General features: G+C 58.1%; 53 protein-coding genes, 1 tRNA gene and 1 pseudogene (1 of these 55 cut by a window edge). 16 read left to right on the forward strand and 39 right to left on the reverse strand.

Features of this window, described 5'->3' with window-relative positions; genetic code table 11:
• The 4 genes and pseudogenes from RYC17_RS09955 to RYC17_RS09970 form a co-directional block, all read left to right on the forward strand.
• Positions 1-231 (forward strand): hypothetical protein (locus RYC17_RS09955; RefSeq protein WP_316902908.1); only part of this gene is annotated, 231 nt, incomplete at its 5' end.
• 37 nt (positions 232-268) lie between these two features.
• Positions 269-345 (forward strand) — tRNA-Met (locus RYC17_RS09960).
• Between the two features lie 374 nt (positions 346-719).
• Positions 720-3,337: pseudogene (mprF, locus tag RYC17_RS09965) on the forward strand (bifunctional lysylphosphatidylglycerol flippase/synthetase MprF).
• On the forward strand, positions 3,337-4,671 hold the full coding sequence (locus RYC17_RS09970) for a virulence factor family protein (protein ID WP_122259201.1): 1,335 nt from the start codon (positions 3,337-3,339) through the stop codon (positions 4,669-4,671). Before mprF ends, RYC17_RS09970 begins: the two are co-directional and overlap by 1 nt.
• A 97-nt stretch (positions 4,672-4,768) precedes the next feature.
• Here RYC17_RS09970 and RYC17_RS09975 read toward each other — a convergent pair whose 3' ends face one another.
• Positions 4,769-6,664 carry a potassium transporter Kup gene (locus RYC17_RS09975; RefSeq protein WP_122259202.1) on the reverse strand — a complete coding sequence of 632 codons (1,896 nt, stop codon included), beginning with the start codon at positions 6,662-6,664 and terminating at the stop codon, positions 4,769-4,771.
• A 319-nt stretch (positions 6,665-6,983) separates the two neighbouring features.
• On the opposite strand from RYC17_RS09975, the gene RYC17_RS09980 reads away from it, so the two are divergent.
• The 6 genes from RYC17_RS09980 to tsaA all read left to right on the forward strand — a co-directional run bounded on the left by RYC17_RS09980 (position 6,984) and on the right by tsaA (position 12,408).
• The gene (locus RYC17_RS09980) at positions 6,984-8,075 is read left to right on the forward strand and encodes a catalase family protein (RefSeq protein ID WP_316902912.1); all 1,092 of its coding nucleotides are present in this window, start codon (positions 6,984-6,986) and stop codon (positions 8,073-8,075) included.
• Between the two features lie 395 nt (positions 8,076-8,470).
• Positions 8,471-9,814, forward strand: coding sequence for a 30S ribosomal protein S12 methylthiotransferase RimO (rimO, locus tag RYC17_RS09985; RefSeq protein WP_057402364.1), 1,344 nt, complete (start codon positions 8,471-8,473; stop codon positions 9,812-9,814).
• Between the two features lie 102 nt (positions 9,815-9,916).
• On the forward strand, positions 9,917-10,357 hold the full coding sequence (locus tag RYC17_RS09990; protein WP_058407341.1) for a GNAT family N-acetyltransferase: 441 nt from the start codon (positions 9,917-9,919) through the stop codon (positions 10,355-10,357).
• A gap of 92 nt (positions 10,358-10,449) precedes the next feature.
• Complete coding sequence (locus RYC17_RS09995; protein ID WP_058399669.1) at positions 10,450-11,160, forward strand: rRNA pseudouridine synthase; 711 nt, start codon at positions 10,450-10,452, stop codon at positions 11,158-11,160.
• An 80-nt stretch (positions 11,161-11,240) separates the two neighbouring features.
• Positions 11,241-11,702: a DUF1456 family protein gene (locus tag RYC17_RS10000; protein WP_122259205.1), complete on the forward strand. Its 462-nt coding sequence runs from the start codon at positions 11,241-11,243 to the stop codon at positions 11,700-11,702.
• Positions 11,703-11,715: 13 nt separating this feature from the next.
• Positions 11,716-12,408, forward strand: a complete 693-nt coding sequence (gene tsaA, locus RYC17_RS10005) for a tRNA (N6-threonylcarbamoyladenosine(37)-N6)-methyltransferase TrmO (RefSeq protein WP_122259275.1) — start codon at positions 11,716-11,718, stop codon at positions 12,406-12,408.
• A gap of 79 nt (positions 12,409-12,487) precedes the next feature.
• Here tsaA and fpr read toward each other — a convergent pair whose 3' ends face one another.
• Positions 12,488-13,267, reverse strand: coding sequence for a ferredoxin-NADP reductase (gene fpr, locus RYC17_RS10010; RefSeq protein WP_002554680.1), 780 nt, complete (start codon positions 13,265-13,267; stop codon positions 12,488-12,490).
• Between the two features lie 123 nt (positions 13,268-13,390).
• Between fpr and RYC17_RS10015 the strand changes: the two genes are divergently transcribed.
• Positions 13,391-14,317 carry a LysR family transcriptional regulator gene (locus tag RYC17_RS10015; RefSeq protein WP_002554681.1) on the forward strand — a complete coding sequence of 309 codons (927 nt, stop codon included), beginning with the start codon at positions 13,391-13,393 and terminating at the stop codon, positions 14,315-14,317.
• 7 nt (positions 14,318-14,324) lie between these two features.
• Here RYC17_RS10015 and RYC17_RS10020 read toward each other — a convergent pair whose 3' ends face one another.
• The 3 genes from RYC17_RS10020 to RYC17_RS10030 form a co-directional block, all read right to left on the reverse strand.
• On the reverse strand, positions 14,325-14,690 hold the full coding sequence (locus RYC17_RS10020) for a diacylglycerol kinase (protein WP_058399668.1): 366 nt from the start codon (positions 14,688-14,690) through the stop codon (positions 14,325-14,327).
• Positions 14,691-14,773: 83 nt separating this feature from the next.
• The gene (gene erdR, locus RYC17_RS10025) at positions 14,774-15,421 is read right to left on the reverse strand and encodes a response regulator transcription factor ErdR (protein ID WP_046270723.1); all 648 of its coding nucleotides are present in this window, start codon (positions 15,419-15,421) and stop codon (positions 14,774-14,776) included.
• Positions 15,422-15,666: 245 nt separating this feature from the next.
• Positions 15,667-16,377 carry a tRNA-uridine aminocarboxypropyltransferase gene (locus RYC17_RS10030; protein WP_058399667.1) on the reverse strand — a complete coding sequence of 237 codons (711 nt, stop codon included), beginning with the start codon at positions 16,375-16,377 and terminating at the stop codon, positions 15,667-15,669.
• Between the two features lie 279 nt (positions 16,378-16,656).
• Between RYC17_RS10030 and RYC17_RS10035 the strand changes: the two genes are divergently transcribed.
• The gene (locus RYC17_RS10035; protein WP_002554685.1) at positions 16,657-17,073 is read left to right on the forward strand and encodes a quorum-sensing-regulated virulence factor family protein; all 417 of its coding nucleotides are present in this window, start codon (positions 16,657-16,659) and stop codon (positions 17,071-17,073) included.
• Positions 17,074-17,266: 193 nt separating this feature from the next.
• Positions 17,267-18,388, forward strand: coding sequence for an LOG family protein (locus tag RYC17_RS10040; protein WP_316902915.1), 1,122 nt, complete (start codon positions 17,267-17,269; stop codon positions 18,386-18,388).
• Between the two features lie 4 nt (positions 18,389-18,392).
• Here the strand turns inward: RYC17_RS10040 and recX are convergent, their stop codons facing one another.
• From recX to RYC17_RS26925, 4 genes are all read right to left on the reverse strand, one after another.
• Positions 18,393-18,860: a recombination regulator RecX gene (recX, locus tag RYC17_RS10045; RefSeq protein ID WP_005743450.1), complete on the reverse strand. Its 468-nt coding sequence runs from the start codon at positions 18,858-18,860 to the stop codon at positions 18,393-18,395.
• Positions 18,861-18,865: 5 nt separating this feature from the next.
• The gene (gene recA, locus RYC17_RS10050; protein ID WP_004657925.1) at positions 18,866-19,930 is read right to left on the reverse strand and encodes a recombinase RecA; all 1,065 of its coding nucleotides are present in this window, start codon (positions 19,928-19,930) and stop codon (positions 18,866-18,868) included.
• A 93-nt stretch (positions 19,931-20,023) separates the two neighbouring features.
• A complete protein-coding gene (locus RYC17_RS10055) occupies positions 20,024-20,539 on the reverse strand; it encodes a CinA family protein (RefSeq protein WP_054098798.1) in 516 nt (171 codons plus the stop codon).
• On the reverse strand, positions 20,532-20,735 hold the full coding sequence (locus RYC17_RS26925; protein WP_058407343.1) for a hypothetical protein: 204 nt from the start codon (positions 20,733-20,735) through the stop codon (positions 20,532-20,534). Before RYC17_RS26925 ends, RYC17_RS10055 begins: the two co-directional genes overlap by 8 nt.
• A gap of 273 nt (positions 20,736-21,008) precedes the next feature.
• Here RYC17_RS26925 and mutS point away from each other — a divergent pair, with 273 nt between their 5' ends.
• A complete protein-coding gene (gene mutS / locus RYC17_RS10065) occupies positions 21,009-23,576 on the forward strand; it encodes a DNA mismatch repair protein MutS (protein WP_161936569.1) in 2,568 nt (855 codons plus the stop codon).
• A 249-nt stretch (positions 23,577-23,825) separates the two neighbouring features.
• Complete coding sequence (gene fdxA, locus RYC17_RS10070) at positions 23,826-24,149, forward strand: ferredoxin FdxA (RefSeq protein ID WP_002554692.1); 324 nt, start codon at positions 23,826-23,828, stop codon at positions 24,147-24,149.
• Between the two features lie 516 nt (positions 24,150-24,665).
• On the opposite strand, the gene rpoS is transcribed toward fdxA, so the two are convergent.
• From rpoS to RYC17_RS10110, 8 genes are all read right to left on the reverse strand, one after another.
• Positions 24,666-25,673 carry an RNA polymerase sigma factor RpoS gene (gene rpoS / locus RYC17_RS10075; RefSeq protein ID WP_005733320.1) on the reverse strand — a complete coding sequence of 336 codons (1,008 nt, stop codon included), beginning with the start codon at positions 25,671-25,673 and terminating at the stop codon, positions 24,666-24,668.
• Positions 25,674-25,776: 103 nt separating this feature from the next.
• Positions 25,777-26,643 (reverse strand): peptidoglycan DD-metalloendopeptidase family protein, encoded by an 867-nt coding sequence (locus RYC17_RS10080; protein WP_002554701.1) that lies wholly within the window; start codon positions 26,641-26,643, stop codon positions 25,777-25,779.
• 208 nt (positions 26,644-26,851) lie between these two features.
• Positions 26,852-27,487, reverse strand: coding sequence for a protein-L-isoaspartate(D-aspartate) O-methyltransferase (locus tag RYC17_RS10085; protein WP_002554702.1), 636 nt, complete (start codon positions 27,485-27,487; stop codon positions 26,852-26,854).
• Positions 27,488-27,528: 41 nt separating this feature from the next.
• On the reverse strand, positions 27,529-28,278 hold the full coding sequence (surE, locus tag RYC17_RS10090) for a 5'/3'-nucleotidase SurE (protein WP_316902920.1): 750 nt from the start codon (positions 28,276-28,278) through the stop codon (positions 27,529-27,531).
• Complete coding sequence (truD, locus tag RYC17_RS10095) at positions 28,266-29,324, reverse strand: tRNA pseudouridine(13) synthase TruD (RefSeq protein ID WP_058399662.1); 1,059 nt, start codon at positions 29,322-29,324, stop codon at positions 28,266-28,268. The genes surE and truD overlap by 13 nt, the downstream gene beginning before the upstream one ends.
• Complete coding sequence (ispF, locus tag RYC17_RS10100) at positions 29,321-29,794, reverse strand: 2-C-methyl-D-erythritol 2,4-cyclodiphosphate synthase (protein ID WP_002554705.1); 474 nt, start codon at positions 29,792-29,794, stop codon at positions 29,321-29,323. Before ispF ends, truD begins: the two co-directional genes overlap by 4 nt.
• Positions 29,795-29,847: 53 nt before the next feature.
• Positions 29,848-30,693 (reverse strand): S-formylglutathione hydrolase, encoded by an 846-nt coding sequence (gene fghA, locus RYC17_RS10105; RefSeq protein WP_122280198.1) that lies wholly within the window; start codon positions 30,691-30,693, stop codon positions 29,848-29,850.
• Between the two features lie 75 nt (positions 30,694-30,768).
• Entirely contained in the window at positions 30,769-31,881 is a 1,113-nt protein-coding gene (locus RYC17_RS10110) for an S-(hydroxymethyl)glutathione dehydrogenase/class III alcohol dehydrogenase (RefSeq protein ID WP_002554707.1), read from the reverse strand.
• Positions 31,882-31,991: 110 nt separating this feature from the next.
• Between RYC17_RS10110 and RYC17_RS10115 the strand changes: the two genes are divergently transcribed.
• Positions 31,992-32,882, forward strand: a complete 891-nt coding sequence (locus tag RYC17_RS10115; RefSeq protein ID WP_170947352.1) for a LysR family transcriptional regulator — start codon at positions 31,992-31,994, stop codon at positions 32,880-32,882.
• Here the strand turns inward: RYC17_RS10115 and ispD are convergent, their stop codons facing one another.
• From ispD to tsf, 22 genes are all read right to left on the reverse strand, one after another.
• Complete coding sequence (gene ispD, locus RYC17_RS10120; protein WP_004657939.1) at positions 32,883-33,593, reverse strand: 2-C-methyl-D-erythritol 4-phosphate cytidylyltransferase; 711 nt, start codon at positions 33,591-33,593, stop codon at positions 32,883-32,885.
• Between the two features lie 13 nt (positions 33,594-33,606).
• On the reverse strand, positions 33,607-33,885 hold the full coding sequence (gene ftsB / locus RYC17_RS10125; RefSeq protein ID WP_002554710.1) for a cell division protein FtsB: 279 nt from the start codon (positions 33,883-33,885) through the stop codon (positions 33,607-33,609).
• A 190-nt stretch (positions 33,886-34,075) separates the two neighbouring features.
• Positions 34,076-35,362, reverse strand: coding sequence for a phosphopyruvate hydratase (gene eno, locus RYC17_RS10130; protein WP_004666020.1), 1,287 nt, complete (start codon positions 35,360-35,362; stop codon positions 34,076-34,078).
• Between the two features lie 139 nt (positions 35,363-35,501).
• The gene (gene kdsA, locus RYC17_RS10135) at positions 35,502-36,347 is read right to left on the reverse strand and encodes a 3-deoxy-8-phosphooctulonate synthase (protein ID WP_004666021.1); all 846 of its coding nucleotides are present in this window, start codon (positions 36,345-36,347) and stop codon (positions 35,502-35,504) included.
• A gap of 14 nt (positions 36,348-36,361) precedes the next feature.
• A complete protein-coding gene (locus tag RYC17_RS10140) occupies positions 36,362-37,993 on the reverse strand; it encodes a CTP synthase (protein WP_002554712.1) in 1,632 nt (543 codons plus the stop codon).
• A 263-nt stretch (positions 37,994-38,256) separates the two neighbouring features.
• Positions 38,257-39,594, reverse strand: coding sequence for a tRNA lysidine(34) synthetase TilS (tilS, locus tag RYC17_RS10145; RefSeq protein ID WP_316902922.1), 1,338 nt, complete (start codon positions 39,592-39,594; stop codon positions 38,257-38,259).
• Between the two features lie 152 nt (positions 39,595-39,746).
• The gene (gene accA, locus RYC17_RS10150; RefSeq protein WP_058407350.1) at positions 39,747-40,694 is read right to left on the reverse strand and encodes an acetyl-CoA carboxylase carboxyl transferase subunit alpha; all 948 of its coding nucleotides are present in this window, start codon (positions 40,692-40,694) and stop codon (positions 39,747-39,749) included.
• A gap of 128 nt (positions 40,695-40,822) precedes the next feature.
• Positions 40,823-44,344, reverse strand: coding sequence for a DNA polymerase III subunit alpha (gene dnaE, locus RYC17_RS10155; protein ID WP_002554715.1), 3,522 nt, complete (start codon positions 44,342-44,344; stop codon positions 40,823-40,825).
• 68 nt (positions 44,345-44,412) lie between these two features.
• Complete coding sequence (gene rnhB, locus RYC17_RS10160; RefSeq protein WP_058399658.1) at positions 44,413-45,066, reverse strand: ribonuclease HII; 654 nt, start codon at positions 45,064-45,066, stop codon at positions 44,413-44,415.
• An 11-nt stretch (positions 45,067-45,077) separates the two neighbouring features.
• On the reverse strand, positions 45,078-46,220 hold the full coding sequence (gene lpxB, locus RYC17_RS10165) for a lipid-A-disaccharide synthase (protein WP_316902924.1): 1,143 nt from the start codon (positions 46,218-46,220) through the stop codon (positions 45,078-45,080).
• 2 nt (positions 46,221-46,222) lie between these two features.
• Positions 46,223-46,999, reverse strand: coding sequence for an acyl-ACP--UDP-N-acetylglucosamine O-acyltransferase (gene lpxA / locus RYC17_RS10170; protein ID WP_316902926.1), 777 nt, complete (start codon positions 46,997-46,999; stop codon positions 46,223-46,225).
• On the reverse strand, positions 46,996-47,436 hold the full coding sequence (gene fabZ / locus RYC17_RS10175) for a 3-hydroxyacyl-ACP dehydratase FabZ (protein ID WP_002554719.1): 441 nt from the start codon (positions 47,434-47,436) through the stop codon (positions 46,996-46,998). Before fabZ ends, lpxA begins: the two co-directional genes overlap by 4 nt.
• Before the next feature lie 109 nt (positions 47,437-47,545).
• Positions 47,546-48,601: a UDP-3-O-(3-hydroxymyristoyl)glucosamine N-acyltransferase gene (gene lpxD / locus RYC17_RS10180; RefSeq protein WP_058399656.1), complete on the reverse strand. Its 1,056-nt coding sequence runs from the start codon at positions 48,599-48,601 to the stop codon at positions 47,546-47,548.
• 2 nt (positions 48,602-48,603) lie between these two features.
• Positions 48,604-49,107, reverse strand: a complete 504-nt coding sequence (locus RYC17_RS10185) for an OmpH family outer membrane protein (protein WP_002554721.1) — start codon at positions 49,105-49,107, stop codon at positions 48,604-48,606.
• 45 nt (positions 49,108-49,152) lie between these two features.
• Positions 49,153-51,528 (reverse strand): outer membrane protein assembly factor BamA, encoded by a 2,376-nt coding sequence (gene bamA / locus RYC17_RS10190; protein ID WP_032616028.1) that lies wholly within the window; start codon positions 51,526-51,528, stop codon positions 49,153-49,155.
• A gap of 74 nt (positions 51,529-51,602) precedes the next feature.
• Positions 51,603-52,955 carry a sigma E protease regulator RseP gene (gene rseP / locus RYC17_RS10195; RefSeq protein WP_011169295.1) on the reverse strand — a complete coding sequence of 451 codons (1,353 nt, stop codon included), beginning with the start codon at positions 52,953-52,955 and terminating at the stop codon, positions 51,603-51,605.
• Positions 52,956-53,072: 117 nt separating this feature from the next.
• Positions 53,073-54,263, reverse strand: coding sequence for a 1-deoxy-D-xylulose-5-phosphate reductoisomerase (gene ispC / locus RYC17_RS10200; RefSeq protein ID WP_316902928.1), 1,191 nt, complete (start codon positions 54,261-54,263; stop codon positions 53,073-53,075).
• Positions 54,260-55,075: a phosphatidate cytidylyltransferase gene (locus RYC17_RS10205; RefSeq protein WP_058399654.1), complete on the reverse strand. Its 816-nt coding sequence runs from the start codon at positions 55,073-55,075 to the stop codon at positions 54,260-54,262. The genes ispC and RYC17_RS10205 overlap by 4 nt, the downstream gene beginning before the upstream one ends.
• Positions 55,075-55,830, reverse strand: coding sequence for a polyprenyl diphosphate synthase (uppS, locus tag RYC17_RS10210; protein WP_002554726.1), 756 nt, complete (start codon positions 55,828-55,830; stop codon positions 55,075-55,077). The genes RYC17_RS10205 and uppS overlap by 1 nt, the downstream gene beginning before the upstream one ends.
• Positions 55,831-55,846: 16 nt before the next feature.
• On the reverse strand, positions 55,847-56,404 hold the full coding sequence (gene frr / locus RYC17_RS10215; protein WP_004657953.1) for a ribosome recycling factor: 558 nt from the start codon (positions 56,402-56,404) through the stop codon (positions 55,847-55,849).
• Positions 56,404-57,144 (reverse strand): UMP kinase, encoded by a 741-nt coding sequence (pyrH, locus tag RYC17_RS10220; protein WP_003364856.1) that lies wholly within the window; start codon positions 57,142-57,144, stop codon positions 56,404-56,406. The genes frr and pyrH overlap by 1 nt, the downstream gene beginning before the upstream one ends.
• A gap of 205 nt (positions 57,145-57,349) precedes the next feature.
• Positions 57,350-57,671 carry the end of a translation elongation factor Ts gene (gene tsf / locus RYC17_RS10225; RefSeq protein WP_005743432.1) on the reverse strand. Its footprint extends 542 nt past the window's final position, so the window shows 322 of its 864 coding nt (coding positions 543-864); the start codon falls outside the window, past its right edge — the gene reads right to left on this strand; the stop codon is at positions 57,350-57,352.

Genomic DNA, 57,671 nt, shown 5'->3' on the forward strand with positions numbered 1-57,671 from the left:
CCGAAGGTCGTCGGTTCAAATCCGGCTCCCGCAACCAAACATCAAAAAAGGCTACTCGAAAGAGTGGCCTTTTTTGTGCTTGCGTTAAAAGTACTGTCTCATGCCCTGCCACTGACAACCCGGTATCCCAGTCTTATCAGCGCTTCCACACTGAGGCGTAAAAAAGGCAGCATCATTGGCACAGGCGCACAATCTGCTACTCATTTGCCTGCTTTCAAGATTAAGGGTTGACACTTCAGCGTTCGGCTGTAGAATGCCGCCACACAGACGCGGGATGGAGCAGTCTGGTAGCTCGTCGGGCTCATAACCCGAAGGTCGTCGGTTCAAATCCGGCTCCCGCAACCAAACATCAAAAAAGGCTACTCGAAAGAGTGGCCTTTTTTGTTTCCGGTGAAAAAACATTTCAGGCGACCGCTAACTGCCTGAGAAAAAAGACTATTTTCCAAGCCCTTTGAAACCCTATCATCACATCTGTAACGTAATGCTTTCATTGACGACAGTTTTTGCATGCGCTGCCGATAGGTGTTACTAAGCTGAATCACGACTGAACCTCGGCTGAACAGCATCGCCTGGCCGGATTCGCTATTCGCTCGTTAGACGTTGACGCGCTAACATCCTGAAATATTTTCTGCGTAGGGATTGGTAACTTGGCTGCATACCTCCATCCTGTCGCGCACGATCCAAGGAGTGATTGATGCGCGACAACATGTCCGATTCCAATGAAACCGTTGATGCAGAGCAACCCGGCAGCCCACCACGCCAGAACTGGCGGGAGCTGCTAAGCAAATACCGGCAGCCTATCGGGCTGGCGGTGATGCTGCTGTTGTTCAGCCTGGCCCTTATTGCCTGCCGCCACATGCTGGTCGAAATGGACTGGTATGCGCTGCACGACTCACTGTTCGCAGTGCCCCTGCCCGCTCTGGGCGGTGCGCTGCTCGCGGCAATCGTCGGCTATATCATCCTGATGGGCTATGAACTGTCCGCCAGTCGCTATGCCAATGTCGATCTGCCGATCAAGACGCTGCTTCTCGGCGGCTTCACCTCGTTTGCAATCGGCAATGCGGTCGGCCTGTCGATGCTGTCCGGTGGCTCGGTACGCTACAGGCTTTATTCACGCCATGGCGTAGGCGCAATCGAAATTGCCCGCATGACCGTGTTCGCCAGCCTGTCACTGGGCTGTGCGTTGCCGCCCCTGGCGGCACTGGCCACGCTCAGCAACCTGTCCGGCGCGTCACTGGCGCTCAAGCTTCCAGTAGACGTACTGGCCGTCGTTGCCACGGCGGTACTGGTGGGCAGCCTGCTGCTGGCGGTCTTCGTCTACCGTCGCCGCCTGCCGGAACAGGACATCCCGCACAATATTCTGGTTCGCCTAGGTCGTCGTACCTTGCGTCTTCCAGACTTGAAGCTGACGCTGATCCAGCTGGTGATTACCGCGCTGGACGTCGCTGCTGCGGCGATGGTGTTGTACCTGCTGCTGCCGCACGCGCCGCCTCTCGGTGCGTTCATCCTTATTTATCTGCTGGCGCTCGCTGCTGGCGTACTCAGCCACGTGCCTGGCGGCGTCGGCGTGTTCGAGGCCATTCTGCTCGCAGCCTTTGCCAACGAACTGGGTGCCGCCCCGCTCGCCGCTGCGCTGCTACTTTACCGCTTGATCTACGTGATCCTGCCGCTGCTGCTGGCCTGCCTTACCCTGCTGTTTACCGAAGCCCAGCGCCTGCTGCCGACCAAGCAAGCCATGCGCGTTGCCTCGGGGCTGGCGGCACCGATTCTGGCCCTACTGGTTTTCTTGTCGGGGGTGGTGCTGCTCTTCTCTGGTGCCACCCCTGAAATCGATACCCGACTGGAAAACGTCGGCTTCATGATCCCGCATCGGCTGATCGACGCGTCGCACTTCGGGGCCAGTCTGGTGGGCGTGCTGTGCCTGCTGCTCGCTCAGGGCCTGCGCCGTCGACTGTCGGCGGCCTGGATGCTGACCTCTATCCTGCTGCTGGTCGGTGCAGTGCTGTCGATACTCAAGGGCTTCGACTGGGAAGAAGCCAGCATGCTGCTGTTGACCGCCTGCCTGTTGCTGACCTTCCGCCGTTCGTTCTACCGTCCAAGCCGCCTGCTGGAGCTGCCGTTCTCGCCGGTCTACCTGATTGCCAGCATTTGTGTGGTCGGTGCCTCGATCTGGCTGTTGCTGTTCGCCTATCAGGACGTGCCCTACAGTCATCAGTTGTGGTGGCAGTTCACACTGGATGCAGATGCCCCGCGCGGCCTGCGTTCGGCACTGGGCAGCGCAGTGCTGCTGGTGGTGGTTTCGCTGACCTGGTTGCTGCGTACTGCCAGACCAGTCATCAAACTGCCCGACGCGGCAGATCTGGACAAGGCAGCCGAGATCCTCAAAGCATCCAAACAGCCGGATGGCGGCCTGGTGCTGACCGGCGATAAGGCGATCCTGTTCCATCCGGCCGGTAATGCATTCCTGATGTACTCGCATCGCGGCCGCAGTCTGGTTGCGCTTTACGATCCGATTGGCCCGACCCAGCAGCGTGCCGAGCTGATCTGGCAGTTCCGCGACCTGTGCGACGTGCACCATGCGCGCCCGGTGTTCTACCAGGTACGTGCAGAAAACCTGCCGTTCTACATGGACATCGGCCTCACCGCCATCAAGCTGGGTGAAGAGGCGCGCGTCGACCTGCGGCGCTTCGATATCGACGCCAAGGGCAAGGAAATGAAGGACCTGCGTTACACCTGGAACCGAGGTGGCCGCGATGGTCTTTCGCTGGAAATCTACGAACCGGGCCAGGCACCGATCGACGAGCTGAAAGTGATTTCCGACGCTTGGCTGACGGGCAAGAATGTCCGTGAAAAAGGCTTCTCCCTAGGCCGCTTCAGCACCGAGTACCTGAAGTACTTCCGCATTGCCATCGTGCACTTTCAGGGCAAACCGGTCGCGTTTTCCAACCTGCTGGAAACCACCAGCCCGGAACTGGCCAGCCTGGACCTGATGCGCTCTCACCCGGACGCCCCCAAGCTGACCATGGAATTCATGATGGTCGGCCTGATTCTGCATTATAAAGCCCAGGGCTATGCGCGGTTCAGCCTGGGAATGGTGCCTTTGTCCGGCCTGCAGCCACGACGTGGCGCGCCGATCACTCAGCGCCTGGGTTCGATGATCTTTCGTCGTGGCGAACAACTGTACAACTTCCAGGGGCTGCGCCGCTTCAAGGACAAGTTCCAGCCCGATTGGGAACCTCGTTATATGGCCGTGCCTGCCGGACTTGATCCGCTCGTGGCACTGGCTGACACCGCCGCCCTGATTGCGGGCGGCCTGACTGGATTGGTGAAACGCTGATGATTCGACGCTCCTGGCGCCTTTTGCTTGCAGCTCTGGTAATTGTTCTTTTAGTCGTAGCACTGGGAATATGGATCTGGAACCGCCCCGCTCCGCCCGCATCGCTGGAACACTTGAACCTTGACGGTGGCGCGCCGCTGACCAGCGTGACACCGGCCACCAGCATCAAGACCCGCATTGCGCTGGCCGTCACCGCCGAAGAAATGCTCTCCGACAAGCAGTTGCTGGCGATCAGCAAGGACGCTTCGGCACGCATCATTCAGGTGGTACTGCCCAAGGACGATTGCGTCCTGCAACAGAAAACCTTTCAGGAAGCCCTGGCGAAGCTCGACGGCCCTGCAAAGGTTGTTGGAGGCATAGGCCCTGGTGCGACCCTGGCGTGGCGCTGGCTGGCCGAACAGACCGACGACAAGGCGCAGGCCATTTCCGTCGGGTTTGCGCTTGAGCATGTTTCGAATCCGCCGCCTGTTCTGGAGGAAGACGAGAAACCGCCGCAGATCTGCGACGTGCCGCTGCCGCAAAAAGCTCCGCACGGGCACTGGCTGGCCGCCTGGAACGACGCCCCGGATGATCCGAGCGCAGCGTTCGTGCGTGACCAGACCAATGCCGACACCAGCATCAGCGACTACGACATTCCGCTGCCTCAGGTGCTCAACACTGAACTGCGTCACCTGCTGCTCGGCGAGAACGACAGTGGCGGCCTCGGTATCCCGACCGTCGAAGTCCCGGCCAGCCAGCCTTCCGATACCGTGACGCTGTTCATGTCCGGTGACGGCGGCTGGCGCGACCTGGACAAGGTCGTGGCAGGCGACATGGCCAAGATGGGCTATCCGGTGGTGGGCATCGACGTGTTGCGCTACTACTGGGAACACAAGACACCGGAGCAGACCGCTGTCGATCTCACCGACCTGATGAACCACTACCGTCAGAAATGGGGCACCAAGCGCTTCATCCTGGCTGGATACTCGTTCGGCGCGGACGTGATGCCCGCGATCTACAATCGCCTGGCTGCGGATGATCAGAATCGGGTCGACGCGATCATTCTGCTGGCCTTCGCCCGCACCGGCAGTTTCGAGATTCACGTCGATGGCTGGCTCGGCAATGCAGGCAAGGAAGCCACCACCGGACAGGAAATGGCCAAGCTGCCAGCCGCCAAGGTGTTCTGTGTTTATGGTGTAGAAGAGAAGAAAGACAGCGGTTGCACCGACACTACCGCAGTCGGCGAAGCCGTTCAGTTGCCTGGAGGTCACCACTTCGATGAAGACTATCCGGCACTGGCCAAACGCCTGATCGACGCCATCAACAAGCGTCAGGGCAAGGCTACCGCTCAGTAAGCGCCGCTAGATAGAAGTCTGAACGGCATAAAAAATCCCGGCACCGTGAGGTCGCCGGGATTTTTTTATCCGCGCTGCCGGCCTTGCCGGCGAACGCTTACATCTCTACTTGCGTACCCAGCTCGATCACCCGGTTGAACGGCAGCTTGAAGAAGCGCAGGTTACCGTTGGCATTCTTGAGCATGAACGCGAACAGCGCCTCACGCCAGCGCGCCATGCCATCCATCTTCGACGGGATCACCGTTTCGCGGCTGAGGAAGTAAGTGGTGCGCATCGGACTGAAATCCAGCTCCGGCATATCACACAACGCCAGCGCAGCAGGCACATCGGGCTCATCGATGAAACCGAAGTGCAGGATCACCCGGTAAAAACCCTCGCCATAGGACTCCACTTCAACGCGCTGCGCGGCAGGCACACGCGGTGAGTCCTCATACACCACCGTCAGCAGCACCACTTGCTCGTGCAGCACCTGGTTGTGCAGCATGTTATGCAGTAGCGCATGAGGCACGGCATCCGAACGTGCGGTCAGGAACACCGCCGTGCCCTGCACGCGATGCGGCGGCTGAACGCGAATGCTGCCGATGAAGATCGGCAATGGCAGCCCGCCCTCGTCAATCCGCTCGGCCAGCAGCTGTTTACCGCGCTTCCAGGTGGTCATGAGGATGAACAGCACCGCACCTGCCAGCACCGGGAAGGCACCGCCCTGGAAAATCTTCGGTACGTTGGCCGCGAAGAACAGGCCATCCACCAGCAGCAGGCAGATCAGCAACGGAACAGCCAGCAACGGCGGCCATTTCCAGAGCATCAGCATCACGGTCGACACCAGAATGGTGGTGCAGAGCATGGTCCCGGTCACTGCCACGCCGTACGCAGATGCGAGCGCGCCAGACGATTCGAAGCCGATTACCAGCAGAATGACACCCGCCATCAGCGCCCAGTTGACGGCACCGATGTAGATCTGACCTTGCGCGTCGCTGGAGGTGTGCTGGATGTGCATGCGCGGAATGTAGCCCAGCTGGATCGCCTGCAGCGTCATCGAGAACGCGCCGGAGATTACCGCCTGCGAGGCAATGATGGTCGCCATCGTCGACAGGCCGATCAGTGGCAGCAACGCCCAGCCCGGCGCCAGCAAGTAGAACGGGTTACGAACCGTTTCGGGATTGCCCAGCACCAGCGCACCCTGACCGAAATAGTTGAGCAGCAACGCAGGCAGCACGAGGATGAACCAGGCACGTGAAATCGGCTTGCGGCCAAAGTGACCCATGTCGGCATACAGCGCCTCGGCCCCCGTCAGGGCGAGCACCACAGCACCCAGAATGGCCACACCAATGCCCGGATGAATGATGAAGAAATTCACACCCCAGGCCGGATTGACCGCTTTGAGCACTTCCGGCGACTGCATGATGCCGTAAACGCCCAGCGCGCCGAGCACCAGAAACCAGGTCACCATCACCGGGCCGAACAGCACGCCGATGCGTGCCGTGCCGTGGCGCTGAATCAGAAACAGTCCCACCAGCACGATCAACGCCATGGGCACGATCCAGTGATCGAGGCCATCGAAGGCCAGTTCCAGCCCTTCCATCGCCGACAATACCGAGACCGCCGGGGTGATCATGCTATCGCCATAGAACAGCGCAGCACCGAACAACCCGAACACCACCATCATCATTTGCAGTTTGGGGTGTTTGGCCGATGCTCGACGCGCCAGCGCCATCAACGCCATGATGCCGCCCTCGCCCTGGTTGTCAGCACGCAGGACAAACGCCATGTACTTGAACGAAACAACCCAGATCAGCGACCAGAAGATCAGTGACAACACCCCAAGTATTGCGTCATGCGTGACTTCCACGCCGTAACCGCCCTGAAACACTTCCTTGAGGGTGTACAGCGGGCTGGTGCCGATATCGCCGTAAACCACCCCCACTGCAGCGATCAGCAACCCGATAGGCCTGGCAGTGCCTGCGGCCTCCCCATGACTGTTTGTTTGACTCATCCACTACTCCCGGAAACCAGACATGAGGTTCAACACTGAGAACATCACAACGCGTAACAATTCAGATTCAGCCAGACATTGACATGCCTCGGCGCGATGGCGCGAAGCATAACGCAGCACTCGATGTAATTCTTGGTGAAACGCGAACGACGAGAATGATCAGGCCTACGCGCCCCGCCTTTCACGCAGTTTTCGGGCAGGTATTTATCATTGAACGACGCAAATACCGGCCGGTCATTACTTAAGCCTGCCGCCTGAAAGGTCATCAAGAACCGCATCGACGCCCGGGTACCCTGATTCCTCTGACCGAGATGCCCTGATGACTACAAAAAATCTGACTGTTCAGCCATTACGCTTCCAGCCCTCATTTGAAGTCGCCCCCGACGATGAGCCGCAAACCAGCAAAGAGCTGGTGGAAGCCATGCATTCCATTCTTGAAACCACGTTGCAAGACACCGGGCACGCCATTCGCAGTGTGCATGCCAAGGCACACGGGTTACTGCATGGGCAGATTCAGGTATATGACGACCTGCCCGAGCCGCTGGCTCAAGGCGCGTTTGCGAAACCTGGCAATTTCCCGCTGTTCATGCGGTTCTCGACCAACCCGGGAGATATTCTTGACGACAAGGTCTCAACGCCCAGGGGGCTGGCGATCAAACTTGTGGGCATCGAGGGCGCGCGCTTGCCCGGCAGCGCCGACGCATCGACCCAAGATTTTGTCATGCAGAACGCCAAGGCCTTTACTGCCAGGGACCCCAAGGCTTTTTTGAAAACCTTGAAGTTATTGGCCAAAACAACTGACAAAGCGCCGGGCATGAAAAAGGCGCTGTCTGCCGTCCTTCGCGGTATCGAGTCCGCTATCGAATCCGCCGGCGGCGAGAGCGGCACGCTGAGAAGTCTCGGCGGGCACCCGATGACTCATATCCTCGGCGAGACCTTCTACACCGTCGTGCCTTTTCTGTACGGGCCCTACTACGCCAAGCTGAGCATAGTCCCCATTTCCGCAGAATTGATGGCGCTGACCGACAAGGCTGTGGACCTGAAAGACAAGCCGGATGGCCTGCGTGAGGCAGTCAAAACGTTTTTCCTCGAAAACGATGCCAGCTGGGAAGTTCGTATCCAGCTGGCAACGGACCTGGAGAAAATGCCGGTAGAGGATGCGTCGGCGATCTGGCCGGAAGACCTCAGCCCCTACGTTGCAGTCGCTCGAATCGATGTCCCCCGCCAATCCTCGTGGTCCGAGCAAGGCATTCAGGAAATCGACGAAGGCACGTCATTCAGCCCTTGGCATGGTCTTGCAGCGCACCGTCCGCTGGGCGGAGTGATGCGAGTGCGCAAACCTGCCTACGAACACTCGGCGGGCTTTCGCAGTCAGCACAATGGGTGCCCGATGCACGAGCCACGGGGTTGACAGGTCAATCGGCCCGAGGCTAGATCCTTATGGCGATGGCTCCCGTTTCATCAGTGCGCATCTGCTGAAACGGGACAACCTCCAGGCAAATACGACTTCAACTCGCGGCCGAGAGCGTAGCCAGATACGTCCTGCATATCCTGAAGGTCTCAACCAATGCGCCTCCCTCCCGAACCTGACAACTGCGCAGACAAAGCATGCAGGCTCGCTCAACAGCCAAGCGCTCTTTGAGCATAAATCCTCCCCTCGCCTGACATACGTCGCAATTCTCATCCAAATGCTGGTCATCGCGCCCGCTCACCGCTAGAATTGCGCACTTTTTGATCAGAGGCGCAGCAAGCGCCCAGTCAGCACCTGCGCTTCGCGTCCGGGTGCCCTTCACGCCGAGGTTTGCCATGTCCACCGTCACCACGCCGTCCGCCCCAAAGGTCGGATTCGTTTCACTGGGTTGCCCGAAGGCACTCGTTGATTCCGAACGCATCCTGACCCAGCTGCGCATGGAAGGTTACGAAGTCGTTGCGACCTACGAGGACGCCGACGTGGTGGTGGTCAACACCTGCGGCTTCATCGACACCGCCAAGGCCGAGTCGCTGGAAGTGATCGGCGAAGCGATCAAGGAAAACGGCAAGGTCATCGTGACCGGCTGCATGGGCGTTGACGCAAACGTCATTCGCGATGTGCATCCAAGCGTATTGTCGGTGACCGGCCCGCAGCAGTACGAACAAGTGGTCAACGCAGTGCACGATGTCGTGCCGCCCCGCAAGGACCACAATCCGCTGATCGACCTGGTGCCGCCGCAAGGCGTCAAATTGACCCCGCGCCACTACGCGTATCTGAAGATTTCCGAAGGCTGCAACCATAGCTGCAGTTTCTGCATCATCCCGTCTATGCGCGGCAAGCTGGTCAGCCGTCCGGTTGGCGATGTACTCGATGAGGCCAAGCGTCTGGTCAAATCCGGTGTGAAGGAGCTGCTGGTCATCTCCCAGGACACCAGCGCCTATGGCGTGGACGTCAAATACCGCACCGGGTTCTGGGACGGCCAGCCGGTCAAGACCCGCATGACCGAGCTGTGCCAGGCGCTGGGTTCGATGGGCGTCTGGGTTCGCTTGCATTACGTTTACCCGTACCCGCACGTCGACGAACTGATTCCGCTGATGGCAGCCGGCAAGATCCTGCCGTACCTGGACATCCCGTTCCAGCACGCCAGCCCGAAGATCCTCAAGCTGATGAAGCGGCCAGCCTTTGAAGACAAGACACTGGCACGCATCAAGAACTGGCGCGAGCAGTGTCCTGATCTGATTATCCGCTCGACCTTCATCGTCGGCTTTCCCGGTGAAACCGAAGAAGACTTCCAGTACTTGCTGGACTGGCTGACCGAAGCCCAACTGGATCGCGTAGGCTGCTTCCAGTATTCGCCGGTTGAAGGTGCTCCTGCCAACCTGCTGGACGCGGCCATCGTGCCAGATGACGTCAAGCAGGACCGCTGGGATCGTTTCATGGCTCACCAGCAGGCAATCAGCGCTGCGCGCCTGCAAATGAAGATCGGCAAGGAAATCGAAGTGCTGATCGACGAAGTCGATGATCGTGGTGCCGTAGGCCGCTGCTTCTTCGATGCTCCGGAAATCGACGGCAACGTGTTCATCGGTCTGGAAGATGGCAGCACCGTTCAGCCCGGTGACAAGATCATGTGCCGCGTTACCGACGCTGACGAATACGACCTGTGGGCCGAGGTGCTGTAAGCACAGTCCCTTGCCGTAATCGAAAGCCCTGCCCTTGAACCGGCAGGGCTTTTTCGTGTCTGGCCGTTGTCTATGCAAGACTGGCCGAAAGGAGAACGCGAGATGCGGTTATATACCCCGGACACCAACGATTACCCGGAGATGAGCGAGGTGTGGGAGCGCTCGGTTCGCGCCACCCATGACTTTCTACCGGACGCCTACATCATCAGGCTCAAGGGGTTGCTGACACAGTATCTGGACAGCGTGACGCTGTTCTGCACCCGGGACGAGCAGCTCAAGATCACGGGCTTCGCGGGCGTGAACAAAAACCGACTGGATATTCTGTTCATCGACCCGAACCATCGCGGTAAAAAGCTGGGCACGCAGCTGCTGACCCACGCAATCGAGCACTTCGACATCCGTGAACTGGACGTCAACGAGCAGAACACTCAGGCGCTGGGGTTTTACCTCAGGCATGGTTTCGAAGTTTTCAGCCGTTCTGAAGTCGACGGTTTGGGTCAGCCCTATCCGATGCTCAGAATGCGCCTGCCCCGTCGTAACTGACATCGATTACAGCCCAAATGCAATGTTGCCGCGATTAACCAGCGTGAGGCGGTTACAATGGCGCCTTTCTCATCAGTAAACGGCTTTTCTTCATGACAGACCCCATTCGCCTTTCCAAACGCCTTATCGAGCTGGTCGGTTGCTCCCGCCGGGAGGCCGAACTGTTTATCGAGGGTGGCTGGGTTACTGTGGACGGCGTGGTCATCGAAGAGCCGCACTTCAAGGTCAGCACCCAGAAAGTCGAGCTCAGCCCGGATGCCAAGGCAGACTCCCCTGAACCGGTCACGATCATTCTGCACAAACCCGCCTCGGCAAGCGCCGAAGAGGCTTTGCAGATGATCACGCCGGGCACGCTCTCGGTCGAGCACAGCTACAGCAAGCGTCCGCTCAAGGGCCACTTCATGCGCCTTGAGGCGATTTCAAGCCTGCAGGCCAATGCCAGCGGCTTGATGGTGTTCAGCCAGGACTGGAAAATCCTGCGCAAGCTCACCGATGACCGCAGCAAGATCGAGCAGGAATACGTGGTGGAAATCTCGGGCGAAATGGTTGCTCATGGCCTGAACCGGCTGAATCACGGCCTGACCTACAAAGGCAAGGAACTGCCCGCCGTAAAGGCCAGCTGGCAGAACGAGAACCGCCTGCGCTTTGCAATGAAAAACCCGCAGCCCGGCATCATTGCCCTGCTGTGTGAAGCCGTTGGCCTGAAGATCGTCGCCATTCGTCGCATCCGTATCGGCGGCGTGTCCATGGGCAAACTGCCCGAAGGCCAGTGGCGCTACATGACGACCAAGGAAAAGTTTTAACTCCCTCGGCACCCGACCTTATTACCGCGCGCATGACCATCGTCACGCGCCGCCATACGACTTATCAGGAAACACGCCTCATGATGAACAACGACGTAATGCGCAGCGTGCGCTACATGCTCGATATCAGCGACAGCAAGGTTGTCGAAATCATCGGTCTGACCGGTTTTGAAGTGTCCAAAAGCGATGTCATCGCTTTCATGAAGAAAGAGGAAGAAGAGGGCTATCTGGATTGCAGCGATGAAATCATGGCGCATTTTCTCGATGGCCTGGTCTACTTCAAGCGTGGCAAGGACGAAAGCCGTCCGCCGCAGCCGATTGATCTGCCGATTACCAACAACATTGTTCTTAAGAAACTGCGCGTGGCCTTCGAACTGAAAGAAGACGACATGCATGCCATCCTGAAATCCGCAGAATTTCCGGTTTCCAAGCCAGAGCTGAGCGCGCTGTTCCGCAAGGTCGGACACACCAACTACCGCGCCTGTGGCGATCAACTGCTACGCAATTTCCTCAAGGGTCTGACCCTGCGCGTGCGTGGCTGAACCGGTCGGTACCATGAGCTACAACGTCTCCCCTGTCGGCTTCGTACGCTCCTGCTTCAAGGAGAAATTCGCCATCCCCCGCCAGCCACAGCTGGCCCCGGCAGCACGTGGAGTGCTGGAGCTGGTAGCGCCTTTCGATCAGGGTGAGGCTGTTCAAGGGCTGGAACAGGTCAGTCATGTCTGGCTGCTGTTTCTGTTCCATATGGCGCTGGAAGACAAGCCGCGCCTGAAGGTGCGCCCTCCGCGTCTGGGCGGCAACCAGTCGATGGGGGTATTTGCTACCCGCGCAACGCATCGCCCCAATGGCATCGGCCAGTCGGTGGTCAGGCTGGACAAAGTCGAAGCCGGTCGCCTGTGGCTGTCCGGCATCGACCTGCTGGATGGCACACCAGTGCTGGACATCAAGCCATACGTGCCCTACGCCGATGCCATCACTGAGGCGACCAACCAGATCGCCAGTGCTGCGCCCGCCCTGATACCGGTGCAGTGGCAGGACGCCGCCCTGCTGCAGGCTCGCGAACACGCACTACGCCTGAGTGAGCCACTGGTCGAACTGATCGAGCAGTGCCTGGCGCAGGACCCGCGCCCGGCCTATCAGCTACCGACGCCGGAACGCCGCTACGGCGCTCAGTTCTGGGATCTGGACGTACGCTGGCACTACCCGCAGGCCGGGGTGATTTGCGTGCTTGAAGTCCTGCTGGCCTGAAGGGATGCCAACGACAAATCCCGAGCAATAAAAACCCGCCTGATCCCTTCAGGGACGAGGCGGGTTTTGTAAGGCCGACTTACTTCTCGACGAATGCACGCTCGATCAGATAGTCACCAGGCTCACGCATGCGTGGCGAAACGGTCAGACCAAAGCTGTTGAGCACTTCGCTGGTCTCGTCGAGCATGCTCGGGCTACCGCACAACATGGCGCGGTCGTCCTGCGGGTTGATCGGTGGCAGGCCGATGTCGCTGAACAGCTTGCCGCTGCGCATCAGATCGGTCAGGCGACCTTCGTTCTCGAACGGCTCGCGGGTGACAGTCGGGTAGTAGATCAGCTTGTCACGCAGCGCTTCACCGAAGAACTCGTTCTGTGGCAGATGCTCGGTGATGAATTCGCGATAGGCGACTTCGTTCACGTAACGCACGCCGTGGCACAAGATGACTTTCTCGAAACGCTCGTAGGTTTCGGGGTCCTGAATCACGCTCATGAACGGCGCCAGGCCAGTACCCGTGCTCAACAGGTAAAGATGTTTGCCCGGCTTGAGGTCGTCCAGCACCAGCGTACCCGTAGGCTTTTTGCTGATGATGATTTCATCGCCTTCCTTGAGGTGCTGCAACTGCGAGGTCAACGGACCGTCCGGCACCTTGATGCTGAAGAATTCCAGATGCTCTTCCCAGTTCGGGCTGGCAATCGAGTAGGCGCGCATGAGCGGACGACCGTTTGGCTGCTGCAGACCGATCATGACGAACTGACCGTTCTCGAAACGCAAACCAGGGTCGCGGGTGCACTTGAAACTGAAGAGGGTGTCGTTCCAATGGTGGACGCTGAGGACACGCTCGTGGTTCATGTTGCTCATGTACGTGAAGACTCCTGAAAAAATAGTGCGCGCAGAAGCACTGCGCTATTGCGCGACATTCTAGTGGCAGACACAATATCTGTTAAATGAATTATCAAGATATAGGTTATCGGTTATATAGATATGCGATTTACTCTTCGTCAGCTCCAAGTGTTCGTTGCCGTCGCCCGGCAGGAAAGCGTCTCCAAAGCAGCCGTGCTGCTTTCGCTTTCGCAGTCGGCTGCCAGCACCTCCATCACCGAGCTGGAGCGCCAGTCGAGCTGCCAGCTGTTTGACCGCGCCGGCAAGCGGCTAAGCCTTAACGCCACGGGCAGGCAATTATTGCCGCAGGCCGTCGCTCTGCTGGATCAGGCAAAGGAAATCGAAGACCTGCTGAACGGTAAATCAGGCTTTGGCTCGCTGGCCGTCGGGGCAACGCTGACGATCGGCAATTATCTGGCGACCCTGCTGATCGGCGGCTACATGCAGCGTCACCCGGAAAGCCAGGTCAAGCTGCACGTCCAGAACACCGCGCATATTGTGCAACAGGTTGCCCACTACGAGATTGATCTGGGCTTGATCGAAGGCGATTGCAGCCACCCGGACATCGAGGTGCAGTCCTGGGTCGAAGACGAACTTGTGGTGTTCTGCGCCCCACAGCATCCACTGGCCAAACGCGCCCATGTAACGCTGGAAGAACTGACCCATGAAGCCTGGATCCTGCGAGAACAAGGTTCAGGCACGCGCTTGACGTTCGATCAGGCCATGCGTCACCACCGCAACGGGCTGAATGTCCGACTGGAGCTGGAACACACCGAAGCCATCAAGCGGGCAGTTGAATCCGGATTGGGCATTGGCTGCATTTCCAGGCTGGCACTACGCGATTCGTTCCGTCGCGGCAATCTGGTGGAACTGGCCACGCCGGAGCTGGATCTGGCGCGTCAGTTCTATTTCATCTGGCACAAACAGAAGTATCAGACGTCAGCCATGCGCGAATTCCTCGAACTGTGCCGCGCGTTCACCGCCGGGGTGAAGCGCAGCGACGAGATCGTGCTGCCAAGCCTGTATTGAACAAGCCCTAACCCAGCAGAACGATGCCCCACACCAGAGCGATCATGCTCAGGGCGATGAACTGGGCAGCGCTGCCCATGTCCTTGGCGTTCTTGGACAACGGGTGCAGGTCCAGAGAGATCCGGTCGATGGCAGCCTCTACAGCAGAGTTGAGCAGCTCTACAATCAGGGCCAGCAGGCAGACGGCAATCAGCAAGGCATGCTCGGCCTTGCTGACGTGCAGGAAAAACGACAGCGGGACCAACACCACGTTAAGCAGTACCAGCTGGCGGAAAGCGGCTTCGCCTTTGAAAGCGGCTGACAGGCCGTCCAGAGAATAGCCTGCGGCATTGAGGATACGTTTTAGACCGGTTTGGCCTTTGAAGGGCGACATAGAGAGGCTGCTGTGTAAAAAAGATGAGGAAAGCTAAGGCACTAAAGGTCAAAAAAGCGTGAATGCTCGCAACCTGAACGCCGTTAACTGGACGAGATGGACTCAAGCTGTTGTAACAACAACGCTGCCTGGGTTCGCGTGCGTACGCCGAGCTTGCGAAAAATCGCCGTGACGTGCGCTTTGATAGTGGCTTCGGAGACGCTCAGTTCGGAGGCAATCTGCTTGTTCAGCAGCCCCTCACAGACCATAGTCAATACTCGAAACTGCTGCGGCGTGAGACTGGCGAGGCCAGCGCTTGCAGCCTTCGCTTCATCCGAAACACTGATCACTTCATTGACCTGTGGCGGCCACCAGACGTCGCCATCGAGCACGGTGCGCACCGCCTGCTGAATGACTTCAAGGGAGCTGGATTTGGGAATGAACCCGCTGGCACCAAACTCTCTGGAACGCACCACAATCGACGCTTCTTCCTGAGCCGAAACCATCACCACCGGTATCTGCGGATATTGGCCGCGCAACAGGACCAGCCCGGAGAAGCCATAAGCCCCCGGCATGTTCAGGTCCAGCAGAACCAGATCCCAATCAGCCTTCTCTCCCAGACGGGATTCAAGCTGGGCAATGCTTTCTGCCTCGACGAGCCGCGCTTCAGGCCCCAGGCCAATGCTCAGCGCCTGATGCAGCGCACTGCGAAACAGGGGATGATCATCAGCGATCAGGATGTCGTAGGTCATGTAGTGATCCTGTTTTTATAGTGAGGGCCGACAGAATCGGCCACCCAGCAAGACTGGCGAACGCGCATAACGACAACCCGAAAAGAGCGTCGGTGCCACGCCAGACAAGATGAATCGGCTTCCAGGCGGCGCCAAGCATGCCCAGCAAGACCATGACGGTCAAGCGCGAAGCGTCTTTGCCCGGGCACATGGATGGCAATTAGCCTATACAGGGCAGATCCGCAACACTGCGTGATAGAAAGCCTTCAAATGAAAGCCTTCAAATGAGTGTGGGCCGCGTCGTCGGGGTCAATCGGCTTGAGGTACTTGGCGCCCAGATAATGAGCGCTGAACACGTCCAGATAAGCATCCAGTACGCCACTGGCGCAGGTGTCCCCGGCCAGTTCCAGACAAAGCGCGGCGACTTCGGCAGTACAGAAGTGATCGTCGCGCCTTGAGCGGCGCAAACGGTAACGCGAGATCTGCTCGGGCTCCAGCGTCAACACCGGAAACCTTTCCAGATATGGGCTTTTGCGGAACATCTTGCGCGCTTCGGTCCAGGTAGCATCCAGCAGAATGAACAGCGGACGCTTGCCATCCATGCGCGACACCTTATTGACCACACGCTCCTCGGCAACGAATTCACCAGGAAAGACGATGTAGGGCTGCCACTGCGGATCGTCCAGCAAGGCGAGCAATTGCTCGTCGACATCTATTCGCGACCAGCCGAAGGCATGGGTGTCCTTGATGACATCGGCGATCAGCCAGCCGGTGTTGGTCGGTTTCAAAGGCTCGGTGTCGTACATCAGCAGGCACATGCCTGACTCGGCATTCACGGCAGGTCGCCACGCGCACAGGCAATAACTGGAGATAACCCGGCAATCCGGACAGCGCGGCGCGCGCGAGCCGCGAGCAATAAAGGGCTTGGTACTGCGGGCCAGACGCTCGTCGCGCAGACGGGAAACGGCATGACTCATTACAGGACACGCCTGCGGGGGAAATACATCGACACCACAAAGACTCGGCAGGATTAAAGTACGCGCAGTTTATCAGAGCACCGGCACTTCAACCCGCTTTCGGTCCTCAGGCTGTTCCCGCGTCATAGAGACCGCGTTGAAACGGGTACAGCCCCTAGGCCCGATGAAGACTCCTGCTCTATACTGCTGCGCCATTGCAACCCGCGTTATCGGCGGGCTGCCCGGAACGCACTTTGAAGTCGCTGGTCCAACGGCCAGCCACTTAATCAGGAGAGTTTAATGCTGCGCCTTATCGTACCCACCCTTACGCTTTTGCTCGTTGCTCCGCTATGCGCCCAGGCGGCGTCGAAACAGGAGTTCGAACTCAGCAAGATGCTGGAAAAAGTCGCTAAGGAAAGCAGTGTCGGCACGCCAAGGGCGATCAACGAAGACATCCTCGATCAGGGCTATACCGTCAGTGGCAACGAACTGATCAACCACTTGAGCGTACGCGAAGGCCAGGCCCAGCAAATGCGCGCCAACCCGGACGTGATGCGCAACCAGTTGGGCAACAGCGTTTGCCACAACAACGGTTTCCGCCAGTTGATGACCAAGGGAGCCGTCCTCAAGTATCAGTTCACCGAGTACAAGACCAACCGCCCGGTTGCGACCCAGACCTTTCAGGCTTCAGATTGCACTGTAAAGCCGAAAAAGTAAGTACCCTCGGCACTTGGCACCCTCCCCGCGCGCCTGCCCCTCAGGCGCGTCAGTTCAGCAACGCTCAAGACATCCTGCAACGAATCCGCCCTGGCAATGATCAGGGAATGGGTAGCCTTTCTCTGCAAACCGGGACATCATCGATTCAACACGCCCCACCGGGCCATTGATTCTGCAGGAGGATAAATCCCGAATGCCGTATGTACCTGACGATCTTCTATCCCGACACTTTCAAAGCAACGGGCTCGACCTGACCAGCAAAATTGAAGAGCACATCAACGAGGTCGCTCCCGGCACCAGAAACCTGCCGCTGTACCGCGACATGATGCTCACGGTGCTACGCATGGCCCAGGACGACCGCAATCGCTGGGACGTCAAGATAACGCTGCAAACCCTGCGCGAACTGGACAAAGCCTTTCGGGTGCTCGAACGCTTCAAGGGCCGCCGCAAAGTCACCGTATTCGGTTCTGCTCGCACCCCTCAGGAGCACCCCCTTTACGCACAGGCCAGAGAGCTGGGCGAAAAGCTTGCCCGCTCAGACATGATGGTCATCACCGGCGCAGGTGGTGGCATCATGGCCGCAGCCCACGCAGGTGCAGGTCTGAAACACAGCCTGGGGTTCAACATTACCCTGCCCTTCGAGCAGCACGCCAACCCCACGGTGGAGGGCACGGAAAACCTGCTGCCTTTCCACTTCTTCTTCACACGCAAGCTGTTCTTCGTCAAGGAAGCCGACGCGCTGGTGCTGTGCCCGGGCGGCTTTGGAACTCTGGATGAAGCCCTGGAAGTGCTGACGTTGATACAAACCGGCAAAAGTCCGTTAGTACCTGTCGTATTGCTGGACACACCTGGCGGGAGTTTCTGGCAAGGTGCACTGGACTTCATCAAAAACCAGTTGCAGGACAATCACTACATTCTGCCAGCCGACATGAAACTGATGAGGCTGGTCTACAGCGCCGATGAAGCGGTGGAAGAGATCAACCGGTTTTATGCCAACTTCCACTCCAGCCGCTGGCTGAAGAACAAGTTTGTGATCCGCATGCGCCACGCGCTCAGCGCGAAGGCTCTGGAGCACATGCAGGAAGCTTTCGCCGATCTGTGTATCAATGAAAACTTTCATCAGCACAGCTATCAGGGCGAGGAGCACGATGAAGTTCAATTCAGTCACCTGACACGACTTGCGTTTACCTTCACAGGACGCAATCAGGGCAGGCTTCGTGAACTGGTGGACTACATCAATCAACAGGAAAACTGGGAGGACGCCTTAGCGACAAGAGATGGCGCGCAGGATCAAGCGCCACAGAAAACGCTCTGATACCTCAGTCATCGCCGCCACGGCCGCTTAACAAGCGGCCGATCATATCCAGCGGATAGCCGCGATAACTCAGAAACCTTCCCTGCCTGGCTCGCTCACGAGCATCAACAGGCAAAGCACCGGCAAACTTGCGCTGCCAGAGCTCGTGAAGCTTCTCCTGCCAATCCACACCACATTCCCTGAGCGCCTGCTCAATGTCGGCCCGCTGCAAGCCACGCTGATTCAACTCTTCTCGAATACGAACAGGGCCATAGCCCGAACGTGCCCGATAAGAAACGAAGCTTTCAAGGTAACGGGACTCGGAGAGCAAACCTTCCTCGACCAGACGGTCAAGGGCAGCGTCGATGAGCTCGGGGGGAGCGCCACGCTGACGCAGTTTACGCGTCAGCTCGACCCGACCGTGCTCGCGACGTGCGAGCAGGTCCATTGCGGTGCGCCTTACGGCGACAGGTGTATCAAGTACGACAGGCATGACTATCAGATATCAGCGTCTGCTTCGGCCATATCATCAGCAACGGCAGCTTCGCGGGAACCGACAGCTTTGGTGTCGACGCCAGGGGTGAGCAACTTGTCGCGAATCTGCTTCTCGAGCGCTTTGCAGATTTCCGGATTGTCTGCCAGGAATTTGGCCGAGTTGGCTTTACCCTGACCGATCTTGCTGCCCTGGTAGCTGTACCAGGCACCGGACTTCTCGACAAAACCATGCAGCACGGCCAGATCAACGATTTCGCCGTTCAGGTAGATACCCTTGCCGTAAAGAATCTGGAACTCGGCCTGACGGAATGGCGGAGCCACCTTGTTCTTAACGACCTTGACGCGGGTTTCGCTGCCGACAACCTCGTCGCCTTCTTTCACTGCGCCTGTACGACGGATATCCAGACGTACCGAAGCGTAGAACTTCAGGGCGTTACCACCGGTAGTGGTTTCCGGGCTGCCGAACATCACGCCGATCTTCATGCGGATCTGGTTGATGAAGATCACCAGGCAATTGGCGTTCTTGATGTTACCGGTGATCTTGCGCAGCGCCTGAGACATCAGACGCGCCTGCAGACCCACGTGCATGTCGCCCATTTCGCCTTCGATCTCTGCCTTTGGTACCAGCGCAGCAACGGAGTCGACAACGATGACGTCGATGGCGTTGGAACGTACCAGCATGTCGGTGATTTCAAGCGCCTGCTCACCGGTGTCCGGCTGCGAAACCAGCAGGTCGTCGACATTGACGCCCAGTTTGCCGGCGTATTCCGGATCAAGCGCGTGCTCGGCGTCGACAAATGCACAGGTAGCACCCATTTTCTGGGCCTGCGCGATGACCGACAACGTCAGCGTGGTTTTACCGGAAGACTCTGGACCGTAGATTTCCACGATCCGGCCTTTCGGCAGACCGCCGATGCCGAGTGCGATATCCAGACCCAGCGAGCCGGTGGAGATGGCAGGAATAGCCTGGCGATCATGGTCGCCCATGCGCATCACGGCACCTTTACCGAACTGACGCTCGATCTGACCCAAGGCCGCAGCCAAGGCTTTCTTCTTGTTGTCGTCCATTGAAGTCCTCACGTAATCAAATTCAATTAGGGCCTTGATGGCCACAACACCTGTATAAGTAGACAGTATTATTCCACAGCGATGAGCGCGCGCCTACCCCTGTTTTGGCATTTCTCCGCGCGCAAGCTGTATCAGCCCCTGTAGAGCGGCTTCGACCGTCTGTCGACGGACCTGATCCCGGTCGCCATCGAACTGGCGGCGCTGTGCGACAAGCGCGTCATCCTTGCCCCAACACAGCCATACAGTACCGACCGGTTTATCCGGCGAACCACCGCCAGGCCCTGCAACACCACTGACCGCGACAGCGAATCGCGCGCCGCTTTCACGCTGCGCACCTCGCACCATGGCTTCGACAACAGGCTGACTGACCGCCCCGACATCTGCGAACAACGCCTCCGGTACGCCCAATTGTCGGGTCTTCTGGGCATTCGAATAAGTCACATAGCCAGCCTCGAACCATGCCGAGCTACCGGCGATGCGCGTGATCGCTTCGGCGATTCCGCCTCCTGTGCAGGATTCGGCGGTGGTCACTTGAGCGTTCATTGCGCCGAGAAGCCTGCCAAGCGTATTGGCCAGCCCGGTTATCTCGTCCACGGTGTCCTCATTCATGCTGGAAGCCTGTAAAAGTGATTGCTGAGACAAGGCAGCCGCCTTGAAGCGGGTCTGCCATTGCCGGCTTATCGCGCATCTTTCCTGCGTTCGGGCTTTTGACCGTTTCAACCGTGGTTTCTCTCGGCCTTTTTCTGGCTTCTTCCAACGGGATGAAGCGACCGTTGACGGAATCCCTTGCTCGTTTATTTTTCATATAAAAGTCCTTTTTTATAGCGTGCCGTCCGGTTATCGAGTGGCAGCGATGAAAGTCTATACGTCAAATCGAGGTTCATGGCTGTCAGGAAACGCCTGGTCACCAATAAGCGGAAGGTACGCTGTAACTGCACCGCCTGATTGAGCGTGATAACCTTGCGACCATCGCACATACCCGGCAGACGCCCCTCGATTCAAGGAGGGACCACCCGTCATGCCTCAAGGTTGCCTCACTCCTCTCAAGAACTTGCCTAAGCCACTGATGAACAAAGCAATTTCCGACCTCTCTTCACATACCCCTATGATGCAGCAGTACTGGAAACTCAAAAACCAGCACCTGGATCAACTGATGTTTTATCGCATGGGCGATTTCTACGAGATCTTCTACGAAGATGCGAAGAAAGCCGCCAAGTTGCTGGACATCACCCTGACCGCGCGCGGTCAGTCGGCAGGCCAGAGCATCCCCATGTGCGGGATTCCGTACCACGCCGCCGAAGGCTATCTGGCCAAACTGGTGAAGCTGGGCGAATCGGTGGTGATCTGCGAGCAGATCGGCGACCCCGCGACCAGCAAGGGCCCGGTGGATCGTCAGGTAGTCCGCATCATTACGCCTGGGACCATCAGCGACGAGGCCTTGCTCGATGAGCGCAGGGATAACCTGATTGCCGCCGTACTGGGTGACGAACGCCTGTTCGGCCTTGCCGTGCTGGACATCACCAGCGGCAACTTCAGTGTGCTGGAGATCAAGGGCTGGGAGAACCTGCTGGCCGAGCTTGAACGCATCAACCCGGTCGAGCTGTTGATTCCGGACGACTGGCCGCAAGGTCTGCCTGCCGAAAAACGCCGTGGTGCCCGACGTCGTGCACCGTGGGATTTCGAGCGCGACTCAGCCCACAAAAGTCTGTGTCAGCAGTTTTCAACCCAGGACCTGAAGGGTTTTGGCTGCGAAAACCTGACACTCGCCATCGGCGCTGCTGGCTGCCTGCTCAGCTACGCCAAGGAAACCCAGCGCACCGCCCTGCCCCACTTGCGCAGCCTGCGCCACGAACGCCTCGACGACACGGTAATCCTCGATGCCGCCAGTCGGCGCAACCTGGAGCTGGACACCAACCTGTCCGGTGGCCGCGACAATACGCTGCAATCGGTCATGGACCGTTGCCAGACGGCAATGGGAACGCGGCTGCTGACCCGCTGGCTGAACCGGCCGTTGCGCGACCTGACAATTCTTCAGGCACGCCAGACGTCCATTACCTGCTTTCTGGAGCTCTACCGCTTCGAGAACCTGCAACCGCAGCTCAAGGAAATCGGCGATATCGAGCGGATTCTGGCGCGTATCGGCCTGCGTAATGCGCGACCACGAGACCTTGCGCGTCTGCGCGACGCCCTGAGCGCCCTGCCCGAACTGCAGCAGGCGATGACCGACCTGGAGGCGCCGCATCTGCAGCAACTTGCGCAGACCGCCAGCACCTATCCGGAACTCGCCGATCTGCTGCAGCGCGCAATCATCGACAATCCGCCTGCCGTGATCCGCGACGGCGGTGTTCTGAAAACCGGCTACGACGCTGAGCTGGATGATCTGCAATCGCTGAGTGAAAACGCCGGTCAGTTCCTGATTGATCTGGAGGCCCGCGAAAAGGCCCGTACCGGTCTTGCCAACCTGAAAGTCGGTTACAACCGCGTTCACGGCTACTTCATCGAGCTGCCGAGCAAACAGGCCGAGCAGGCCCCGGCTGATTACATACGCCGCCAGACCCTCAAGGGCGCCGAGCGCTTTATCACGCCTGAACTCAAGGAATTCGAAGACAAGGCGTTGTCGGCCAAAAGCCGTGCACTGGCTCGGGAAAAGATGCTCTACGAAGCGCTGCTTGAAGACCTGATCGGCCATCTAGCGCCGCTGCAGGACACGGCAGCTGCATTGGCCGAACTGGACGTACTCAGTAACCTCGCAGAACGCGCGCTGAATCTGGACCTCAACTGCCCACGCTTCGTTGCCGAGCCTTGCATGCGCATTGAGCAGGGCCGTCACCCGGTCGTAGAACAGGTACTAAGCACTCCGTTTGTCGCCAACGACCTGGCGCTGGACGACAGCACCCGCATGCTGGTCATAACCGGCCCGAACATGGGCGGTAAATCGACCTATATGCGTCAGACGGCGCTGATCGTACTACTGGCGCATATCGGCAGTTTCGTGCCCGCTGCCAGCTGCGAACTGTCGTTGGTCGACCGGATCTTCACCCGTATCGGCTCCAGCGACGACCTGGCCGGCGGGCGCTCGACGTTCATGGTGGAAATGAGCGAAACGGCAAACATCCTGCACAACGCTACCGACAAAAGCCTGGTGCTGATGGACGAAGTCGGACGCGGTACCAGCACCTTCGACGGCCTTTCTCTGGCTTGGGCAGCGGCGGAATGTCTGGCGCAACTGCGTGCTTATACACTGTTCGCGACGCACTATTTCGAGCTGACAGTGCTGCCGGAAAGCGAACCGCTGGTGACCAACGTGCACCTGAATGCTACCGAGCATAACGAGCGGATCGTCTTCCTGCACCGCGTACTGCCAGGACCAGCCAGCCAGAGCTACGGCCTGGCCGTGGCCCAGCTTGCGGGCGTTCCGGGCAAAGTCATCACGCGCGCCAAAGAGCATCTGCAGCGCCTGGAAACCACCAGCCTGCCGCACGAACAGCCTAAAGCCAAGCCCGGCAAACCCGCGATCCCGCAGCAGAGCGATATGTTTGCAAGCCTGCCTCATCCGGTGCTCGACGAACTGTCCAAGATCAAAGTCGACGATATGACTCCGCGGCAGGCGCTGGATTTGCTATACACATTGCAAACTCGCCTGTGACGCGAAGCGTTACATACTGTTAGAATCCCGCGCGGTTTGGGACGCTCTCGGCTTTTAGCCTGGCCGAGGCGTTTTTCGAGCCGCGTGAAAATGCAGCGAACCACTGGTAGGTAGCAGGCGACGCAGTCCCACTGCCTCAAGGCCACCCACCAAAAGCACGTATTTTCATAGGGCCGGGAAACCTCCCGAACCTGGCAACCCTGTCTGGAAGGGCTCTGCCACAGCAGCCGCCTGAGGAGAAAATTAGAAATGACCTTCGTCGTCACCGACAACTGCATCAAGTGCAAGTACACCGACTGCGTAGAAGTCTGTCCGGTGGACTGCTTTTACGAAGGCCCGAATTTCCTGGTGATCCACCCGGACGAGTGCATCGACTGCGCGCTTTGCGAGCCTGAGTGCCCTGCCGTGGCCATTTACTCGGAAGACGAGATTCCTGCTGGCATGGAAAACTTCATCGAGCTCAACGCTGAGCTTGCCGAGGTCTGGCCCAACATCACCGAAAAGAAAGACGCGATGCCGGATGCGGCAGAGTGGGATGGCAAAACCGGCAAGATCGCTGATCTGGAACGCTAGATTCCAGACAGACAAAAGGCCCTCGAGAGGGCCTTTTTTGTTGAATCTGTGCGGTTTTCTGCAGATAAAAAAAGGGGCGGTATGACCCGCCCACATTTTATCCCTGATCCCTGTATTCCGTTGTCATCATCCTGATGAATCGCATCCCGCGATGTCCTTGACCGTCATCCTTGATGGCCTGTGCCTGTCCGTTGGCACAGCTTCGATATTAGAGATTTAAACCCGCAGAGCAACACCTCAAACGCTCCAGGATATTTCCATGTCAATCACCTTAAAAACATAATCTCTATTTAAAACAACGTGTTAAATCCTTAAACACAGCTGTTTGGCGACAAGCCTCACTGTTGTTACCTGAATGACTTACAGCAACCGTACGCAATGACTTACAGGCTTTGAAAGCTGAAAGGCCGAGCAGACGCATTGACCTACGACATTCAAATGACGAAAGACATATAAAAAGGCCGATATACACACTATGTGTTATATCGGCCCTGGATTGACGTTATGAGGGGGTGGTTACTGGAAGAGAGACTCGCTGGACAAGCCGTTTTTTTCAAGGATCTCACGTAGGCGCTTGAGCCCTTCAACCTGAATCTGCCTGACCCGCTCACGCGTCAGACCGATCTCAAGCCCTACATCTTCAAGTGTGCTGCTTTCATGCCCGCGCAAGCCAAAGCGACGGATGACAACCTCCCGTTGCTTCTCGGTCAACTCGGACAACCATTGATCGATGCTCTGGGACAGATCATCGTCCTGCAGCAGCTCACAGGGGTCGGTCGGACGATCGTCGGTCAAGGTGTCGAGCAGCGTCTTGTCCGAATCAGGCCCCAGCGAGACGTCCACCGACGAGACACGCTCGTTGAGACCGAGCATGCGCTTGACCTCACCTACCGGTTTTTCCAGCAGATTGGCGATTTCTTCGGGAGAAGGTTCATGATCCAGCTTCTGGGTCAGCTCTCGGGCCGCGCGCAGATAAACATTCAGCTCCTTGACGACGTGAATCGGCAGCCGGATGGTCCGGGTCTGATTCATGATCGCGCGTTCGATGGTCTGGCGAATCCACCAGGTGGCGTAGGTGGAAAAACGAAAGCCGCGTTCAGGGTCGAATTTTTCAACCGCCCGAATCAACCCCAGGTTGCCCTCCTCGATCAGGTCAAGCAATGACAGACCACGATTGACATAACGTCTGGCAATTTTAACTACCAGACGCAGATTGCTTTCAATCATGCGTTTGCGCCCGGCCGGGTCTCCACTTTGCGACAGACGCGCAAAATGAACTTCTTCTTCCGGGGATAGTAGAGGAGAAAAACCGATTTCATTGAGGTACAGCTGGGTAGCATCAAGCGCCCGCGTGTAGTCAATGTACTTGTGTTGTTTGAGCGATGTTGAATGCTTGACCTTGGCGCGTCCGGAGGCAGCGGGTGGCTGCTTCTCGTTTGACGCTTCCTTCAGGACAATGCCGGCTTCCATAAGGAGCACTTCATCATCGATGTCAAACTCCGGCGCTTCGTTGCCAAGAGCCATTGTTTTAGTCCTTTGGTGAGTTCGACCTCAAGCTCCAGCATCGCCTGATTCCATGGCAACACTTGAGCCTGTTCCTAATACGCCTGGAACAGGCTGGCAACTATCAACGACGTGGCAAAAATCCCAATGGATCTACAGGTTTCCCTTGGCGGCGAATCTCAAAATGCAGCTTCACCCGGTCAGTTCCTGTTGACCCCATTTCGGCAATCGTTTGCCCTGCCTTGACCTGTTGACCTTCCCGTACCAAAAGCCTGCGATTATGACCGTAGGCACTGACGTAGGTATCGCTGTGTTTGATGATGATCAATTCGCCGTAGCCCCGTAATCCACTTCCGGCGTAAACAACTGAACCATCAGACGCTGCCAAAACAGGCTGTCCCAAATCACCAGCGATATCAATTCCTTTATTCAAACTGCCGTTTGAGGAAAATTTTCCTATCAAAATGCCACTTGAAGGCCAGGTCCAACCCGTCGGAGACTTACCGGCCGGGCCTGTCCCGGTGGTCGCAGAAGGAGGTATCACCACAGGTACAACCGCAACAGGCTTGGAAATAACCGTAGTTTTGACCGAACCGGAACTGCTGGTGCTGGTTGATGTAGACGTCACCGGGCGTCCTGCACCGGAGGTAGAAGCTACGTCCTGCGTTGAAGACGAGCGCCCGTCAAAGCGAATTGTCTGACCTGGCTTGATGGTAAACGGCTCGGGGATCTGATTGCGGGCAGCCAGCGCTTTCCAGTCCCAGCCGTAACGAAATGCAATCGAAAAAAGCGTGTCACCGCGCCTGACCACGTATTGGCCGGTAGTTACCGTCGGACGCTGGGCAACGGCATTGCCGTTGCGATCAACGACACGAACCCCGCCTGAAGGCGTGCTGGAGCAGCCGACCAAAAGGACACTGAGAGCAATGCCAATCACCAGACGCTGATAACTTCTTGAAGACCTGAGCTGCTGAATGACTGTGAGACTCACCCGCCACTCCCTTTACTGGTGACTGAATTCAAAAAAGATGCCTATTGTGCCGTAATAGCGACGGGCAGCCAGTGATTAACCGTTGAAAAAACGTTGTTATGTATCAATCAGCTACATGGAATGATGCCATCAGGCCATTCAACATTCCGGGCCGCGCGCTGTAGACCAATGACTGAAGCCAGAATTCACTGTTTACCGCAGACAATCTTCACGCGATTGGCCCGTTGAGCAGTGGCACGAAGCGCACAGCCCCCAGTACGTGCCGGGAAAAACCGTTTTCTTCACGGATGATCAGCATCAATTGCTGAACCTCTCCCGAACCCACCGGGATGACCAGCCGACCTCCAGGTGCCAGTTGATCAAGCAGCGCCTGCGGTACGTCGGTTGCCACTGCCGTGACGATGATGCCGTTATAAGGTGCCAGAGCAGGCCAGCCTTCCCAGCCGTCGCCCCAGCGGAAAACCACATTACGCAGATTGAGCTCGACCAGACGCTCCTTGGCGCGGTCCTGAAGGACTTTGATACGCTCGACCGAAAATACACGCTCCACCAGTTGCGCCAGCACCGCGGTTTGGTAGCCCGACCCTGTACCGATCTCCATGACCTTGTCCAGCGGACCGGCTGCCAATAGCAGCTCGCTCATCCGCGCGACCATGTAAGGCTGGGAAATCGTCTGGTTGTGACCGATGGGCAGCGCTGTGTCTTCATAAGCGCGATGCGCCAGCGCTTCATCGACAAACAGATGCCGGGGCGTCTTGCGAATGACGTCCAGCACCCGCTGGTTGGAAATACCCTCTTCGCAGAGGCGCTGGATCAGACGTTCACGGGTGCGCTGCGAGGTCATCCCGATCCCGCGACGCAATAGATCATCCTGCTCGCGCGACATCAACGAAGACCCTCCAGCCAGGTATTCAGGCTGCTGAATCCGTCCTGATAAGTTCGATCCAGCTGCAACGGCGTAATCGATACGTAACCCTGTATGACCGCATGGAAGTCGGTGCCAGCACCGCCGTCCTCGACATCGCCGGCAGCGGCAATCCAGTAGCCGGCACGACCACGCGGATCGACAACCTTTATCGGCGCCGCAGCACGGGCACGGTGCCCCAGTCGGGTCAGTTGAATGCCGCGGATATGCTCAAGCGGCAAGTTCGGAATATTCACGTTCAGTACCGTGCGGGGTGGCAGGTCGAGTTGCTCATGGGCCTCGACCAGCAAACGCGCATAATGCGCCGCCGTCGCCAGATTATCCGGCTGACGTGACAAAAACGAAAAGGCAAACGACGGGCGCTGCAGAAAACGCCCTTCAAGCGCTGCAGCGACCGTTCCCGAATACAGTACATCGTCGCCCAGATTGGCACCCAGGTTGATACCTGAAACCACCATGTCCGGTTGATGCTCCAATAACCCATGAATCCCCAGATGCACGCAGTCGGTCGGCGTACCATTGAGACTGATGAAGCCGTTGGCCAGTGTATGTGGGTGCAAAGGCCGGTCGAGTGTCAGGGAACTACTGGCACCGCTTTTGTCCTGATCAGGGGCGATCACCACGCACTCGGCATAGTCCGCCAGCGCCGCATGAAGCGCGACAAGACCGGGCGCGTTCACCCCGTCATCATTTGATATCAGAATACGCATGGGCTGTCCGTCTGCCCAACCGGCACCAGATCAATGAGTTCGCGCACTAAAACAGTGGCGAAGCATCCGGGCGGAAGGACGAATTCCAGTTGCAGAATGTCAGACTCGGGATAATGCCACGTCAGCCGCCCAATGGGCAGTCGCAGGATGCGCCGTTCGTGCTCCATGCCCGCTCTGACCAGCCAGTCACGCAACGCAGACTCATCATTGGCAATGGCATTTTCCAGCTCTGCCGTCGCGCCACCCGCTGGCGAAGGGCCTTCACCCCACTGTGGCCCGGTAGGGTGCAGATCGAGAATCGCCAGCCGAGGATCGCTGCACTCATCAACGCCCGCCGGAAAAAAGCTGCGGCTGTCGGTGAAAGCCAGCAAATCCCCTACCTGAGCCTTTTCCCAGCTGCCATCGGCAACGCGGGCTGCCAGTACTCGATTGAACAGATAGCTGCGCGCCGTGGATAACAGTCGCGAACGCACCGCACGTTGCTCAGGCAACGCTTTGCGGGCAGCGTAATCGCGTGCTTCGCCAAGATTTCCGCCCTGATAACCGAAACGCTGCGCGCCGAAATAATTGGGGATGCCCTGCCGGGCAATGGTTTCAAGACGCTGATTCAAAGCGTCCGTGTCGGCATCCAGTTGCGTAAGCCGCAATGTAAAGCCATTCGCAGCGTGAGCACCGCGTTGCAGCTTGCGCTTATGTCGAGTGCTTTTGAGAATCTGCAGCGTATCGTCCTGCGCGGCCGACAGATCAGGATCGGCTTTGCCCGGCAGTTGAATGCTGAACCACTGGCGGGTCAGTGCCTGGCGGTCCTTGAGACCGGCATAGCTGACCGTACGCAACTGCACCCCCGCGGCCCGGGCCAGCCGACGTGCCGCCTCTTCGGTATTCAGGCCGCGTTTTTCGACCCACAGCCATAAATGCTCGCCATCGCCTGAAAGCGGAATGTCCAGCACCTCGTCGACCTGAAAGTCTTCGGCAGTCGCCTTGAGGGCTGCACGACCCAGTGCATCGCCGTAGGCCCTGGGGCCAAGCAGTTCAAGTTCATTCATGCGCGCAGCAACAACGCAACGGCATGCACCGCGATGCCTTCTTCGCGCCCGGTAAAGCCGAGTTTTTCTGTCGTTGTCGCTTTCACGTTCACCTGATCCAGCTCAACCTGCAGATCTTCAGCGATCAAGGCGCGCATGGCATCGATATGCGGTGCCATTTTTGGTGCCTGGGCAACGATGGTGGCGTCGACATTACCGACTTTCCAGCCTTTGCCGTGGATCTGCTTGAGGACATGACGCAGCAGCACGCGGCTGTCGGCACCCTTGAATTGCGGATCGGTGTCAGGAAAGTGCTTGCCGATATCGCCCAGTGCCGCGGCCCCCAAAAGCGCATCGCTCAGGGCATGCAGCAGGACATCGCCATCGGAATGGGCCAGCAGGCCGAACCCGTGTGCAATCCGCACGCCGCCCAAGGTAATGAAGTCGCCTTCAGCGAAACGGTGCACATCATAGCCATGGCCAATACGCATAAAAAAACGCCCTGAAAAAAGTCAGGGCGTGATTCTACCTGCTTTGGCGCTGGTTAGCTGTTCAAGGCTTCAGCGTGATGCCTTAGATGGTCTTCGATGAAGCTGGCGATGAAGAAATAACTGTGGTCATAACCTGGCTGCATCCGCAAGGTCAGCGGATAGTTCGCAGCCTTGGCGGCCTGAACCAGAACTTCAGGCTTGAGCTGATTGACCAGAAAATCATCACGATCACCCTGATCCACCAGCGTCGGCAGCTTTTCGGAAGCCTGCGCAATCAGAACGCTGGCATCCCACTCGCGCCAGCGAGAACGGTCTTCACCCAGATAACGGGAAAATGCCTTTTGCCCCCAGGGGCAATCGATCGGATTACTGATCGGCGAAAACGCCGATACCGAGCGATAGCGGCCAGGATTGCGCAGTGCGCAGACCAGCGCCCCATGCCCGCCCATCGAGTGGCCGCTGATACTGCGTGCCTCTGACGCCGGGAAGTGCTCTTCGATAAGGGCTGGCAGCTCCCTGACGACGTAATCATGCATCTGGTAATGCCGCGCATAAGGCTGTTCGGTGGCATTGAGATAGAAGCCCGCCCCTTGACCGAAGTCCCAGGCGCCGTCAGGGTCGTCGGCTACGTCGGCACCGCGCGGGCTGGTATCAGGTGCCACGATGATAATGCCCAGCTCGGCCGCAAGCCGGTGAGCGGCGGCTTTCTGCATGAAGTTCTCGTCGGTGCAGGTCAGGCCGGAAAGCCAGTACAACACGGGCAGCTTGCCGCCCTGCTCTGCCTGCGGCGGCAGATAGACTGCAAACACCATGTCACAACCCAGTACTTGAGAGTGGTGTTTGTAACGCTTGTGCCAGCCGCCGAAGCTTTTCTGGCAGGAAATATTTTCCAAAGGCATGTCGCTTCCTCCAGTTGCAAGCGGCAAGCTACAAGCATGTAACAAATCTTCGTGCTTGCCGCTTGCCGCCGCTCCTCAAAAATGAATGACGGTGCGGATGCTTTTGCCTTCATGCATCAGGTCGAACGCCTTGTTGATGTCTTCCAGGCCCATGGTATGGGTAATGAACGTATCCAGCGGAATTTCACCGGTCTGCGCCATGTCGACATAGCTTGGCAATTCGGTGCGGCCACGCACGCCACCAAATGCCGAACCGCGCCAAACGCGCCCGGTCACCAGCTGGAACGGACGGGTAGAGATTTCCTGACCGGCACCGGCCACGCCGATGATGACCGACTCGCCCCAGCCCTTGTGGCAGGATTCCAGCGCTGCACGCATGAGCTGTACATTGCCGATGCACTCAAAGGAGAAATCCACCCCGCCATCGGTCATGTCAACAATGACTTCCTGAATAGGACGGTCGAAATCTTTCGGATTGACGCAATCAGTCGCGCCCAACTGTTTGGCGATCTCGAACTTGGCCGGGTTGATATCGATGGCGATGATTCGAGACGCTTTGGCTTTGACCGCACCGATCAACGCTGAGAGACCGATACCGCCCAGACCGAAGATCGCTACGGTATCGCCAGGCTTGACCTTGGCAGTGTTGAGCACCGCACCGATACCGGTGGTGACACCACAACCCAGCAGGCAGACTTTTTCCAGCGGTGCCTGTTTGTCGATTTTGGCCACCGAGATTTCCGGCAGTACGGTGTATTCGGAGAAAGTCGAGGTGCCCATGTAGTGGAAAATCGGCTCGCCCTTGTAGGAAAAGCGCGTGGTGCCATCCGGCATCAGGCCTTTACCCTGAGTGGCACGAATCGCCTGACACAGGTTGGTCTTGCCCGAGCGGCAGAATTTGCACTGACGGCATTCCGGGGTATACAGCGGAATGACGTGGTCGCCGACCGCGACAGAGGTGACACCTTCGCCAATGGCTTCGACAATTGCACCGCCTTCGTGGCCGAGGATCGACGGAAAAATCCCCTCGGGATCGGCACCGGAAAGTGTGTAGGCATCGGTATGGCAGACGCCGGAGGCCACTACTTTGAGCAGCACTTCTCCCGCCTTGGGCATGGCGACATCGACTTCAACGATCTCCAATGGCTTTTTGGCTTCAAAAGCGACAGCAGCGCGCGACTTGATCATCAAACTTCTCCGACGGGTAAAAACAAGGTTTGCAGTGTAGTACAGTGCCAATTGGCGAGTAATACGGCTAAAAGCAAAACATTAATGCTGTACAGGGATAATCGATGCACATCAATCGCTGGGAAGGTCTGGACGAATTCGTTGCGGTCGCTGAATGCGGCCAGTTCACAGCGGCTGCACAAAGGCTTGGGGTTTCCTCGTCACATATCAGCCGCCAGATCGTGCGCCTTGAAGAACGACTGCAAACCCGTTTGCTTTATCGCAGCACGCGCAAGGTCGCGCTGACAGAGGCTGGTCAAACTTTTTTGCATCACTGCCAACGCTTGCAGGACGGCCGCGAAGAAGCACTGCGCGCTGTAGGCGATCTGGCCAGCGAGCCGAAAGGGTTGCTGCGCATGACCTGCGCTGTGGCTTATGGCGAGCGCTTCATCACGCCCCTGGTGACACGCTTCATGGACCTGTATCCGCACTTGCGGGTCGACATTGAGCTGAGCAACGAAACGCTTGATCTGGTGCATGAAGGAATGGATCTGGCGATTCGCCTTGGCCGGCTACAGGATTCGCGCATGGTTGCAACCCGCCTCGCGCCACGGCAAATGTATCTGTGTGCTGCGCCTTCCTACATTGAACGCTACGGGCGACCTCACAGCCTGTCGGAACTGAATCGCCACAACTGTCTGGTCGGGGGCAGCGATACCTGGCAGCTTCAGCAGAATGGCCGCGAGTTTTCTCAGAGAGTGCAAGGCAACTGGCGCTGCAACAGCGGTCAGGCGGTTCTGGATGCCGCGCTACATGGGGTTGGCCTGTGTCAGTTGCCAGACTATTACGTGCAGAAACACCTCAATGACGGAACGCTGGTTTCATTGCTGGAAGCCCATCAACCGCCCAATACTGCCGTTTGGGCGCTCTATCCGCAGCAAAGGCACCTGTCGCCCAAGGTACGCAAGCTGGTGGACTACCTTAAAGAAGGATTGGCGATGCGTGATGAGTACCGCCAGTAGCTAACGGCCGAACTCAGTGCGGCGTTGACGCAACCATTCAAGATCCTCGGGGCGAGTGACCTTGATGTTATCGGACCGCCCTTCGACCAGTCGCGGCGACTGCCCTGCCCACTCGATCGCCGATGCTTCATCGGTGATGCTCACATTCGACACCAGACTGTCCGCCAAGGCGCGATGCAGGGCCCCAAGACGAAACATCTGCGGCGTGAATGCTTGCCAGATCAGGCTCCGGTCCACGGTTTCAAGCACGCGACCACTGCTGTCGGCACGTTTGAGGGTATCCCGGGCCGGTACGGCCAGCAGGCCGCCAACCGGGTCGTCAGCCAGCTCTCCGAGCAGATTATCCAGATCACTACGCGCCAGATTAGGGCGCGCAGCGTCATGCACAAGCACCCAGTCATTGTCGCTCGCGCCCTGAGCATGCAGGTGCAGAAGCGCATTGAGCACCGAGCCTGAACGCTCGCTGCCGCCATCCACTCGCTGAATGCGGGCATCTTTAGCGCAGGGCAATGCAGCCCAGTAAGGGTCGTCCACAGCCAGACTGATCACCAGGCCCTTGAGCCGAGGGTGATCGAGAAAGCAAAGCAGGCTGTGTTCAAGAATTGTCAGGCCGCCCAGTTGCAAATATTGCTTGGGACGGTCAGCTGCCATGCGAGCACCAATGCCCGCTGCAGGTATCACTGCCCAGAAGGCAGGAAGAAAGTCTTTCATGGCACCAACTTGATTATTGCGCGAGCTGGTAAAGGGTTTCGCCGTCCTTGACCATGCCGAGTTCATGTCGGGCACGTTCTTCGACGGTTTCCAGACCCTTTTTCAACTCCATGACCTCGGCATCAAGCACGCGGTTGCGCTCCAGCAGCACCTCATTCTCAGCGTGCTGGTCGGCAATCTGCTGAGTCAGGCTGGCCACTTGCGCAAGGCTTCCGTTACCGACCCAAAGGCGGTACTGCAAGCCAGCCAGCAACAGGAGCAGGACGAGGAACAACCAGTTAGGACTGCGCATTGAAATATCAGGTACCCAGTAAAAAAGACAGCAGAGCCAACGTGAACAACAAACGACTGAGGGCATTGAGCCTGACATAAGCCAGGCTCAATCACTCCAGATTACCGCGGAGCGTCAGCATCAGAGCTGCACAGGCAAGTCAGGTGACTCGAGTCTGTGCAGCACTCTGCGTCTTTTTACCATCTATGGCTCAACCGCGAAACTCGGCACGACCACGATACGCGGCCTTGGAGCCCAATTGCTCTTCGATGCGCAGCAGTTGGTTGTACTTGGAAACGCGGTCGGAGCGGCACAGCGAACCGGTTTTGATCTGACCGGCAGACGTGCCCACAGCCAGGTCGGCAATGGTCGAGTCTTCGGTTTCGCCGGAACGGTGAGAGATGATCGCAGTGTAACCGGCAGCCTTGGCCATCTGAATGGCTTCCAGCGTTTCGGTCAGGGAGCCGATCTGGTTGAACTTGATCAGAATCGAGTTGGCGATCTTCTTGTCGATGCCTTCTTTCAGGATCTTGGTGTTGGTTACGAACAGGTCGTCACCGACCAGTTGGACTTTCTCGCCGATCTTGTCGGTGAGAACTTTCCAGCCATCCCAATCAGACTCGTCCAGACCGTCTTCAATGGAAATGATCGGATGCTTGCGCGTCAGCTCGGCAAGGTATTCGGCAAACTCGGCGGAGCTGTACTCGCCCTCTTCGCTGAGTTTGTACTTGCCGTTCTTGTAGAACTCGCTCGCCGCGCAGTCCAGCGCCAGGGTCACGTCGGTGCCCAGCGTGTAACCCGCATTGGCGACGGCTTCGGCAATAGCGTCGAGCGCTTCCTTGTTGGACGCCAGGTTAGGCGCGAAACCGCCTTCGTCGCCAACAGCGGTGTTCAGGCCACGCGCCTTGAGCACTGCCTTGAGGTGATGGAAAATCTCGGTGCCCCAGCGCAGGCCTTCAGCGAAGGTTTTGGCGCCGACAGGCTGGATCATGAATTCCTGGATGTCGATGTTGTTATCAGCATGCTCGCCACCGTTGATGATGTTCATCATCGGCACCGGCATGGAGTACACGCCCGGTGTGCCATTGAGGTTGGCGATGTGCGCGTACAACGGCAGATCCTGATCCTGAGCCGCCGCCTTGGCAGCTGCCAGGGAGACCGCAAGAATTGCGTTTGCACCCAGGCTTGCCTTGTTCTCGGTGCCGTCCAGCTTGATCATCGCGTGATCCAGAGCCTTCTGGTCAACCGGGTCCTTGCCCAGAAGCAGGTCACGGATAGGGCCGTTGATGTTGGCTACAGCCTTCAGAACGCCCTTGCCCATGTAACGGCTCTTGTCGCCATCACGCAGCTCCAGCGCTTCGCGCGAGCCGGTTGAAGCACCAGACGGCGCGCAGGCGCTGCCAACGATGCCGTTATCGAGGACCACATCTGCTTCTACAGTGGGATTGCCACGGGAGTCGAGAACTTCACGACCTTTGATGTCGACGATTTTTGCCATTGTTGTAAACACTCCAAGATTGACGAAAACGACGCAGCTGGGAAAACAATGCTCGCAGTCAGACGCAGAAAAAGGCAGGTCTGAATGCGACAACCCCGTCACGAATGACGGGGAACGGCACTTTACCGGAGAACCCTGTTCAAGCGGTCTCTACGATCGGAAAACTTTTGACAAGTTCATCCAGTGACTTGAGCTGGGCCAGGAACGGCTCCAGCTTGTCCAGACGCAGGGCACACGGGCCGTCGCATTTGGCGTTGTCAGGGTCCGGATGCGCTTCAAGGAACAGGCCGGCCAGATTCTGGCTGATGCCTGCCTTGGCCAGATCCAGGACCTGAGCGCGGCGGCCACCGGCAGAATCGGAGCGACCACCCGGCATTTGCAGGGCGTGTGTCACATCGAACAGGATCGGGTATTCGAACTGCTTCATGACGCCGAAGCCGAGCATGTCCACCACCAGATTGTTGTAACCGAAGCTGGAACCCCGCTCGCAGAGAATCAACTGATCATTACCCGCCTCTTCGCACTTGGTCAGGATGTGTTTCATTTCCTGAGGTGCGAGAAACTGGGCTTTCTTGATGTTGATGACTGCGCCGGTCTTCGCCATCGCAACGACCAGATCGGTCTGACGCGACAGGAAGGCCGGCAACTGGATGATGTCGCACACTTCGGCAACCACGGCAGCCTGATGAGGCTCGTGCACGTCGGTGATCAACGGCACGTTGAAGGTGCGCTTGATCTCTTCGAAAATGCGCATGCCCTCTTCAAGGCCCGGCCCGCGGTAGGAATTCACCGAAGAGCGGTTGGCCTTGTCGAAGCTGGCTTTGAACACGTAAGGGATACCGAGCTTTTCGGTCACCCTTACGTACTCTTCACAGACCTGCATGGCCATATCCCGGGACTCGAGTACGTTCATGCCGCCGAACAGCACCATTGGCTTGTCGTTGGCGATCTCGATCGAACCTACGCGAATTGTTTTCTGAGCCATGTGTGAAGTCCCTGTCAGGAGTTTTTCTGATGTTGAGCCAGTGCCGCCTTGACGAAACCGCTGAACAGCGGATGACCGTCACGGGGCGTGGAAGTGAATTCCGGGTGGAACTGGCAAGCGACGAACCATGGATGATCCGGTGCTTCGACCACTTCAACCAGCGCACCGTCGCCGGAGCGACCGGAAATCTTCAGGCCTGCCTCGATCAGTTGTGGCAGCAGGTTGTTGTTCACTTCATAGCGATGACGATGACGCTCGACAATCACGTCCTTGCGGTAGCAGTCGTGTACCAGCGAACCGGCTTCAAGCTGGCAATCCTGTGCCCCTAGACGCATGGTGCCGCCCAGATCGGAACTTTCGGTACGGGTTTCGACTGCACCGGTGGCATCTTCCCACTCGGTGATGAGACCCACCACGGCGTGCGCGCTGGTACGGTTGAACTCGGTGGAGTTGGCGTCTTTCCAGCCCAGCACGTTACGTGCGAACTCGATGACCGCCACTTGCATGCCCAGGCAGATGCCCAGATACGGCACCTTGTTTTCCCGTGCAAACTGGACGGCAGTGATCTTGCCCTCGACGCCGCGCAGGCCAAAGCCGCCTGGAACCAGAATCGCATCCACGCCTTCCAGCAGGCCGGTGCCCTGGTTTTCGATGTCTTCGGAATCGATATAACGCAGGTTCACCTTGGTACGGTTGGTGATACCGGCGTGGCTCATGGCTTCGATCAACGACTTGTAGGCGTCGAGCAACTCCATGTACTTGCCGACCATCGCGATGGTGACTTCGTGCTCGGGGTTGAGCTTGGCGTCGACGACCTTGTCCCACTCGGACAGATCGGCACCCTCGCATTGCAGGCCGAAGCGCTCGACCACAAAATCGTCCAGGCCTTGCGAATGCAGGATGCCCGGGATCTTGTAGATGGTGTCCGCGTCTTCAAGGGCGATAACCGCACGCTCTTCAACGTTGGTGAACTGAGCGATCTTGCGACGCGAGGACACGTCGATCGGGTGGTCGGAGCGGCAAACCAGTACATCAGGCTGCAGACCGATTGAGCGCAATTCTTTCACCGAATGCTGAGTCGGCTTGGTCTTGGTCTCGCCGGCAGTGGCTATGTAAGGCACCAGCGTCAGGTGCATCAGCATCGCGCGGCGTGCGCCCACTTCGAAACGCAACTGGCGGATGGCCTCGAGGAACGGCTGCGACTCGATGTCACCCACCGTACCGCCGATTTCGACCAGCGCCACGTCGGCATCGCCTGCACCCTTGATGATGCGGCGCTTGATTTCGTCGGTGATATGCGGAATGACCTGAATGGTCGCCCCCAGATAATCACCACGGCGCTCTTTGCGCAGGACGTGTTCGTACACACGGCCGGTGGTGAAGTTGTTGTTCTGGGTCATGGTGGTGCGGATGAACCGCTCGTAGTGACCAAGGTCCAGGTCGGTCTCGGCGCCGTCGTGAGTGACGAACACCTCACCGTGCTGGAACGGGCTCATGGTGCCTGGGTCCACGTTGATGTAGGGATCCAGTTTGAGCATGGTGACCTTGAGTCCCCGCGCCTCCAGGATGGCCGCCAATGAAGCCGAGGCAATGCCTTTCCCCAATGAAGAAACAACACCGCCCGTGACGAAGATGTAGCGCGTCATGAAAAACCCTAGAAGTCTGCGTTAAAGCGGTCAGAGCCGCCGGGGATAGCGAAGGAAGGCCGAAGCCCCCGATTACCGACAAAATTCACGGTGCACTCCCGAAACTGCTGCGTTGAAACCGACCGGCCGAAGCCAGTGTGGTGCGCGCTACATTTTAAGAATTACCCAGTAAACACTGGTTGGTAACCGGCAACTTGCGTTGTTTCAAAAGAACCAACAGAAGTTGTATCAAGAAGGGAGCGTAGTCTACCTGAAAGGGCCTTTCAGCTCAAACTTTGGTCGCTGGTCGGTACAACCCAGTGCAAACGCCAGCTTTCATTGGGCGAACCGTCCAGTCCAGGCAGGTTGGCGACGGCCAGCAGGTCATTATCACAGTAGAGCAGCGGCAATCTGCCGCGCAGAAAAACCGGTACAGCCTGTTCGTTGAGCAACCGTTTCAGATCACGACTGCCGCGTCCGCCGAGGTGCATCACCTCACCTCCCCGCCGGTAGCGGATTTGCAGAGCGCCACACGGCACATCACCTTCAAGGCTTACCCAGCCATTGCCCGGCAAGTGCAACGGTGTGCGGCAGTCGGGCCAGTCTGTTACCGGGTGACGGACATGCTCCCAGTCAGCGGGCACCCACCAGATGCAGCCCTGCGCCCTGTGCAGCTCGCCATCGGCAAGCCGCCACAGCGGACGGGCATCCTGCGCTGCTTCGCGCAATGCCTCCCAGCCAGCCCAGTGATCGGTATCCGGCAAACGCGTCAACGGCGCAAGCCAGTGGCGCAGTGCATTGCGCTGCCTTGCTGCGGACAGCACGGCAAGCGGGCCAATGCTCAGCACCGGCAAACCAAGCCAGGCAAATGGTGTCGTGGCCTGGGCACCGGCCAGATCCTGCACCGCAAGCTCGTCCAGCAATTGCTGTGCTTCGCCAAGGTGGCACGCCGTGCGCGCCAGACTGGTCGATGCCTGAGGCCATCTTGAGGTCAGCAATGGCAGCACGTCACTGCGCAAAAAGTTGCGCGAGAACCGGGAGTCGTCGTTGCTCGGGTCTTCGACCCAATTCAGGCCGTGCTGATACGCGTAGCCTTCAAGTTCGGCACGAGACACTGCCAGCAGCGGTCGCACCAGATGCCCACGCCCCAGAATTCGCCGATCGGGCATGGCAGCCAGACCGCGCACACCAGCGCCGCGCAGCAGGCGGAACAACAGGGTCTCAGCCTGATCGTCACGGTGCTGGCCGGTGAGCAATACATCCCCCTCAGCCAGCCTGCCAGTGAAAGCGGTGTAACGCGCCTGCCGGGCAGCCTGCTCGATGCTCGCACCAGGATCGACGCTTACCCGAACCAGCTCAAATGCCACACCCAGCGCCTGACAAACCTGCCGACAATGTTCAGGCCACGCATCGGCAGCGGCCTGCAGGCCGTGATGAACGTGAATGGCATGTAAGACAGGCAAGGTTTCGCATTTGGCCAGTTCAGCCAGAAGATGCAACAGCACCGTGGAGTCCAGGCCACCGGAAAAGCCGATATGCCAGGTTGGCGCGTTGCGCCAGGGAGCCAAAGCCTGAAGGAGCCTGGCAGGAAGGTCATGACCGCTATATGTGGAGGTGGTCATTGGTGTTTCTCACCGGACTTCGCTTATTCACGCACTGATCGGTCCAGTGCTCAAGCCAGCCCTTTCGCGAACAAACGAAGCGTCGCGCGGTTCGCTCCCACGTCCTTTGGGCAGAAGCCCGCAAGACGTGGAAACAATCGGGGCGACGCAGCTTACAGACCGTAGCTCATCAGACGGTCATAACGACGGGCCAGCAGCTCATCGTTATCGAACGCCTTGAGCATCGCCAACTGGCTGCTCAGCTCTTCACGAATCAACGCAGCGGCAGCAACCGGGTCGCGATGTGCACCGCCCAGTGGCTCGGCGATAACCTTGTCGACGATGCCCAGACCTTTCAGGCGATCAGCGGTGATACCCATCGCTTCAGCAGCATCCGGTGCCTTCTCGGCGGTTTTCCACAGAATCGACGCGCAGCCTTCCGGGGAGATCACCGCGTAAGTCGAATACTGCAGCATGTTCAACTGGTCGCATACGCCAATCGCCAGCGCACCACCGGAACCGCCTTCGCCGATAACGGTAGCGATGATCGGCGTCTTGAGACGGGCCATCACGCGCAGGTTCCAGGCAATCGCTTCGCTCTGGTTGCGCTCTTCCGCGTCGATGCCAGGGTAGGCACCCGGTGTGTCGATGAAGGTCAGAATCGGCATCTTGAAGCGTTCGGCCATCTCCATCAGACGGCAAGCCTTGCGATAGCCCTCGGGACGCGGCATGCCGAAGTTGCGACGAACCTTCTCGCGCACTTCACGACCTTTCTGGTGGCCGATAACCATGACCGGCTGGCCGTCGAGACGGGCAATACCGCCGACGATTGCTGCGTCATCCGAGAAATGACGATCACCGTGCAGCTCATCGAACTCGGTAAAGATGTTTTCGATGTAGTCCAGCGTGTAGGGACGACGCGGATGGCGTGCCATGCGCGCGATCTGCCAGCTGGTCAGATTGCCGAAGATGCTTTCGGTAAGCGTCTTGCTCTTGTCTTGCAGCCGGGAGATCTCGTCGCCGATGTTCAGCGAGTTGTCGTTACCCACCAAGCGCAGTTCTTCGATTTTGGCCTGCAAGTCAGCGATAGGCTGTTCGAAATCAAGAAAATTCGGGTTCATAGGCATCCGTCTTGGGTCGACGGCCAAGAGGCCGGCCGGTTGATCCGTCTGCGCCGTTCCTGTTCGGAACCGGCGCGTTCAGGTCGAAATTAAAATTCAGGGTTGAGCGCAAGTCGAGCCTGCGACGTTCAACGATACTGGAGAAAGACGTTCTCACGTCCGAACTGGTCACGCAGAGCTTGAATCAAGCTGTCAGCGGGATCAATGCGCCATGCTTCTCCCAATTGCAGCAATGCACGGGCGTCCTGCCCCGTGTAGTCCACTGTGATCGGACAGGCACCGCGATGGCGCTTGCACAGATCACCCAACCAGCGCAGCCGGTCGCCCTTGAGTGCTTCGGCGCGTACCGTCACTCGCAGGCTCTCGGCCAGATTGGTGCGCGCATCTTCGATACTCATGACCCGCTTGGCGCGCAACCGCAGCCCCCCGGAGAAGTCATCATTACTGACTTCGCCTTCGACCACCACCATAGCATCGGTCTGCAGCAGTGATTGAGCCGAATGAAACGCTTCGGCAAACAGTGATGCTTCAATGCGTGCAGAGCGATCGTCCAGGGTAATGAACCCCATCTTGTCGCCCTTCTTGTTCTTCATTACGCGCAAGGCAATGATCAGGCCGGCCACCGTCTGGGTGTCTCTGGCGGGCTTGAGGTCGATGATGCGCTGACGAGCGAAGCGGCGAATCTCGCCTTCATATTCATCGATCGGGTGACCGGTCAGGTACAGGCCCAGGGTTTCCTTTTCACCGCGCAGACGGTCCTTGAGGCTCAGCTCGCGGGTCTTGCGATGATTGGCGTAAACATCGGCATCCGCTTCAACGAACAGGCCGCCAAACAGGTCTGCGTGACCACTGTCGTGGCTGCGCGCGGTCTGCTCTGCCGCCTGAATCGCTTCTTCCAGCGCGGCAAGCAGCACCGAGCGGTTACGATCAATGTTGGCCTGATAGGCCTTGGGTTCCAGTTCGAAGTACGGCCCGAGACGATCCAGCGCACCGCTGCGAATCAGACCGTCCAGGGTTCGCTTGTTGACCCGCTTGAGATCGACGCGGGCGCAGAAATCGAACAGGTCCTTGAACGGCCCGTTCTGACGCGCATCGGTAATCGCCTCGACCGGCCCCTCGCCCACCCCTTTGATGGCACCAAGCCCGTAAAGAATGCGGCCATCATCGCTTACCGTGAATTTGAACTCCGATGTGTTCACGTCCGGCGCGTCGAGGCGCAGCTTCATCGTGCGCACTTCTTCGATCAAGGTCACGACCTTGTCGGTGTTGTGCATATCCGCCGACAATACCGCAGCCATGAACGGTGCCGGGTAGTGAGTCTTCAGCCAGGCGGTCTGATATGACACAAGTCCGTAGGCAGCCGAGTGGGATTTGTTGAAGCCGTAACCGGCGAATTTCTCCACCAGATCGAAAATGTTACCGGCCAGGTCCGGATCGATGTTGTTGGTCTTGCAACCCTCAATGAAACCGCCGCGCTGCTTGGCCATTTCCTCGGGCTTTTTCTTACCCATTGCGCGACGCAGCATGTCTGCACCGCCGAGGGTGTAACCGGCCATGACCTGCGCGATCTGCATCACCTGTTCCTGATACAGGATAATGCCGTAGGTCGGTGCCAGTACCGGCTTCAGTCCTTCGTACTGATAATCGACGTGCGGGTAGGACAGCTCGGCGCGACCGTGTTTACGGTTGATGAAGTCGTCAACCATGCCCGATTGCAGCGGGCCGGGGCGGAACAGCGCCACCAGTGCGATCAAGTCTTCCAGACAGTCGGGCTTGAGCTTTTTGATCAGCTCTTTCATGCCGCGCGACTCTAGCTGGAACACAGCCGTGGTTTCGGCGCGCTGCAGCAGCTGATAGGTCGGCATGTCGTCGAGCGGGATGAACGCGATGTCCAGCGGTTCTTCGTTGACCTTGGCGCGGTCGCGATTGATAGTCTTGAGCGCCCAGTCGATGATGGTCAGGGTGCGCAGACCGAGGAAGTCGAACTTCACCAGCCCCGCCGCCTCGACATCGTCCTTGTCGAACTGGGTTACCAGGCCGTCACCGGCCTCGTCGCAATAGATCGGCGAAAAGTCGGTCAGCTTGGTCGGGGCAATCACCACACCACCGGCGTGCTTACCGACGTTACGCACAATGCCTTCGAGCTTGAGCGCCATCTCCCAGATTTCCGCAGCTTCCTCATCCACCTTGAGGAAATCGCGAAGAATCTCTTCCTGCTCGTAGGCTTTTTCGAGGGTCATGCCGACTTCGAACGGGATCATCTTCGACAGACGATCCGCCAGTCCGTAAGACTTGCCCTGCACCCGCGCCACGTCACGCACCACCGCCTTGGCCGCCATGGAACCGAAGGTGATGATCTGGCTAACCGCATTGCGACCGTATTTCTCGGCCACGTATTCGATCACCCGATCACGGCCGTCCATGCAGAAGTCGACGTCGAAGTCAGGCATGGAAACCCGTTCCGGGTTCAGAAAGCGTTCGAACAGCAGATCGTATTCCAGCGGGTCGAGGTCGGTGATCTTCTGTACATAGGCAACCAGCGATCCGGCACCCGAACCACGACCCGGCCCCACCGGTACGCCATTGCTCTTGGCCCACTGGATGAAGTCCATCACGATCAGGAAGTAACCAGGGAAGCCCATCTGGATGATGATATCCAGCTCGAAATTCAGCCGGTCGACATACACCTGACGCTTGGCTTCGTAATCTTCGGTGGTGTCCTTGGGCAACAGGACGGCAAGACGCTCTTCGAGGCCATCGAACGAAACCTTGCGGAAATACTCATCGATGGTCATGCCATCGGGAATCGGGAAGTTGGGCAAAAAGTGAGTGCCCAGCTTGACGTCGATGTTGCAGCGCTTGGCGATCTCGACGGTGTTTTCCAGCGCCTCGGGCAGGTCGCTGAACAGCTCGGCCATTTCTTCCGGGCTTTTCAGGTATTGCTGATCGCTGTAGTTATGCGAACGACGCGGATCGTCCAGCGCCCGGCCTTCGCCAATACACACGCGAGTCTCGTGGGCTTCGAAATCAGTCTGCTTGATGAAACGCACATCGTTGGTCGCAACCAGCGGCGCACCGTGACGTTCGGCCAAGGCAACAGCGGCATGCAAGTGCTCTTCGTCATTGTTGCGATTGGTGCGCTGCACTTCGATATAGAAACGATCGGGAAATACCGCCATCCATTCGCGCAGCAGTTCGTCCGCCTCGCCGGGGTTGCCGCCGAGCAACGCCATGCCGATCTCGCCTTCCTTTGCAGCGGAAAGCGCAATCACGCCTTCACTGGCCTGCGCGACCCATTGGCGCTGGATGACGATCTGGCCGTTGCGCTGGCCTTCGATAAAACCACGGGAAATCAGTTCGGTCAGGTTCCGATAGCCCTGGGCATTCATGGCCAACAGGCTGATGCGACTGAGCGCAGCGTCTTCATCCCTGCCCGCCAGCCACAAGTCGACACCACAGATTGGCTTGATACCCGAGCCTTGCGCGGCCTTGTAGAACTTGACCAGCGAACACATGTTGTTCTGGTCGGTCACCGCCACGGCAGGCATGTTCATGCCAGTCAGCGCCTTGATCAACGGTTTGACCCGGACCAGACCGTCAACCAGCGAGTATTCGGTGTGCAGGCGTAGATGAACGAAAGAAGCCGGCATGGTGATCCTATAAAACGCGAAAATACAAAAAACGAAGGGCAGGATTGTAACGGGCCCGGGATGAAACGTCAGTCCTGCAATAAACCGACTGGCAGCGGGATCGACCCGCCGATCATTATGGATGCTCGCGCTTCATGGGCTGCACGCACAGGTGCAAAGGAGCGTCGATGAATGGGCGTAGGCCCCAACCGGGCCAATGCCTCCAGATGCACCGGCGTAGGATAACCCTTGTGCCCACCGATGCCATAACCCGGATAGATGAGTTCGAACGCTGCCATTTCCCGATCCCGGCTAACCTTGGCGAGAATCGATGCGGCCGCGATGGCAGGCACCTTGGAGTCGCCTTTTACAACCGGCGCAGAAGGCACTGACAACTGCGGGCAACGGTTGCCGTCGATGAGCGCCAGCTTCGGCGTGATACTCAACCCCTCGACGGCACGTTTCATGGCCAGCATCGTGGCGTGCAAAATATTCAATTCGTCGATTTCTTCAACTTCAGCCCGGGCAATGAACCAGCACAGGGCCTTCTCCTGAATTTCGACGTAGAGCTTTTCGCGCCGGGCTTCAGTCAGCTTCTTTGAGTCGTTGAGCCCGAGAATAGGCCGGGCAGGGTCGAGAATGACTGCCGCCGTCACAACCGCTCCGCACAGCGGGCCGCGGCCTACCTCATCAACACCTGCTACCAGATCCTCGACGAGTGTGAAATCCAGACCTGTTTGCATGATGGGCGACCTCACAGTGAAGACGACTGGCCGAGCAGGCTCAACACCGCATCAGCGGCCTGATTGGACGCATCTCGGCGCAAAATACGGTGAATGGCATCAAAGCCTGCGGTTTGCGCCTGACCGTCGTCGATCAGCGGCAGCAGCGTCCGGGCCAACGCTTCAGGGGTGGCGTCATCCTGCAGCAGTTCTGGCACCAGCAGGCGCTGGGCAAGCAGGTTAGGCAGCGACACGTAAGGGCTTTTGACCATCCGCTTGAGTATCCAGAAGGTCAGCGGCGCCAGACGGTAGGCCACCACCATCGGTCGCTTGTAAAGCAGGGCTTCCAGGGTCGCGGTGCCGGAGGCGATCAGTACCGCATCGCATGCGGCCAGCGCCACATGTGACTGGCCGTCGAGCAGCGTGACTGGCAGGTTGCGGCCTTGTAACAATTGCTCTATCTGAACCCGCCGCTGAGGGCTGGCGCAAGGCAGTACAAAGCGCAAGCCAGGACGCTGCGCGAGAAGAAGCTCGGCAGCATCGAAAAACAACCCGCCCAGACGCCCTACTTCGCCGCCCCGGCTGCCCGGCATCAGCGCAACAACGGGCGCTTCCTGAGCAAAACCAAGCCCCGCGCGGGTCGCGGCGCGATCCGACTCCAGAGGGATGGTGTCTGCCAGCGGATGACCGACAAAGCGTACCGGTACGCCCTTCTCTTCATAGAAACGGGCTTCGAATGGCAACAATGTCAGCATCAGGTCACAGCCTTCACGAATCTTCAGCACACGCTTCTGACGCCAGGCCCAGACTGACGGGCTGACATAGTGCACGGTCTTGATCCCCGCGCGGCGTAGCTGAAGTTCGATATTGAGTGTGAAGTCGGGGGCATCGATGCCGATGAAGACGTCCGGCTTTTCATTGACGAGGGTCTCTACCAGCAGCTTGCGCCGGGCCAGCAGCTCACGCAGCCTGCCTAGCACCTCGACCAGCCCCATCACCGACAGGCGCTCCATCGGGAAGTAGGACTGCATGCCCTCAGCCTCCATCAGCGGGCCACCCACGCCGATGAAACGGATATCGGGATGGCGCACCTTGAGGGCACGCATCAGGCCGGACCCGAGGATATCGCCGGATGCTTCACCAGCGACCAGAGCGATACATAATGGCTTGGTCATGATTAGCGAATGATACCGCGGGTCGACGTCTGGATAGACTGAAGGAATACGGCCACTTCAGGGAACTGCGCCGCCGGCTCAGCAAGGTCGGCCGCCGCCTGCGCGATGGTCAGCCCCTGACGATAGACCGTCTTGTAGGCTCTGCGCAGCGCATGAATGGCTTCTTCGGAAAAACCACGACGGCGCATGCCTTCGAAATTCATACTGCGCGCTTCGGCAGGGTTGCCAAACACCGTCACGAACGCCGGAACGTCCTTGCCAATGGCCGTACCCATGCCGGAAAAGCTGTGCGCACCGATGTGGCAGAACTGATGCACAAGGGTAAAACCGGACAGGATGGCCCAGTCATCGACATGAACGTGGCCTGCCAGTGCGGTGTTATTGACCAGAATCACGTGGTTGCCGATCACACTGTCATGGCCGATGTGCGCATAAGCCATGATCAGGTTGTGATCGCCGAGCGTGGTTTCAGCACGGTCCTGAACAGTCCCGCGGTGGATGGTCACGCCTTCACGGATCACGTTGTGATCGCCGATGACAAGACGGGTTTCCTCGCCCTTGTACTTCAGATCAGGCGTGTCTTCGCCCACCGATGAGAACTGGTAGATGCGATTGTGCTTGCCGATCCTGGTTGGTCCCTTGAGGACAACATGAGGACCGACGACTGTACCCTCGCCAATTTCCACACCGGCTCCGACGATCGACCAAGGGCCAACCTCCACGTTGTCGGCCAGAATGGCCGTCGGATCGATGATTGCGCGAGGGTCAATCAAACTCATAGTTTACGTTCCGCACAGATGATTTCGGCAGAGCATACCGCCTTGCCGTCAACTGTAGCCTTGCATTCGAATTTCCAGATCTGACGCTTGCTGCTCAGGAACTTCGCTTCAAGAACCAGCTGGTCGCCCGGCAGAACCGGTTGACGGAAACGCAGTTTGTCCGAGCCCACGAAATAATAGAGCGTACCGTCTGACGGCTTGGAGTCGAGCATCTTGAACGCAAGAATACCCGCAGCCTGTGCCATTGCCTCGATGATCAACACACCCGGCATGATGGGATGCTCAGGGAAGTGGCCGTTGAAAAAAGGCTCGTTGACGCTGACATTCTTGTAGGCGCGAATGTTCTTGTTCTCGATATCCAGCTCGGTCACGCGGTCCACCAGCAGGAACGGGTAACGATGAGGCAGATATTCGCGAATTTCTTTGATGTCCATCATTTCGAGGGGAAGCCTGTAGTAAAGATTAGGGGTGCGTCGCGACTGCGCAGCACCCCTCTACATCAAGGAGGCAGTTTATCGACTGTGCACGCTTGATATTAAAAAGGTATCAGCCATCAGATGAGCGATTATCGGAGCAGGTCACTGTCTCTACAGCCTTTTCGAGCTTTTGCAGACGCCGCGCCATGTCATCGATCTTGCGCAGACGGGCTGCGCTCTTGCGCCACTCGGCAGCGGGCTGCATTGCCGTACCCGACGAGTAGGAACCCGGCTCGGTAATGGAATGCGTCACCATCGTCATGCCGGTGATGAAAACACCATCACAGATTTCGATATGCCCCACCAGCCCTACACCGCCGGCCAGCATGCAGTGCTTGCCGATTATGGTGCTTCCGGAGATGCCGACACACGCAGCCATCGCTGTGTGATCGCCAACCTGTACGTTGTGGGCAATCTGAATCTGGTTATCCAGTTTCACGCCGTTGCCAATTCGCGTATCGGCCAAAGCACCGCGATCGATCGCCGTGTTGACGCCGATCTCGACGTCATCACCCAAGGTGACGCCACCGATTTGTGCAATTTTCTGCCAGACACCCTTCTCATTGGCAAAGCCGAAACCTTCACCGCCCAGCACCGCGCCCGACTGAATGACCACACGCTTGCCGATGCGCACATCGTGATAAAGCGTTACACGCGGTGCCAGCCAGCCACCTTCACCAATTTCGCAACGAGCACCGATGAAGCTGTGCGCACCAATGGTGACACCGGCTGCAATACGGGCACCGCTCTCGATAACTACGAAAGCGCCAATACTGGCGGCAGGATCAACCTGAGCATCGTCGGCAATCACTGCCGTCGGATGAACGCCCGCCACGCTTTTGGGCTTGGGGTCGAAAAAGTGCGAAATGCGCGCATAGGCCAGGTAAGGATCCGGGACCAATAGCGCATCTCCGGTGTAGCTGTCGGCATCTGCGGGCTTGAGCAGCACGGCAGCAGCCTGGGCATCAACCAGAAATTTACGGTATTGAGATTTTGCCAGGAAACTGATTTGACCAGGGCCGGCCTCTTGTAAAGCGGCCAGCCCGGTGATGTCCTTGTCCTTGTCGCCACGTAGCGTAGCGCCAAGGAACTCGGCCAATTGGCCGAGCTTGATGGTTATGCTCATGGTTACTTCAGCTGGTTCATGCGCTCGATGACCTGGCGAGTAACGTCGTATTGAGGCTTGACGTCAATCACTGCACCGCGCTCGAAGACCAGATCGAAACCACCTTTCTTGATGACTTCTTCAACAGCCTGATCCAGCTTTGGCTTCAACTGCTTGAGCATTTCACGGTCAGCAACTGCCTTGGCTTCGTTCAGTTCCTTGGACTGGAACTGGAAGTCCCGAGCCTTTTGCTTGAATTCAAGCTCCAGACGCTCGCGCTCAGGCTGAGCCATCTTGTCGCCGCCGCTGACCAGACGGTCCTGAATACCCTTGGCGCTGCTTTCCAGGCTTTTCAGCTTGGTCAGTTGCGGACCGAATTTTTTCTCGGCATCAACAGCGTATTTCTTGGCAGCGTCAGATTCCAGCAAGGCCATCTGATAGTTCAGTACAGCAATTTTCATGTCGGCAAATGCAGGGCTTGCAACCAGAACGGTTGCCAGCAGTACCAATTGAGTCAACTTACGCACAATACAACTCCTACAAAATTCGTTGCGTTATCAAAGATCAGACGCTTAGAAAGTCTGACCCAGGGAGAATTGGAAGACCTGTGTTTCTGCTTCGTCGTCCGGCTTCTTGATCGGCATCGCCAAGGCGAAGCTCAAAGGACCGAGCGCAGTGATCCAGGTGACACCGATACCCACAGAGCTGGCCATGCCGGAAAGGTCGATGTTGTTGCATTCGACGTTTTTACCACTGGCTGTCTTCCTGCTGGAATCGCAGTTTGTATCAAATACGTTGCCGACATCCCAGAACACGGAGGTGCGCAGGGAACGCTGGTCCTTGACGAATGGCAACGGGAACATGACTTCTACGCCACCCTGCACCAGGGCATTACCACCGAACGGCAGTGGATCCTGGTCCGGATCAGCCAACGTGCCGGGTTTTGAACCGTTACTCGGCGTACTACGCGGACCGAGCGTGCTGTCCTTGAAGCCACGAACCGAGTTGAAACCACCGGCATAGTAGTTCTCGTAGAACGGCAGACCCGAGGTCGAACCGTAGCCGTCACCGTAACCCAGCTCGGTGTGTAGACGCAGGGTGTAGTTATCGGTGATCGGGTGGAAGTACTGAGCACGGTAATCCAGCTTGAAGAACGACAGGTCGCTGCCCGGCAAGGTGGATTCAAACACCAGGCTTTGCGAGTGACCACGGGTCGCCAGTACGCCTTTGTTCAGAGTCGATTCAGACCAGCCAATCGAGCCCTTGAAGTTCAGGTACTTATCGCCTTCTTTTTCGACAAAGTCGAAGATCTCGTCAACGGTGTACTTGCCGGTCTTGATCTCATCCTGCTGCACGGTCAGGCCGTAGGTCAGGCGCGAGGTCTCGCTGATCGGGTAGCCGAGGTTGATACCGGCACCCAGGCTATCCACTGCGTAGCTTGCAACATCAACGTCAAGGTCATCGTAGTTGGTGGTGCGGTAGAACGCGTTGTAACCCAGGCTGACACCGTCCGGCGTGTAGTACGGATCGACGTAGCTGAAGTTGTAACGGCTCTGATATTCGCTGCGGGTCAGGCCGATGCTGACCTTGTTACCGGTACCGAGGAAGTTGTTCTGGCTGATCGAACCACCGAGGATCAGACCGGCGCTTTGCGCGAAGCCGACGCTGGCGGTGATCGAACCGGACGCCTGCTCTTCAACGGCGTAGTTCACATCGACCTGATCGTCGGTGCCTGGAACAGGTGGCGTCTCGACGTTGACTTCCTTGAAGAAGCCCAGACGGTCCAGACGGGTTTTCGACTGGTCAATCAGGTAGGTCGAAGCCCAGCCGCCTTCCATCTGACGCATTTCGCGACGCAGCACTTCGTCTTCCGACTTGGTGTTGCCGCGGTAGTTGATGCGGTTGACGTAGGCACGCTTGCCGGGATCGACCACGAAGGTGATGTCAACCGTGTGGTCTTCGTTGTTCGGGGTCGGCACGCCGTTGACGTTGGCGAAGGTGTAGCCTTCGTTACCCAGACGACGGGTGATCAGCTCGGACGTGGTGGTCATGACCTTACGCGAGAACACCTGACCCGGCTGTACCAGCAGCAGGGACTTGACCTGGTCTTCAGGAACCTTCAGGTCACCGCTGAGCTTGACCGACTTGACGCTGTATTTTTCGCCTTCGTTGATGTTGACCGTGATGTACACGTTCTTCTTGTCCGGCGTGATCGAGACCTGGGTCGAGGCGATATCCATGTTGATATAGCCGCGATCGAGGTAGTACGAACGCAGACGCTCAAGGTCACCCGACAGCTTTTCACGGGCGTACTTGTCATCATTCTTGAAGAACGACAGCCAGTTGCTGGTCTTGAGCTCGAACAGGTCGGTCAGGTCTTCGTCGGAGAAGACCGTGTTGCCCACCACGTTGATATGCTGAATGGAGGCGACGGTGCCTTCATTGATGTTGATTTTCAGGCCCACGCGGTTGCGCGGCTGTGGAACGACCTCGGCGTCAACCTCGGCAGAGTAACGGCCCTGGGCAACGTATTGGCGTTGCAGCTCGTTACGTACACCTTCAAGGGTTGCACGCTGGAAAATTTCACCCTCGGCCAGACCGGACTGTTTCAGCCCCTTCATCAGGTCTTCGGTGGAGATGGCCTTGTTGCCTTCGATTTCGATACTTGCAACCGAAGGACGCTCGACGACGTTGATGACGAGTACGTTGCCATCGCGACCCAGCTGGATATCTTGAAAGAAACCGGTTTTGAACAGCGAACGGGTAGCATCGACCAAACGACCATCGTCCGCCTGCTCGCCTACGTTCAGCGGCAACGCACCAAAGACACTGCCGGCGGATACCCGCTGGAGGCCGTTGACACGAATATCGGAGATGGTGAAGGACTCGGCGTGAACTTCAGCGATCATCAGTGCGGAAAGAACCGCAGTTAGCAGCAGACGTTTCATGAAGTCCTTTCTTATTCCAACTGGCAATAAACAAACTGCCGCAAAATGCGGCAGATTCGCAACTCGGCAAAGCGTTACAGTCGGCCCAGATCGTTGACCAGCGCGAGCAACATTACGCCCACCACCAGACTGATACCGATCTGCGCCCCCCAACCTTGAACCTTTTCCGAAAGGGGACGACCACGCGCCCACTCGATCAGATAAAACAGCAAATGCCCCCCGTCCAGGACGGGAATGGGCAGCAAATTCAGAACACCCAGGCTAATACTCAGATAAGCGAGGAAGTTCAGAAAATCTCCGATGCCCGACTGGGCCGAAGCGCCCGCCACTTTAGCAATGGTTATCGGTCCACTCAAGTTTTTTACCGAGAGCTCGCCGAACAACATTTTCTTCAGTGAGTCCAGGGTCAGCACACTCATGTTCCACGTGCGCTTTATCCCCTCGCCCATCGCGGCGAAAGGACCGTAGCTGACCTCGCGCAGCATTTCCGGTGGCCAATCGACAGCTTTGACGCCAGCCCCCAGATAACCCGCGGCCGCCTTGCCTTCGCCTTTCGCGGCGAGGGTTACAGGGACGTCCATTTGTACACCGTCACGCTCGATGCGCAGCGATACTTTTGCCTCAGGGCGCTCGCGCACCCGGTCAACAACCTGCTGCCACTCATTGAGCGGCTGACCGTCCATCGAAATCAGGCGATCTCCGGTTTTAAGCCCGGCACTCTGCGCCGGACCTTTCGGGTCGATCTCTGCCAGCACGGGCAACAAGGCCGGGCGCCACGGACGAATACCCAGCGACTTGATCGGATCAGGCTCTTCAGCCCCCCTGAGCCAGTCATTGAGTACCAGTTCACGAGACGTGTCGACCGTCGAACCCTGATCCCTGAGCTTCAAAGCGATGGTGCCGCTTTCACCCAGGCGGCGGACCAGTTGCAGATTCACCCCGGCCCAGCCCGACGTCGGCTCGCCATCGACTGCGACGATTTCCTGCCCGGCAGTCAGACCCGCCTGTTGAGCGATGCTTCCGGACTCGACGGCGCCGATAACCGGACGAACCTGTTCGCTGCCCATCATCGCCAGCACCCAGAAAAACGCGATGGCCAGCAGGAAATTGGCTGTCGGGCCTGCGATCACGATTGCGATACGCTGCCCGACGGTCTTGCGATTGAACGACTGGTCGGCAAGCTCGGGCGGGACATTGCCTTCGCGCTCGTCGAGCATTTTGACATAGCCACCCAGCGGAATTGCAGCGACCACATACTCGGTGCCCTGACGATCACTCCAACGCAGAAGAGGCGTGCCGAAGCCCACTGAAAAACGCAGCACCTTGACGCCACAACGCCTGGCCACCCAGAAGTGGCCGAATTCGTGGAAGGTCACCAGCACGCCCAACGCAATCAGGGTGCCGAGAATCATGTATAAAGCGCTCATCAGCCTTCTCCGGGTACCGACTGGTCGGCCAGTGTGTTAATCATCGCAGACTTCAAAAGCTGCCGTTGACGCACCACATCGACCCTTTCATTCAAATCCTGACGGGTCATCAGATCGCTATCGCCCGTTTCTTTCAAGCCATTGGCCCGCGAGCAAACGCGCTTTTGCATCCGCGGCAAACACCGCGTCGAGCCCTTCGACCGCAGTCACAGGCTCATGATTCAGAACCTCCTCGATAATACCGGCGATTTCCAGGTAACGGATACGCCCATCAAGGAATGCAGCGACGGCCACTTCATTGGCTGCGTTAAGCATGGCAGGCGCACTGCCTCCAGCCTCTGCCGCGTGACGCGCCAGCCGCAGGCAGGGGAAACGCTCCTCGTCGGGCTTCTGAAAATCAAGCTGGCCGATACGGAACAGATCCAGAGGCGCAACACCAGAGTCTACACGTGCAGGCCAGGCCAGTGCATTGGCGATGGGCGTACGCATGTCGGGATTGCCCAATTGAGCGAGTACAGAGCCATCAACATAATCGACCAGCGAGTGGATCACGCTCTGCGGATGGATGACCACCTCGACCTGATCCGGACGTGCGTCGAACAGCCAGCAGGCTTCGATCAGCTCAAGGCCCTTGTTCATCATGGTCGCCGAATCAACGGAAATCTTGCGACCCATCGACCAGACAGGATGCGCGCAGGCCTGTTCGGGCGTCACATTCTGCAACTGTTCGAGCGGGGTTTCGCGGAACGGTCCGCCCGAGGCCGTCAACATGATCCGCCGGACACCCACAGCACCAAGCCCGCGAGCAAAATCGCCGGGCAGGCACTGGAAAATCGCATTGTGCTCACTGTCGATGGGCAGCAGCACTGCGCCGCTCTGCCGAACAGCCTGCATAAACAGGTCACCGGACATGACCAGCGCTTCCTTGTTGGCCAGCAAGACCTTCTTGCCCGCCTCGACCGCAGCCAGGGTCGGGCGCAGACCGGCAGCGCCGACAATGGCGGCCATGACTGCGTCGACGCGCGGGTGCGCGGCTACTTCACACAGACCACCCTCGCCTACCAGTACCCGGGTGTCGAGCCCGGCCGCAGCGAGGTCGTCCTGCAATTTACGGGCGGCGACCTGATCGGGAACCACAGCGTATTGCGGGGTATGCCGGACGCACAGGGCCAGCAACTCATCGAGACGACTGAAGCCCGTAAGCGCGAATACCTGATAAAGAGAAGGATGACGTGCGACGACATCCAGAGTGCTCAGACCGATAGAGCCTGTGGCACCCAGAATGGTGATGTGTTGCGACCCACTCACATGACACCCCAGTCAGCGGCCCAGAGCAGAACCGCAAATACCGGAATGGCCGCAGTAAGGCTGTCGATACGATCCAGCACGCCGCCGTGCCCAGGCAGCAGGTTGCTGCTGTCCTTGACCCCTGACTGGCGCTTGAACATGCTTTCAGTCAGGTCGCCAATTACGGAGATGAACACAATCACAGCAGCGCCAAGCAGCCCGGCGATGAACTGAGCAACGGTCCAGTCGCGAGAAACACCCACAGCGGCCGTAATGCCCAGACTGACTGCCAGACCGCCGTATACGCCTTCCCAACTCTTGCCCGGACTTACCTTGGGGGCCAGCTTGCGCTTGCCGAACGCCTTGCCGGAGAAATAGGCACCAATGTCGGCAGCCCATACCAGCACCATCACCGACAGAATCAGCCAGTTACCCAGCGGCCACTGCTTGATCAGCACCAACCCCTGCCAGGCAGGCAGCAAAATCAAAAGACCGATCACCAGCTTGCAGGCCGCGCTTGCCCAGTGGTTGCTGGAGTCCGGATAGGTAAGGACCAGAAAGGTCGCCACGCCCCACCAGATGACGGCTGCGACGAGCACCCAGGGCTCCAGCCCTGGCAGCAGATACATGAGGAATAGCAGAATTGCGACCACAGCCGCATAACCGATGCGCATCGACTGCGCAGCAAAACCTGCGAGCCGCGCCCATTCCCAGGAACCCAGCACGACAACCACCCCGATGAACAGGGCGAAGTACATGCCGGTCAGCAGGAAAAAACCGCACAAGGCGATCGGCAACAAAATGAGTGCCGTGATGATCCGTTGTTTCAGCATTAAGCCCGGGCCCCAGCCTCTACCTGTTCGCTGGTTTTACCGAAGCGACGTTGGCGAGAAGCGAAATCTGCCAGCGCGGCGCGCATGGCATCGTGTTTGAAGTCCGGCCAGAACAGGTCGGAGAAGTACAGCTCGGCATAGGCCAGCTGCCAAAGCAGGAAATTACTGATGCGGTGTTCGCCACCGGTGCGGATGCACAAGTCCGGCAACGGCAGATCGCCCGTTGCCAGACAGGTCTGCAGCAGCTCGGGAGTAATATCCTCCGGCTGCAGGTGCCCGGCCTGAACCTCGCGCGCCAGCCGCTGGGCAGCCTGTGCGATGTCCCACTGCCCACCGTAGTTGGCAGCGATCTGCAGCACGAAACGGCTGTTGCCGGATGTGCGCACTTCCGCCTCGCGCATTGCAGCCTGCAGCTCGGGATGAAAGCGCGAGCGATCGCCAATGATCCGCAGGCTGATGTCGTTCTCGTTCAGGCGCTTGGTTTCGCGGCGTAGCGCCGTGAAGAAAAGCTCCATCAGCGCACCAACCTCTTCGGCCGGGCGCTGCCAGTTTTCACTGGAGAACGCGAACAGTGTCAGCACCTCGACCTTGGCTTCGGCACACACCTCGATAACGGCACGCACAGCGTCGACGCCCGCCTTATGGCCAGCGACGCCTGGCAGCAGGCGCTTCTTGGCCCAGCGATTATTACCATCCATGATAATCGCGACATGGCGCGGTACCGAAGACGGCACGGCCGGTTTTATCTTTTCCATGAAAGCGTCCGAAACCTTAAACAGCCATCAGATCAGCTTCTTTCTGCTTGACCGCAACTTCGATTTCCGCAACGAACTTGTCGGTCAGCTTTTGCACGTCGTCAGCCGCACGACGCTCTTCGTCTTCGCTGATTTCCTTCTCCTTGACCAGATCTTTCAACTGGCTCAGGGCGTCACGACGAATGTTGCGTACAGCAACACGAGCGTCTTCAGCGGCATCGCGTGCCTGCTTGGTGAAGCCCTTGCGGGTTTCCTCGGTCAGGGCCGGCATGGAGATCAGCAACAGCTCACCCAGGTTAGTCGGGTTGAAGCCCAGACCGGAGCTCTGGATAGCCTTGTCGACAGCGGCAAGCATATTGCGCTCAAACGCTACGACCTGAAGGGTACGCGAGTCCTTGACGGTGACGTTGGCCACCTGGCTGAGCGGGGTATCGGCACCGTAGTAAGGAACCATGACACCACCGAGGATGCTCGGATGCGCTTTGCCGGTACGGATACGGGTGAACGCATGGGTCAGCGATTCCAGACTCTTCTGCATGCGGGTCTGAGCGTCTTTCTTGATTTCGTTGATCATTATTGTGCTTCCTCGATCAGGGTCCCTTCAGCGCCACCATGGACGATATTCAGAAGAGCACCCGGCTTGTTCATGTTGAAGACGCGCAATGGCATCTTGTGATCGCGACACAGGCAGATTGCGGTCAGATCCATCACACCCAGCTTGCGATCCAGCACTTCATCGTAGGTCAGATGATCGAACTTCTCGGCATTCGGGTCCTTGAACGGATCTGCAGTGTAGACACCATCCACCTTGGTGGCCTTGAGCACTACATCGGCGTCGATCTCGATCGCTCGCAGGCAGGCAGCCGAGTCGGTCGTAAAGAACGGATTACCAGTGCCGGCAGCAAAAATCACCACTTCCTTCGAGCTGAGATGGCGCATGGCCTTGCGGCGGTCGTAATGATCGGTCACGCCTACCATGGAAATGGCCGACATCACGATGGCCGTGATATTAGCGCGCTCCAGCGCATCGCGCATTGCCAGGGCGTTCATCACAGTGGCCAGCATGCCCATGTGATCGCCTGTCACCCGATCCATGCCCGCAGCACTCAAGGCCGCGCCACGAAACAGGTTGCCGCCGCCGATCACCAGACCGACCTGAACGCCGATACCGACCAGCTGGCCGACTTCCAGCGCCATACGGTCCAGCACCTTGGGGTCAATGCCGAACTCTTCCGAGCCCATGAGGGCCTCACCGCTGAGCTTGAGTAGAATGCGTTTATAGCGAGCCTGATAACCACTGCCCTGCTGAGCCATTGCGAATCTCTCCTGCGGCGTTTTCTGAAAAAAATCTGTGCCGGCTATTTCAAGCCTGCGCTTACTTTAGCTTGACGCTCTGCGAGCGTCGGGAGAATGCAGCCTTGTGAGCACAATCTCCAAGGAAAATTTCCTTTTCTCTTTCGACAAAGAGGCCGCACGCGTGAGCGGGCAGCCTCTTTGGGGCGACAGTTGAAAAACCGTCTTACTGCTTGGCAGCAGCCAGCTGTGCAGCCACTTCGTCAGCGAAGTTATCAACTGGCTTCTCGATGCCGTCGCCTACTTTGAAGTAGGTGAAGGAAACGATTTCAGCACCGGCTTTCTTGGCCAGATCACCGACCTTGACTTCCGGGTTCTTGACGAAGGCTTGCTCGACCAGGCTGGCTTCTGCCAGGAACTTGGTGATACGACCGCCAACCATTTTCTCAACGATGTCAGCCGGCTTGCCTTTGATCTTGTCTTCGTTCAGTTGCAGGAAGACATTCTTCTCGCGCTCGATCGCTTCGGCAGACACTTCCGAAGGGAAC

The sequence above is a fragment of the Pseudomonas syringae group sp. J248-6 genome (assembly GCF_032586995.1).
Classification (GTDB): Bacteria; Pseudomonadota; Gammaproteobacteria; order Pseudomonadales; family Pseudomonadaceae; genus Aquipseudomonas; species Aquipseudomonas amygdali.

Bases quoted from the DNA above. Each gene is read 5' to 3' on its own strand.
- RYC17_RS10015 (WP_002554681.1), top strand. From the start codon at position 13,391: ATGCGATTTACTCTTCGTCAGCTCCAAGTGTTCGTTGCCGTCGCCCGG.
- truD (WP_058399662.1), bottom strand. From the start codon at position 29,324: ATGAATGAACTTGAACTGCTTGGCCCCAGGGCCTACGGCGATGCACTG.
- recX (WP_005743450.1), bottom strand. From the start codon at position 18,860: ATGCCTGTCGTACTTGATACACCTGTCGCCGTAAGGCGCACCGCAATG.
- accA (WP_058407350.1), bottom strand. From the start codon at position 40,694: ATGAACCCGAATTTTCTTGATTTCGAACAGCCTATCGCTGACTTGCAG.
- lpxB (WP_316902924.1), bottom strand. From the start codon at position 46,220: ATGACCAAGCCATTATGTATCGCTCTGGTCGCTGGTGAAGCATCCGGC.
- bamA (WP_032616028.1), bottom strand. From the start codon at position 51,528: ATGAAACGTCTGCTGCTAACTGCGGTTCTTTCCGCACTGATGATCGCT.
- erdR (WP_046270723.1), bottom strand. From the start codon at position 15,421: ATGACCTACGACATCCTGATCGCTGATGATCATCCCCTGTTTCGCAGT.
- ispD (WP_004657939.1), bottom strand. From the start codon at position 33,593: ATGAAAGACTTTCTTCCTGCCTTCTGGGCAGTGATACCTGCAGCGGGC.
- RYC17_RS10020 (WP_058399668.1), bottom strand. From the start codon at position 14,690: ATGTCGCCCTTCAAAGGCCAAACCGGTCTAAAACGTATCCTCAATGCC.
- RYC17_RS26925 (WP_058407343.1), bottom strand. From the start codon at position 20,735: ATGAAAAATAAACGAGCAAGGGATTCCGTCAACGGTCGCTTCATCCCG.
- RYC17_RS10055 (WP_054098798.1), bottom strand. From the start codon at position 20,539: ATGAATGAGGACACCGTGGACGAGATAACCGGGCTGGCCAATACGCTT.
- lpxA (WP_316902926.1), bottom strand. From the start codon at position 46,999: ATGAGTTTGATTGACCCTCGCGCAATCATCGATCCGACGGCCATTCTG.
- rpoS (WP_005733320.1), bottom strand. From the start codon at position 25,673: ATGGCTCTTGGCAACGAAGCGCCGGAGTTTGACATCGATGATGAAGTG.
- RYC17_RS10110 (WP_002554707.1), bottom strand. From the start codon at position 31,881: ATGATCAAGTCGCGCGCTGCTGTCGCTTTTGAAGCCAAAAAGCCATTG.
- fpr (WP_002554680.1), bottom strand. From the start codon at position 13,267: ATGAGCAACATGAACCACGAGCGTGTCCTCAGCGTCCACCATTGGAAC.
- eno (WP_004666020.1), bottom strand. From the start codon at position 35,362: ATGGCAAAAATCGTCGACATCAAAGGTCGTGAAGTTCTCGACTCCCGT.
- uppS (WP_002554726.1), bottom strand. From the start codon at position 55,830: ATGGAAAAGATAAAACCGGCCGTGCCGTCTTCGGTACCGCGCCATGTC.
- RYC17_RS10035 (WP_002554685.1), top strand. From the start codon at position 16,657: ATGCTGCGCCTTATCGTACCCACCCTTACGCTTTTGCTCGTTGCTCCG.
- fdxA (WP_002554692.1), top strand. From the start codon at position 23,826: ATGACCTTCGTCGTCACCGACAACTGCATCAAGTGCAAGTACACCGAC.
- dnaE (WP_002554715.1), bottom strand. From the start codon at position 44,344: ATGCCGGCTTCTTTCGTTCATCTACGCCTGCACACCGAATACTCGCTG.
- rseP (WP_011169295.1), bottom strand. From the start codon at position 52,955: ATGAGCGCTTTATACATGATTCTCGGCACCCTGATTGCGTTGGGCGTG.
- RYC17_RS09970 (WP_122259201.1), top strand. From the start codon at position 3,337: ATGATTCGACGCTCCTGGCGCCTTTTGCTTGCAGCTCTGGTAATTGTT.
- RYC17_RS10205 (WP_058399654.1), bottom strand. From the start codon at position 55,075: ATGCTGAAACAACGGATCATCACGGCACTCATTTTGTTGCCGATCGCC.
- RYC17_RS10040 (WP_316902915.1), top strand. From the start codon at position 17,267: ATGCCGTATGTACCTGACGATCTTCTATCCCGACACTTTCAAAGCAAC.
- pyrH (WP_003364856.1), bottom strand. From the start codon at position 57,144: ATGGCTCAGCAGGGCAGTGGTTATCAGGCTCGCTATAAACGCATTCTA.
- recA (WP_004657925.1), bottom strand. From the start codon at position 19,930: ATGGACGACAACAAGAAGAAAGCCTTGGCTGCGGCCTTGGGTCAGATC.
- tsaA (WP_122259275.1), top strand. From the start codon at position 11,716: ATGAGCTACAACGTCTCCCCTGTCGGCTTCGTACGCTCCTGCTTCAAG.
- RYC17_RS09980 (WP_316902912.1), top strand. From the start codon at position 6,984: ATGACTACAAAAAATCTGACTGTTCAGCCATTACGCTTCCAGCCCTCA.
- RYC17_RS10030 (WP_058399667.1), bottom strand. From the start codon at position 16,377: ATGAGTCATGCCGTTTCCCGTCTGCGCGACGAGCGTCTGGCCCGCAGT.
- ftsB (WP_002554710.1), bottom strand. From the start codon at position 33,885: ATGCGCAGTCCTAACTGGTTGTTCCTCGTCCTGCTCCTGTTGCTGGCT.
- frr (WP_004657953.1), bottom strand. From the start codon at position 56,404: ATGATCAACGAAATCAAGAAAGACGCTCAGACCCGCATGCAGAAGAGT.
- kdsA (WP_004666021.1), bottom strand. From the start codon at position 36,347: ATGGCTCAGAAAACAATTCGCGTAGGTTCGATCGAGATCGCCAACGAC.
- RYC17_RS10140 (WP_002554712.1), bottom strand. From the start codon at position 37,993: ATGACGCGCTACATCTTCGTCACGGGCGGTGTTGTTTCTTCATTGGGG.
- RYC17_RS09990 (WP_058407341.1), top strand. From the start codon at position 9,917: ATGCGGTTATATACCCCGGACACCAACGATTACCCGGAGATGAGCGAG.
- lpxD (WP_058399656.1), bottom strand. From the start codon at position 48,601: ATGAGCATAACCATCAAGCTCGGCCAATTGGCCGAGTTCCTTGGCGCT.
- tilS (WP_316902922.1), bottom strand. From the start codon at position 39,594: ATGACCACCTCCACATATAGCGGTCATGACCTTCCTGCCAGGCTCCTT.
- RYC17_RS10085 (WP_002554702.1), bottom strand. From the start codon at position 27,487: ATGACCTCGCAGCGCACCCGTGAACGTCTGATCCAGCGCCTCTGCGAA.
- surE (WP_316902920.1), bottom strand. From the start codon at position 28,278: ATGCGTATTCTGATATCAAATGATGACGGGGTGAACGCGCCCGGTCTT.
- fabZ (WP_002554719.1), bottom strand. From the start codon at position 47,436: ATGATGGACATCAAAGAAATTCGCGAATATCTGCCTCATCGTTACCCG.
- ispF (WP_002554705.1), bottom strand. From the start codon at position 29,794: ATGCGTATTGGCCATGGCTATGATGTGCACCGTTTCGCTGAAGGCGAC.
- RYC17_RS10000 (WP_122259205.1), top strand. From the start codon at position 11,241: ATGATGAACAACGACGTAATGCGCAGCGTGCGCTACATGCTCGATATC.
- RYC17_RS09975 (WP_122259202.1), bottom strand. From the start codon at position 6,664: ATGAGTCAAACAAACAGTCATGGGGAGGCCGCAGGCACTGCCAGGCCT.
- rimO (WP_057402364.1), top strand. From the start codon at position 8,471: ATGTCCACCGTCACCACGCCGTCCGCCCCAAAGGTCGGATTCGTTTCA.
- rnhB (WP_058399658.1), bottom strand. From the start codon at position 45,066: ATGCAAACAGGTCTGGATTTCACACTCGTCGAGGATCTGGTAGCAGGT.
- fghA (WP_122280198.1), bottom strand. From the start codon at position 30,693: ATGCCTTTGGAAAATATTTCCTGCCAGAAAAGCTTCGGCGGCTGGCAC.
- RYC17_RS09995 (WP_058399669.1), top strand. From the start codon at position 10,450: ATGACAGACCCCATTCGCCTTTCCAAACGCCTTATCGAGCTGGTCGGT.